This is a genomic window from Flavihumibacter fluminis, assembly GCF_021491375.1.
GTDB classification, from domain to species: Bacteria; Bacteroidota; Bacteroidia; order Chitinophagales; family Chitinophagaceae; genus Flavihumibacter; species Flavihumibacter fluminis.
In genome coordinates, this window is the sequence record NZ_JAKEVY010000001.1 from 748,356 (window position 1) to 806,026 (window position 57,671).

The 57,671-nt window shown below is 45.0% G+C and carries 42 protein-coding genes and 1 pseudogene (2 of these 43 cut by a window edge); 10 read left to right on the plus strand and 33 right to left on the minus strand.

Going from position 1 to position 57,671, the window contains the following annotated elements:
- A protein-coding gene (locus tag L0U88_RS03365; RefSeq protein ID WP_234864194.1) for a PKD domain-containing protein crosses the window boundary here: on the minus strand, nucleotides 1-1,884 show its start. It extends 3,048 nt beyond the left edge of the window; 1,884 of the gene's 4,932 nt are visible here — the first part of the coding sequence; its start codon is at nucleotides 1,882-1,884; its stop codon lies off the left edge, out of view.
- A 94-nt stretch (nucleotides 1,885-1,978) separates the two neighbouring features.
- On the opposite strand from L0U88_RS03365, the gene L0U88_RS03370 reads away from it, so the two are divergent.
- Nucleotides 1,979-3,877 (plus strand): AAA domain-containing protein, encoded by a 1,899-nt coding sequence (locus L0U88_RS03370; RefSeq protein WP_234864195.1) that lies wholly within the window; start codon nucleotides 1,979-1,981, stop codon nucleotides 3,875-3,877.
- Nucleotides 3,878-3,880: 3 nt separating this feature from the next.
- Here L0U88_RS03370 and L0U88_RS03375 read toward each other — a convergent pair whose 3' ends face one another.
- From L0U88_RS03375 to L0U88_RS03385, 3 genes are read right to left on the minus strand one after another with little or no spacing between them, the layout of a single operon-like run.
- Nucleotides 3,881-4,582, minus strand: coding sequence for a DUF4197 domain-containing protein (locus L0U88_RS03375; RefSeq protein WP_234864196.1), 702 nt, complete (start codon nucleotides 4,580-4,582; stop codon nucleotides 3,881-3,883).
- A gap of 11 nt (nucleotides 4,583-4,593) precedes the next feature.
- Complete coding sequence (locus L0U88_RS03380) at nucleotides 4,594-5,316, minus strand: DUF92 domain-containing protein (protein ID WP_234864197.1); 723 nt, start codon at nucleotides 5,314-5,316, stop codon at nucleotides 4,594-4,596.
- Nucleotides 5,317-6,303 carry a type I glyceraldehyde-3-phosphate dehydrogenase gene (locus L0U88_RS03385; RefSeq protein ID WP_234864198.1) on the minus strand — a complete coding sequence of 329 codons (987 nt, stop codon included), beginning with the start codon at nucleotides 6,301-6,303 and terminating at the stop codon, nucleotides 5,317-5,319.
- A 60-nt stretch (nucleotides 6,304-6,363) separates the two neighbouring features.
- On the opposite strand from L0U88_RS03385, the gene L0U88_RS03390 reads away from it, so the two are divergent.
- The 3 genes from L0U88_RS03390 to L0U88_RS03400 all read left to right on the plus strand — a co-directional run bounded on the left by L0U88_RS03390 (nucleotide 6,364) and on the right by L0U88_RS03400 (nucleotide 9,016).
- Nucleotides 6,364-7,191, plus strand: coding sequence for a helix-turn-helix domain-containing protein (locus tag L0U88_RS03390; protein ID WP_234864199.1), 828 nt, complete (start codon nucleotides 6,364-6,366; stop codon nucleotides 7,189-7,191).
- Nucleotides 7,192-7,252: 61 nt separating this feature from the next.
- On the plus strand, nucleotides 7,253-8,149 hold the full coding sequence (locus tag L0U88_RS03395; RefSeq protein ID WP_234864200.1) for a hypothetical protein: 897 nt from the start codon (nucleotides 7,253-7,255) through the stop codon (nucleotides 8,147-8,149).
- An 18-nt stretch (nucleotides 8,150-8,167) separates the two neighbouring features.
- On the plus strand, nucleotides 8,168-9,016 hold the full coding sequence (locus L0U88_RS03400) for an NAD(P)-dependent oxidoreductase (protein WP_234864201.1): 849 nt from the start codon (nucleotides 8,168-8,170) through the stop codon (nucleotides 9,014-9,016).
- On the opposite strand, the gene L0U88_RS03405 is transcribed toward L0U88_RS03400, so the two are convergent.
- Nucleotides 8,994-11,372: a hypothetical protein gene (locus L0U88_RS03405; protein WP_234864202.1), complete on the minus strand. Its 2,379-nt coding sequence runs from the start codon at nucleotides 11,370-11,372 to the stop codon at nucleotides 8,994-8,996. The two genes, L0U88_RS03400 and L0U88_RS03405, sit on opposite strands and share 23 nt — an antisense overlap.
- Before the next feature lie 115 nt (nucleotides 11,373-11,487).
- Here L0U88_RS03405 and L0U88_RS03410 point away from each other — a divergent pair, with 115 nt between their 5' ends.
- The 3 genes from L0U88_RS03410 to L0U88_RS03420 are packed head-to-tail and all read left to right on the plus strand — an operon-like array spanning nucleotide 11,488 to nucleotide 14,550.
- Entirely contained in the window at nucleotides 11,488-12,009 is a 522-nt protein-coding gene (locus L0U88_RS03410) for a TlpA family protein disulfide reductase (protein ID WP_234864203.1), read from the plus strand.
- Between the two features lie 22 nt (nucleotides 12,010-12,031).
- Complete coding sequence (locus tag L0U88_RS03415) at nucleotides 12,032-13,021, plus strand: metallophosphoesterase family protein (RefSeq protein WP_234864204.1); 990 nt, start codon at nucleotides 12,032-12,034, stop codon at nucleotides 13,019-13,021.
- Nucleotides 13,022-13,032: 11 nt separating this feature from the next.
- A complete protein-coding gene (locus L0U88_RS03420; protein WP_234864205.1) occupies nucleotides 13,033-14,550 on the plus strand; it encodes a serine hydrolase domain-containing protein in 1,518 nt (505 codons plus the stop codon).
- A 1-nt stretch (nucleotide 14,551) separates the two neighbouring features.
- Here L0U88_RS03420 and uraH read toward each other — a convergent pair whose 3' ends face one another.
- The 7 genes from uraH to L0U88_RS03455 all read right to left on the minus strand — a co-directional run bounded on the left by uraH (nucleotide 14,552) and on the right by L0U88_RS03455 (nucleotide 20,515).
- Nucleotides 14,552-14,959 (minus strand): hydroxyisourate hydrolase, encoded by a 408-nt coding sequence (uraH, locus tag L0U88_RS03425; protein WP_234864206.1) that lies wholly within the window; start codon nucleotides 14,957-14,959, stop codon nucleotides 14,552-14,554.
- 43 nt (nucleotides 14,960-15,002) lie between these two features.
- Nucleotides 15,003-16,157: a chromate efflux transporter gene (chrA, locus tag L0U88_RS03430; RefSeq protein ID WP_234864207.1), complete on the minus strand. Its 1,155-nt coding sequence runs from the start codon at nucleotides 16,155-16,157 to the stop codon at nucleotides 15,003-15,005.
- 16 nt (nucleotides 16,158-16,173) lie between these two features.
- The gene (locus tag L0U88_RS03435; protein WP_234864208.1) at nucleotides 16,174-18,192 is read right to left on the minus strand and encodes a TonB-dependent receptor; all 2,019 of its coding nucleotides are present in this window, start codon (nucleotides 18,190-18,192) and stop codon (nucleotides 16,174-16,176) included.
- Nucleotides 18,193-18,202: 10 nt separating this feature from the next.
- Nucleotides 18,203-19,042: a FixH family protein gene (locus L0U88_RS03440; RefSeq protein WP_234864209.1), complete on the minus strand. Its 840-nt coding sequence runs from the start codon at nucleotides 19,040-19,042 to the stop codon at nucleotides 18,203-18,205.
- Nucleotides 19,043-19,084: 42 nt separating this feature from the next.
- Nucleotides 19,085-19,474: a hypothetical protein gene (locus tag L0U88_RS03445; RefSeq protein WP_234864210.1), complete on the minus strand. Its 390-nt coding sequence runs from the start codon at nucleotides 19,472-19,474 to the stop codon at nucleotides 19,085-19,087.
- Between the two features lie 124 nt (nucleotides 19,475-19,598).
- Nucleotides 19,599-20,150 carry an NADPH-dependent FMN reductase gene (locus L0U88_RS03450; protein ID WP_234864211.1) on the minus strand — a complete coding sequence of 184 codons (552 nt, stop codon included), beginning with the start codon at nucleotides 20,148-20,150 and terminating at the stop codon, nucleotides 19,599-19,601.
- Nucleotides 20,151-20,158: 8 nt separating this feature from the next.
- Nucleotides 20,159-20,515 carry a YrdB family protein gene (locus L0U88_RS03455; protein ID WP_234864212.1) on the minus strand — a complete coding sequence of 119 codons (357 nt, stop codon included), beginning with the start codon at nucleotides 20,513-20,515 and terminating at the stop codon, nucleotides 20,159-20,161.
- Nucleotides 20,516-20,582: 67 nt separating this feature from the next.
- On the opposite strand from L0U88_RS03455, the gene L0U88_RS03460 reads away from it, so the two are divergent.
- Nucleotides 20,583-21,518 carry an alpha/beta fold hydrolase gene (locus L0U88_RS03460; protein ID WP_234864213.1) on the plus strand — a complete coding sequence of 312 codons (936 nt, stop codon included), beginning with the start codon at nucleotides 20,583-20,585 and terminating at the stop codon, nucleotides 21,516-21,518.
- A gap of 30 nt (nucleotides 21,519-21,548) precedes the next feature.
- On the opposite strand, the gene L0U88_RS03465 is transcribed toward L0U88_RS03460, so the two are convergent.
- Both L0U88_RS03465 and L0U88_RS03470 read right to left on the minus strand, forming a co-directional pair.
- Complete coding sequence (locus L0U88_RS03465) at nucleotides 21,549-22,814, minus strand: OmpA family protein (RefSeq protein WP_234864214.1); 1,266 nt, start codon at nucleotides 22,812-22,814, stop codon at nucleotides 21,549-21,551.
- A 220-nt stretch (nucleotides 22,815-23,034) separates the two neighbouring features.
- Nucleotides 23,035-23,238, minus strand: a complete 204-nt coding sequence (locus L0U88_RS03470; RefSeq protein ID WP_234864215.1) for a hypothetical protein — start codon at nucleotides 23,236-23,238, stop codon at nucleotides 23,035-23,037.
- 170 nt (nucleotides 23,239-23,408) lie between these two features.
- On the opposite strand from L0U88_RS03470, the gene L0U88_RS03475 reads away from it, so the two are divergent.
- Nucleotides 23,409-24,140 (plus strand): CPBP family intramembrane glutamic endopeptidase, encoded by a 732-nt coding sequence (locus L0U88_RS03475; protein ID WP_234864216.1) that lies wholly within the window; start codon nucleotides 23,409-23,411, stop codon nucleotides 24,138-24,140.
- A gap of 935 nt (nucleotides 24,141-25,075) precedes the next feature.
- Here the strand turns inward: L0U88_RS03475 and L0U88_RS03480 are convergent.
- Genes L0U88_RS03480 through L0U88_RS03495 form a run of 4 tightly spaced genes read right to left on the minus strand, consistent with a single transcriptional unit; the run spans nucleotide 25,076 to nucleotide 31,551 of the window.
- A complete protein-coding gene (locus L0U88_RS03480; RefSeq protein ID WP_234864217.1) occupies nucleotides 25,076-26,653 on the minus strand; it encodes an aldehyde dehydrogenase (NADP(+)) in 1,578 nt (525 codons plus the stop codon).
- A 6-nt stretch (nucleotides 26,654-26,659) separates the two neighbouring features.
- Nucleotides 26,660-27,505, minus strand: coding sequence for a fumarylacetoacetate hydrolase family protein (locus L0U88_RS03485; RefSeq protein ID WP_234864218.1), 846 nt, complete (start codon nucleotides 27,503-27,505; stop codon nucleotides 26,660-26,662).
- A 10-nt stretch (nucleotides 27,506-27,515) separates the two neighbouring features.
- A complete protein-coding gene (locus L0U88_RS03490) occupies nucleotides 27,516-29,615 on the minus strand; it encodes an alpha-amylase family protein (protein WP_234864219.1) in 2,100 nt (699 codons plus the stop codon).
- A gap of 10 nt (nucleotides 29,616-29,625) precedes the next feature.
- The gene (locus L0U88_RS03495; protein ID WP_234864220.1) at nucleotides 29,626-31,551 is read right to left on the minus strand and encodes a sialate O-acetylesterase; all 1,926 of its coding nucleotides are present in this window, start codon (nucleotides 31,549-31,551) and stop codon (nucleotides 29,626-29,628) included.
- Nucleotides 31,552-31,761: 210 nt separating this feature from the next.
- Here L0U88_RS03495 and L0U88_RS03500 point away from each other — a divergent pair, with 210 nt between their 5' ends.
- Nucleotides 31,762-32,967: an IS4 family transposase gene (locus tag L0U88_RS03500; protein WP_234864221.1), complete on the plus strand. Its 1,206-nt coding sequence runs from the start codon at nucleotides 31,762-31,764 to the stop codon at nucleotides 32,965-32,967.
- Nucleotides 32,968-33,094: 127 nt separating this feature from the next.
- On the opposite strand, the gene L0U88_RS03505 is transcribed toward L0U88_RS03500, so the two are convergent.
- The 15 genes and pseudogenes from L0U88_RS03505 to L0U88_RS03575 all read right to left on the minus strand — a co-directional run.
- Complete coding sequence (locus tag L0U88_RS03505; protein WP_234864222.1) at nucleotides 33,095-35,437, minus strand: glycoside hydrolase family protein; 2,343 nt, start codon at nucleotides 35,435-35,437, stop codon at nucleotides 33,095-33,097.
- 1 nt (nucleotide 35,438) lies between these two features.
- Complete coding sequence (locus L0U88_RS03510; protein ID WP_234864223.1) at nucleotides 35,439-37,061, minus strand: hypothetical protein; 1,623 nt, start codon at nucleotides 37,059-37,061, stop codon at nucleotides 35,439-35,441.
- A gap of 115 nt (nucleotides 37,062-37,176) precedes the next feature.
- The gene (locus L0U88_RS03515) at nucleotides 37,177-39,066 is read right to left on the minus strand and encodes an FAD-dependent oxidoreductase (protein ID WP_234864224.1); all 1,890 of its coding nucleotides are present in this window, start codon (nucleotides 39,064-39,066) and stop codon (nucleotides 37,177-37,179) included.
- Between the two features lie 291 nt (nucleotides 39,067-39,357).
- The gene (locus L0U88_RS03520; RefSeq protein WP_255722957.1) at nucleotides 39,358-40,806 is read right to left on the minus strand and encodes a SusD/RagB family nutrient-binding outer membrane lipoprotein; all 1,449 of its coding nucleotides are present in this window, start codon (nucleotides 40,804-40,806) and stop codon (nucleotides 39,358-39,360) included.
- A gap of 103 nt (nucleotides 40,807-40,909) precedes the next feature.
- Nucleotides 40,910-44,368 carry a SusC/RagA family TonB-linked outer membrane protein gene (locus L0U88_RS03525; RefSeq protein WP_234864226.1) on the minus strand — a complete coding sequence of 1,153 codons (3,459 nt, stop codon included), beginning with the start codon at nucleotides 44,366-44,368 and terminating at the stop codon, nucleotides 40,910-40,912.
- Between the two features lie 156 nt (nucleotides 44,369-44,524).
- Nucleotides 44,525-45,649: a FecR family protein gene (locus L0U88_RS03530; RefSeq protein ID WP_234864227.1), complete on the minus strand. Its 1,125-nt coding sequence runs from the start codon at nucleotides 45,647-45,649 to the stop codon at nucleotides 44,525-44,527.
- Between the two features lie 100 nt (nucleotides 45,650-45,749).
- Nucleotides 45,750-46,994: an MFS transporter gene (locus L0U88_RS03535; protein ID WP_234864228.1), complete on the minus strand. Its 1,245-nt coding sequence runs from the start codon at nucleotides 46,992-46,994 to the stop codon at nucleotides 45,750-45,752.
- Nucleotides 46,995-47,141: 147 nt separating this feature from the next.
- Nucleotides 47,142-47,759, minus strand: coding sequence for an RNA polymerase sigma factor (locus L0U88_RS03540; protein ID WP_234864229.1), 618 nt, complete (start codon nucleotides 47,757-47,759; stop codon nucleotides 47,142-47,144).
- Nucleotides 47,760-47,839: 80 nt separating this feature from the next.
- A complete protein-coding gene (locus tag L0U88_RS03545; RefSeq protein ID WP_234864230.1) occupies nucleotides 47,840-49,222 on the minus strand; it encodes an alpha-L-fucosidase in 1,383 nt (460 codons plus the stop codon).
- A 5-nt stretch (nucleotides 49,223-49,227) separates the two neighbouring features.
- Nucleotides 49,228-51,627 (minus strand): glycoside hydrolase family 95 protein, encoded by a 2,400-nt coding sequence (locus L0U88_RS03550; RefSeq protein ID WP_234864231.1) that lies wholly within the window; start codon nucleotides 51,625-51,627, stop codon nucleotides 49,228-49,230.
- Nucleotides 51,628-51,816: 189 nt separating this feature from the next.
- A complete protein-coding gene (locus tag L0U88_RS03555) occupies nucleotides 51,817-53,172 on the minus strand; it encodes a serine hydrolase domain-containing protein (RefSeq protein ID WP_234864232.1) in 1,356 nt (451 codons plus the stop codon).
- A gap of 176 nt (nucleotides 53,173-53,348) precedes the next feature.
- On the minus strand, nucleotides 53,349-54,311 hold the full coding sequence (locus tag L0U88_RS03560) for an alpha/beta hydrolase (protein WP_234864233.1): 963 nt from the start codon (nucleotides 54,309-54,311) through the stop codon (nucleotides 53,349-53,351).
- Nucleotides 54,312-54,371: 60 nt separating this feature from the next.
- Nucleotides 54,372-55,415: pseudogene (locus tag L0U88_RS03565) on the minus strand (MGH1-like glycoside hydrolase domain-containing protein); the annotation flags it as partial.
- 21 nt (nucleotides 55,416-55,436) lie between these two features.
- Nucleotides 55,437-56,306 carry a hypothetical protein gene (locus L0U88_RS03570; protein WP_234864235.1) on the minus strand — a complete coding sequence of 290 codons (870 nt, stop codon included), beginning with the start codon at nucleotides 56,304-56,306 and terminating at the stop codon, nucleotides 55,437-55,439.
- A 79-nt stretch (nucleotides 56,307-56,385) separates the two neighbouring features.
- Nucleotides 56,386-57,671 carry the 3' portion of an alpha,alpha-trehalase gene (locus L0U88_RS03575; protein ID WP_234864236.1) on the minus strand. Its footprint extends 601 nt past the window's final position, so 1,286 of the gene's 1,887 nt are visible here — the last part of the coding sequence; its start codon lies beyond the right edge, outside the window; its stop codon occupies nucleotides 56,386-56,388.

A 57,671-nucleotide genomic window follows, 5' to 3' on the forward strand; every position in this document is an offset into this window, starting at 1 on the left:
GGTATTCTCGCAGCTATTGGTAAAAAAGCTGATATCGGGGAAACCCTTTTTAATTTCTATATAATTTTCTTTCCGAATGGTGTCTGCGCAGTTTCCATTGACAGCAATTAACTGAATGGAATAAACACCTTCCGTTTGAAACTGGTGAATAGCATTGATCCCAGTAAAAGAAGTAGGTCCATAGTCTCCACCAAAATCCCATATATAACGGGTAACTGTACCCGTAGTCAAATTTTCAAACAATACCGGCGAATTTCCGCAGATGATTAACGTATCAGTAGTGAAATCAGCTGCTGGTTGCCGGTTGATCAGAATTTGAATGGTTTCAGTTCCTTTACAACCTGATTTAGTAGTATAATTCAGCTTTACATTAAAAACTCCTTCTTTGGTAAAAGTATGTGTTGGTTCCGAATCGGAGGAACTGCCACCATCGCCGAAATCCCAGGCATATGTATCGATTTCCTCAGATGAATTGGTACCGAATTTATTTGTCAGATTGATACATCCTGATAATGCGCCAGATAAAAGATTTATGGAAACACTTGGTTTGTAAACATCAATATACCGCTGAACCGATGATACACACCCTAAGGCATTTTCAACCTGCAAGCCGATCAGGTAGGAGCGGTTGCTTGAAAAAGTATAAGAACTTTCTTTTGTAGTTGAAAATGAACTTCCATTATCCACTGTCCATCTCCATTTAACAGCAGTGGCAGTAGTGTCTCTGAAACGGACTGTTGCCGGCGCTCCGCAGGCGGAACCAAAATCCACCACAAAACCTTGTAAATCGGGACCGGTTTTCACTTCCACCTCTTTGGTAACTGTTTGGGAACAGGCTCCAAAATTGGCTGTCATGGACAGCTTCCGTATACCGGACTGATTGAATACAAACTGTACAGGTGAATTTCCTGTTGAATAGGCAGCGCTTCCATCATCTGCTGACCAGCTTACATAATCAGGGGTTGGACTGCTCGTATTCTGTAATTCAATCACGCTACTGTTACATATCAGATCCGGAAGTTTAAAATCGGCTGTGAAGTCTGCAACCCGGATCGTAACGGGAGCACTGGTAGCTGAACATCCCAGCTCATTTTTTACCGTCAACTGTGCTTTAAATTGTCCCTTTTTACCGTAGGTATGGGTAGGAGATCCTGTGGCAGAACCAGCACCATCTCCAAAATCCCAGCTATAGGTAAGCGTACCCGGACCGTTGCTTGTATTGATGAATGAAACCGGATCCGACTCTTTACAAACAGATGCTTCAGGCACATTAAATGCGGCAGAAATGGGTTCCAGAATTTCAACAAGGGCCGTTTTTTCAAGCGTACGAAAACAACCAAAACTATTCGTTACAGTAAGACTAACAGAAGCTTTCTGTGCCAACTGGTAAGTATGGGCAACTTTTTGAAGATTTGCACCCTGCTGCAAACCACCATCTCCAAAATCCCAGAAATAACTGGTAATCGTACCATCTCCGGCTGTGGAATTACTGGTTAGCTCAACAGGGAACGGAGCACAACCTTTTAGAACATTTGCTTCAAAATTAACTTCGGGCTTTTTGTATACGGTCACTTCCAATGTTTTGGTGGAAGTCTGGTTTCCGTCACGGGCGGTCAGTGTTACCGTATAAATTTTTTCTTCATTGTACGTGGCACCTGGATTTTTCAGTGTGGAACTGTTCCCGTTTCCAAAGGTCCAGGAATAGGTGGTGGATGCAGTAGTTCCGGTGGAGGTATTGGTAAAACCCACGGCATGTGGTGCACATCCACCAGGCTTATCAATAGTAAAATCCGCCTTCAACTGACTGTATGCCGGAAGCTTGAAAAGAATCAGCAAAAATGCCAATCCTATAACAATAGGAAGTTTAGGTCGCAGGGAATCCATGCAAGTTAGTTCTGGGGCAGGTTTACTGCAATATAACCTGATAGAGCAAGAAAGACAAGCGCTTATACAGGTTATTTTTTCATTATTTTGCCCAATGGATTATTTCAGGCAACTGGCCCTGGCACTAAAACAGGAATGGCAGGAAGACAAACTAAACTTTGATGAACAGGTTCGCCTCAGTTCTGTTCAGGATCGAAGAGCAAACGGATACAGCTGGTATCCTGTGGCCATCAGAGATACCGAATTGGGTAAAGGAGATTACCTTACCGTGCAGTTTGAACGCACCACACATACCGAAATTCCCCATTTATTCCGGTTTGGGGGCGCTGCCACCCTCTTCTCTCAACACCAGCCGGATACCAACCGCCTGGAAGGCATTATCACGCATGTTTCAGGTAATACACTGAAAATCAATTTTCGCACCGAAGAACTCCCCGATTGGGCCGATGATGGCAAACTGGGAATTGACCTGGCATTTGACGACAACAGCTACGAGGAAATGCGAAAAGCCCTTCAGCTGGCAGACTCCTTAAAAGACAAAAGGGAAGAAGGCAGACTAATCCGGATTCTGACAGGAGAAGAAACTCCCACCTGGAGGAGAGAAGAATCCAGTTTCACCAGTGCCGCTCTGAATGAAAGCCAGCAGGCGGCTGTACGGAAGATTATAGATGCCCAGGACCTGGCCATTGTTCATGGTCCGCCTGGCACTGGCAAAACCACTACCCTGATTGAAGCCATTAAAATACTCTGCCTAACTGAAAAGGGCCCACTGCTGGTGGTTGCGCCCAGCAATGCTGCGGTTGATCTGTTAAGCGAGAAAGCTGCAGATGCCGGATGCTCTGTTCTTCGAATAGGCAACCCCGTTAGAGTATCAGAGAAATTGCAGGCACTGACACTGGATGTAAAACTGGCAACACATCCCCGCATGAAAGAAATCAGGCGAATGAAAAAACAGGCGGATGAATACCGAACCATGGCGCACAAGTATAAACGGAGTTTCGGCAAAGCAGAATGGGAACAACGAAAAGCATTATTTAAAGAAGTCCGGGCCATCATGAAGGAAGTGGATAACACCATGGAATACATGACCCGCGATATTATTGAAAAATCCCAGGTGATAACAGCCACGCTGGTTGGTGCCGCTCATTACACCATCACCGACCTTCGGTATGCTGTAGTAATCATGGATGAAGCCACTCAGGCACTGGAACCCGCAGCCTGGATTCCAATCCTGAAAACCAGGAAACTGGTTCTGGCAGGAGATCATCAGCAACTGGCACCAACCGTAAAAAGCCAGGCAGCGGCTGAAGCCGGACTCTCCACATCACTGTTTGAAAAACTGGTACAGCGCTGGCCCGAAACAGTTACCATGTTAACAACTCAATACCGGATGAATGCCGGTATCATGGAATTCTCAAACCGGAAATTTTATGAAGGTAAACTGTTGGCGGATGCATTCGTGGCAGACCATACTATTTTTCCCGGCGATGCTCCGTTTCTATTCATTGATACAGCCGGTTGCGGTTTTGAAGAGAAACAGGTAGGCACCAGTACCAGCAACCCGGAAGAGGCCGCCTTCCTGGTAAACTATTTCATCCGGTACTGGAAGGAAGTAACGGAAGCCGGCATACCTGCGAAAGACCTCAGTATCGGGATCATTGCGCCTTACAAAGAACAATTGGAAGCCATCCGGAAGGCAGTTGAAAATGCAGGTTCAGTTCCTTTTATTCAGCAACTATCCATCAATACCGTGGATAGTTTCCAGGGGCAGGAACGCGATATTATCCTCATTAGCATGACCCGCTCCAACCCAGACAGCCGGATTGGATTTCTATCAGAAATACGACGCATGAATGTGGCTATGACAAGAGCAAAGAAAAAACTGGTCATCATTGGCGACAGCAGCACCCTAGCCCAACATGCCTTTTACAGCGAACTTATTGAACTGGCGGAACAACGCAAAGCCTACCAAAGTGCCTGGGAATATATGTAACCCTTATTGCTGTGCGAATACCTTTTTTAATAATTCAGTAACGCGTGCGGCAGGATCCTTCCGGATCTTCTGTTCCTCCAACGCAAGCTCATGAAAAATACCTGCAATCGCTTTTTCGGTTACATAAGCCGTTAAGTCAGTATTGACGGGCGTACGGGAAACTTTATTGTAAGCTGAAAACACATCGTTCCAGTACTTGGTGGCATCTACTTGCTTTAAAGAGGATTCAATAACGGGGCGAAAGGCATCCGTTAAGGCAAGATTCGTTTTCTCTTTGAAATAATTCGTTGCTGCAAAATCCCCTCCTTTTAAAATGCCGACAGCATCAGTAATGGTCATTTGCTGGATGGCATTTTTAAAAATGGGAAGAGCTGATTTGGATGCTTCCTCCGCCCCCCTGTTCATCGACTGGATGGCTTTATCGACAACAGAACCCAGACCGATATTCCGCAAGGTAGATTCAACTTTATGCGCTTCGGGCGGCATCAGAATTTTCAATGCAGCATTGGAGAAAAATCCATTAACTGCACTAAGGCGACTGGTACTATTGGCTGCTCCAACGCTTAATGCTTCTTTTAATCCTGCAGCAATCTGTGCCGTATTGGTTTCGGTTCCTGTTGGTAATCCACCTAATATCTGTTGGGTGCTTTCGCATCCAGCCCCCAGTACCAAAACCATTAAAGCTACCAGTGTGATCTTTTTCATTTTTTTGGATTTTAACTGAAAGCAATACTAAGAAGAATCATGGAAATCGCCGCGATAATGGTATTCAGCACATTCACCCAGTCGTTGTTTAACACCCCTTTGCGCTGTAAGGCTGCACCGAAGAAAGAGTCTGAAAGATTACCCAATAATCCGGCCAGTACAATCCCGGCAAACTGCCAGCCAAATGAATACATAAAACCATAAACAAGTGCAATCAGCACACTTCCAATAATACCAAACACAAAGCCTTCCAAACTCACCACTCCATCAGCTCCCCGTTGATCGGGCTTCCCTGTCAGGCAATTGAAAAAACGACTTCCATACAGGGTTCCAAGTTCTGAGGAAAGCGTATCAGAACAGGCAGCAGCGAGTACCGCAACTACTATTAACAATCCTTCCTCCTTCCATTCCGGAAACAAGATTGCTAGTACCGCACCAAGACCTGCCATACCTCCGTTGGCCCAAACCTGGCTGGCTTTTCGATCGGTTTTATTCTTCTGATTTTCGGATACCCATTGCCGTTTAACTTTCTTTTTCCAGCGTGTTGCTCCTGCCCCGCATATAAAAAACAGCGCCAATGATAGTACACCAGTCACTCCTGTTCCCAGCCAGATCAGCCAGGCAAGTAAAGCACCAGAAGCGGCTGCCGGTTTATTCAGCAACCGGGCTTTAACTGTTAGTCCGGACAACAGGAGGAACAGCAAAAAAACAAGCAGATTAGTAATCCAATCCATTTATAGCATTGCTTTCCAGTAGTGCAGCCAGTCGAGCATGCGGCTTGTATAACCATATTCGTTATCAAACCAGGCAATCAGTTTTACCTGTCTGCCAACCACTGAAGTAAGACTTCCATCAATAATCAGTGAATGCGTATTACCCTTAATATCAGCCGAAACCAGTTCATCATCTGTGTAATCTAACACCGATGCATAATTGCTTTCAGCGGCTTTTTTGAAGATGGCATTTACCTGCTCCCTGCTCACTTCTTCCTTCATTTGAAGTGTAACATCTGTCAATGCCCCATTGGTAACCGGCACACGGATCGACATGGCTGCCAGTTGACCTTTCAAAGGAAACAGTCTGTCCAGCGATTTTACCAGGTCAATTTCTACCGGGATGATGGATTCAGCCGCTGCACGCCCCCGCCTGAACTGCGGATGCGCGGTATCCACCAGCTCCTGTCGGGAAGTATAGGAATGCAGAATATTAAAGTGTGCGGATTCTATTCCAATGGACTGCATCAGGTACAGGATATGCGTACTGCAATTGGTCATACATCCACCTGGAGAAACGATATCAACACTGGCATCCAGTTGGTGCTGATTGAAACCAAAAATCAGTAAGGGAATATCTTCTGAACCGGTGGTTGACAGCAATACTTTTCTTGCTCCGGCTTTCAGGTGTTTTTCTGCACCAGCCCTGCTGCTAAACCGTCCTGAACATTCCAGAACCATATCAATGCCCAGCCCCTTCCAGTCAAGCCGCAGGGGATCTTCTTCCTGGAAAGCACGAACTTTTTTGCCCTCAACAGCAATCAATCCATCTTCCCGACTGATTGGCTTATGCAATGGCCCATAAAGAGAATCGTATTTTAAAAGGTACACCAGGTTATCAACCGGCATCACATCGTTTACCGCTACCAGCTCAATACCTTCCTGGTTCAGCAGGCGCCGGAACAACAACCGGCCAATCCTGCCCATTCCATTGATCGCAACTCTCATAAGGGCAATTTTGGGCGCAAAGATCAGTATTTAGTTCGTATTTTACTGAAAACAACCGGCTTGGAAAACAGGTTCTACCTACCTCATCCTCTTTTGCAGGACAGTATTCACTGCATCATGCCGGTGCATGCGATTTTTGATACCCCTGATCCTGCAACTCCCTGTTTTTACCCACCCACACCGCAAAATTCTTTGTTCCTCTACCTGCGGGATCCCATCAGTGCACAACTCGATCCATCCCTGGATTTTTTACCACAACCCAGGGCCGTTATTGTAGGTCCGCAGACAAATCCGGTTTATCTCCTACTTCATCAGGAGCACCTGGCTATCAGAATAGGTTTTCATCCATCTGGATTGTATCGCCTGTTAGGTATGCCCCTGCATGAACTGGTGGATAAAAGTTTTGATGCTACTGATTTTTTTGGCCGGCCCCTTAGGATGCTGGTCGATCAGTTGCAGCATTGCAACGGATTCGACGAAATGGTGCACCTGGTGGAATCATTTCTACTTGATCAACTGGTTCACCAGAAAGTATTACTTCCTTTTGACCATGCCATGCAGGCACTGCTACGATCCGGCGGCAATTGCAGCATCGATCAGATTGCTTCCCTTGCCTGCCTCAGCAATCGTCAATTCGAACGGGTATGTAAAGAACGGATTGGTCTTTCTCCCAAATACTTTGCGCGACTGATCCGGTTTTCCCGTGCTTACCGCATGCACGAAGAAGAACCTGAGGTTACCTGGACAACCATCGCACACAGTGTTGGGTATTTCGACCAGACGCACCTGATCCGGGATTTCCGAGAATTCACCCACCAATCGCCCCGGGGTATTGAAAAAGAAATCAATCAGGCTCCCTTGAAAATGCAACGCGACCTCCGGTTATAATGTCGGATTTGTACTAGTTTCCGCCCATTTCAAAAGGGATTTTTACAGTAAATAAATCGTTATGAAATATTGTTTACTGTTATTACTGACTGTTTTACTCCAGATCCAGGCACAAGCCCAGGATTATTCACGACTCGGTAAAATGGAAAAAGAACACTTCACCGTTTATTTTAGCAATGGCTATCAGGCACGTGCAACCGAAATTTCCAACCTGGTGGATACGGCTTTTACTTATTATGCCAATCAACTCTCCTTTCAACCGAAAGTGGATTTGTTGGTACTGGCAGAAGCAGACTGGAGCACTTATTCCAGGTTTCGTCTGGTGTACGGAATGCCGCATTATGACGATCAGCGAACACTAATTGTTGCAGCGCAGGACAACCCCTTCTGGAAAAGTTTTATCCCGCCCCTCAGCGATCTACCGGGGCAATGGAAATTAGCTTTAAAAAACACATATGGTGTTCCAAATGGTAGTATCAGCGCAATCGCATTTTTTGATATACTGGCTCTTCATGAACTGGCCCATGCATTTCACATGCAGGCCAATATCAACCTGCAACGCAAATGGATGGGCGAATTATTCTGCAATATCATGACCCATAGTTTTGTAGCAGAAAAGAAACCGCAATTGCTGCCGGCATTGACGGTCTTTCCCAATTTTGTGGTGGCCGGGGGCTATCAGCAATACAAGTTTACCGGCCTGGAGGAACTTGAAAAAAATTATGATCTGATTGGCCAGGAGTATCCACAGAACTATGGCTGGTACCAATGTAACTGGCATAAAGCTGCTGGTTATTTTTATGACCACCATGGACCAGCATTCGGTCAACAAATCTGGAAAGCATTTAAATCCCAGCCTTCAATGCTTTCAGATGCTGACTGGAAAACATTCCTGATAACTCAGCAATTAGCACCATTGGTAAAGCTGCTGGAAAATTGGCCGGATTTCGGACCTTAGCAGTTCAAATGAAATCATATGATCACATTTATAGGAATGGGATTGCTAGGCTCCAACTTTACCAAAGCGCTCCTGAAACAAGGCAATACCGTACAGGTCTGGAATCGTACGCATGAAAAAGCGGTAGCTCTTGAATCTGCCGGAGCAAAAGCCATCCAGGATATACGGCAAGCCGTTAAGGGCATCCAACGGATCCACCTCACGCTTTCTGATGATGCATCTGTGGACAGTGTATTAGCAGCCGCTGAACCGGCACTTGAAAAAGGTTGTTTCATCCTGGATCATACCACCACCTCCATGCAGGGTGCCATCGATCGCACCAGGAATTGGGCTGAAAAAGGCATCCACTATGTACATGTACCGGTATTCATGGGGCCTGCGAATGCACTCGAAAGCACCGGGTATATGCTGATTTCCGAAGCAGCACCCATTCTGGGTCAGGTACTTCCGATGATTCGTCCAATGACCGGAAAAGTATTACAGTATGGAACCAATACGGGTCGCGCTGCTGCCATCAAACTAATGGGCAACTCATTTCTCATAACCATGACCACCGGCATTGCCGATATGTTGGGCGTTGCCAAATCAATGGGTGTGCCTAATGAAGACATTACCAACTTATTTGAGAACTGGAATGCAGGCGCCACTGCTCCTGCGCGACTAGCCCGTATGCTTAGTGGAAAATACGACCAGCCTTCCTGGGAATTGCAAATGAGCCGGAAAGATGCGCGTCTGATGCTGGAAGTTGCCGAAGCAGCCGGCAAACAGCTCGCTATCTTACCCGCATGCGCAACCGAAATGGATCGCTGGCTTGCAAAAGGGATGGCGGAAAAAGACTGGACGATTATCGGCTCGGAGCACCTGTAACCGTTTCCTCTTTGCTCAGACCGCTAACCTGGAAATAGAGGATTGGTTTTTCATCTCCGTCGAACTGGCAATCCACCGTGATTTTATGTTTACCCGGTACCATTACCGGCAGGTCCCGATCAAGTGTCCGCGTCTGCCGGTGATTTCCTTTTGCATCGTAAACCTGTACCTGCCGTTTGCCTTCTGTAACCAGGGACTCTCCTGCTAACAGTTCTACTGGCAGACTGATTTCGTAATAATCATCCACCTGTAAACTGATCTTCCTGATTTTGCCTTCCTTGCCTTCGGCATTCATCCGGAACTGAAGTGGTTGTTCTTTCCATTGCTGGCTGAATTCAAACAGGCTATGCGTTGGTTCACCTGGCTGACGAATAAAATGCTCCCGTTTGAACAAAGGAGATTGTTCATATTGAAATAATTTCCACTTGCCGTCTGCTATTTTATCCAGGTGAAATGCCAGTTGAGTATTTTTCAAACGCGCTTGCTGATCCGCATTAAATGCACCTGAATTCCTGGCAGCTTCCCATTCGCGGATAGCATCCAGTAAAAGGCCGGATCTAGGATTTTTTCGAAGCGCATCTGGTCTTGCCACCATCGCAAACCCTGCTCCATATCCAGCGGCCCTGGCCAGCATCCATTCCATTTCCGGCAGTGTAGTACTGGCCGTAAGCAAATACCAACCCAGCATCGGTGGCATCAGGTTACGATGAAACAATCCCTGGTTATCGATCCGGTACTGTTGCATGCTTTCCTTAAATCCACCATACCAGGGTTCACCCCAGTTATAATAGGAACCGATATGCCAGTAAAAGGTTTTGCTGAGACTGGTGCCGGCAATAAAATCATGTTTCACCTGGTCGTACACATCCTTTGCAAAAATTTCCAGCGCATAATCACCCTGGCCGGATGCCAATGCGCCTTCATGTCCGTCAAAATCCAGGTGATTCACACTGGTTTCATTCATCAGTTGCGCAATATTGGATGCCACCTCCCGCTGCATATTGAAATCAGGAAAGAACACTTTATACCCATGATCAAATAATTTACCTACCACTGAACCCGCAGCATGTGCTGTCGGCTTTGTTCCAAAAGCCCCCCGCTGGCAATCCAGCAAACGGTAGGGGGCTTCTTTGGTCACTGCCCGATAGCGGATCAGCTCTTTTCCGATTTTTACTGTATGCAATTCATTCCCTTGTTCTGCGCTAAAATATTCAGGAGATCTAACCACCACTTCCTTTTCACTGGCATCTATAGGCGAAACCAGAACAGAACTACCGGTAACGCTTAACCGGTCATCTGGCACCGGGGTGACATAGGTATCACTGGTGGTAATGAAATTGGTAAGTGTATGTACACCAAAAAATAAACCCGCTGCTTTTGCTTTTGCGACACTTTCCTTCAATCCTTTTCTTCCATTGGGGAACATCGTATTGTCCAGCTCAAAATGACCCCAGGAACTGAACGGTCCTTCATGATAGAGCGAGATCAGTCCCGCTCTTTTGGTATACGCGATCATCTCATCCACATCTTTCTCCCCGAACGAGGAAATCAGGTAGGATTTTCCAAAATAGGGCGACTTCTTGAACCAAACTCCATTGATCGTAGGATGAGGTAACCCCTCTGCCAGTTCAATGGCTCCAAGCCGGTCAAGGGTTGCCGGCTCCGCGCAACTGAAAAATGCCAGCTTGCTTCCATTTACCGACTCTCCTTTCACTGCCTGAACCAGCATGTTTTTCTGAACACCTCCCCAGGCATCCACGGTTCGGTTTTTATCTCGGTTGATGCTATAGGCCTGCATGGTACTGCCCCAGGTATATTTACTGGCGGCAATGCCTCTTTCCCAGGTAGCACCTTCTTTATTGGGATAATTTCCTCCAAGTGTTTTGGGATTCAATACCTGTATGCCAATGGCTACCTGGTCATCGCGCACTACCCCAATCACTTCTCCAACCAGTTTCGTAATAGTAGTTGGAAAAGGACCCCAGATCACCGCATCCAGCAATTGTTTAGGTTCTGCCCGTACCAATTCTAATACAAGGTGGGTAGACCGGATGCTTACTTTAATATCCGCCTGCCCTTTAATATCCGGATAGGATACACGAATGGTCTGACTAGCCTTATTCCAGGTCGCTTTGGCTGGCAGGTATTTTTTATCCCCAACAACCAATTGCAGAAGAGGAGCAATCGTATCTGTGGCGAGGTAATTCTGCTGATTCGGCAAATGCGTGATGGCAGTCAGAAATCCCTTTTCATCCAGCTTCAGTGCCAGTTCGCCCGCCTGGAGATTGACCTGTGCCATTACAAAGGGACCAGTCAGGAGCAATAAAATACAAAACAGCAGTGCGCCTTTTTTCATAACAATCGTTTTATTTGAGAGCTAACCTGGACACAATCTGTGAATTTTTCGGAGTATTCCATCTTTAACAGCTTAATTGGATAAGGAAATGAAATCATTTGGTAATTTTCAGGCCATGAAACAGGTATCATTTGCGCTGCTTATTACCGGGCTCCTGCTGGCCGGTTGCGATAATTCCATGAAACCGAGAACCAGCAACAGTTTTGAAGAACAGAACCAAAAAAACAAACTGGCCGGTACTCCCCTGCCCTCACTGCAACTGGTAAATATTAAAAATGAACCATTCGACCTGGCTTCCTTAAAGGGGAAAAAAGTCCTGGTGAATCTATGGGCTAGTTGGTGTGCACCCTGTCGCGAGGAAATGCCCTCCCTGGATGCGCTGTACAAAACCATGGATCCTGGGAAAGCCACTATTGTGTTGTTGAATGTGGACAAGGATCGCCAGAAGGGAGTTGACTATGCATTGAAAAATAATATCCAGTCGCCTGTGTATTTTACCGACCAGGCATTGCCCTCCGTTTTTGAAGTTTCGGGTATTCCAACCACGTTCATCTTCAATGAAAACGGTGAACTCATTGACCGTATTGAAGGTGCACGTGATTACAGCACCGCCACTTACCAGCAGTTTTTTCAGTAGCTTAGGGAAAGCTTTCAGATATATGAAAAGAAGAGACTGGCTCCAATTACTGGGTGTTTCTACCCTTGGAGCCTCCTTACCTGCCTGGGCACAACCGCCTGCAACCATGCAATCCAAAAGAAAAGGCAGTTTTTCGCTGGATGGAACGCGCCTTCGGTTTTATCATCCGGATATCAAACAGACATTTCAGACCGTCGTGATCGCTGACACTCATCTTTTTCGGGACGATGAGCGCGGTATTCCATACCAATCCTACAGTGGCCGAATGGCCAAAGCCTATAATCAAACCCAGCATTACCTTACCGGGGAAGCCACCAACCCTGAAAAAAGCCTGGCTGCCGCGCTCAACCTCGCGGCCGATAAAAAAGCAGCACTGGTTGCCCTGATCGGTGATATTGTCAGCTTTCCATCAGAAGCAGCTGTCGATTTTGTGCTGGATAAGATGAAAACGGCTGGATTGCCATATGTATATACGGCTGGCAATCACGACTGGCATTATGAAGGCATGCCCGGCAGTTTATCAAGTTTACGAAGCGAATGGATTCAAAAGCGCTTACTCCCGCTTTACCAGCAAAAGAACCCCTTGATGCAGGTAACGGCATTGCAGGGTGTACGAATTGTAATCCTCGATAATTCCAATTACCAGATTACAACAGAGCAGTTGCAGTTTTTCAAACAGCAGTTGCAATACGGGCAACCTGTTGTGCTTATGGTTCATATTCCACTCTATGCACCGGGCAGGTCCGTCGGTTTTGGTTGCGGCCATCCGGAATGGAATGCCAAATCTGATAAAAATTTCGAATTGGAACGCCGCGAACGATGGCCCGAAACAGGTCATATAAAAGCAACGATGGATTTTCATCATACGGTATTCAATGCACCCAATGTGCTGGGTGTCATAGCCGGGCATATTCACCGTCCATCCCTGGATATTATTAACGGTATCCCGCAGGTGGTTAGTGAAGCCAATGCTCGTGGTGCCTGCCTGGAAATTGAATTCATCCCCACCTGATTTATTTAAGTATGTCTATAAAAATTAGTTGCCTGTTTATCTGCGTATGTTTATCAGCGTTCGTACAGGCTCAATCCATTGATATCAATTCTTCCGATTGGAAAAAAGTAATTCAGGAAACGGATCAACTTTTTACAGATTTTGCCGCCAAAAACAACCAGCCAGGATTCATCTATGGCATCGTTGCAAATGGCAAACTGGTGCATCTTAAAACTTCGGGTATGGCTAACCGGGAGATGGGAATTCCGGTTAAACCCGGCTCTGTTTTTCGTATTGCCTCCATGTCAAAAAGTTTTGCAGGGGTAGCTATTCTTCAATTGCGCGACCAGGGCAAACTGCAGCTCGATGAACCGGCGCAGCTTTATATACCGGAACTATCTGACATACAGTATCCTACCACCGATGCACCTCCGATCACCATCCGGCACCTGCTGACACATGCAGCAGGATTTCCGGAAGACAATCCATGGGGCGACCGTCAGCTGGATATCTCAGAAGACAGCATGCACGCCATGTTCAAAAGAGGGATATCCTTTTCTACAAGTCCGGGTACCGCTTATGAATACAGTAATATGGGATTTGCCATGCTGGGTGCGATCATCAAAAAAGTTTCGGGCATGTCCTACCAGGAATACATTGAAGAACATATCTGGAAACCACTCGGCATGCACCATACCTATTGGGAATACAGTGCTGTACCCGATAGTACACTGGCAATTGGATACCGTTGGCTGAATTCCAGCTGGGAAGCACAACCGATGGAACACGATGGTGCATATGGCATCATGGGCGGCATCCTTACTACCGCAGAAGATTTTTCAAGGTATATGAACTTCATGCTAAGTGCCTGGCCGGCCAGAAATGGATCCGATAACAGTCCGCTTCAAAGAAGTTCTTTGCGAGAAATGCAGCAACCCTGGAATTTTGCAGGACTGAATCCCAATTACAAATACCCGGATGGAAGAATCTGTCCAACTGCAGCCGGTTATGGCTACGGACTTCGCTGGAGCAAGGATTGCGAGGGCCGTATAACGGTGGGGCATAGTGGCGGATTACCAGGCTTTGGCAGCAACTGGAGCATCCTGCCTGATTATGGAATCGGCATTGTAAGTTTCATCAACCACACCTATGCGCCAGCCACAACCTTGAATATTCAATCGCTCGACCTGCTGGTTAAGAAAGCAGCACTGCAACCACGAACCATTCCACCATCTCCGATCCTGCTGCAACGTCAACAGGAACTTACTGCTTTGTTGCCGGATTGGAAAAATGCTGAACAATCGTCCATCTTCGCAGAAAACTTCTTCTTCGATTACCAAATTGACAGCTTACGGAAGGAAGCCAAAACGCTTTTCCAGTCTGCGGGCAGAATTCTCCGTAGTTCACCTGTTATCGTGGAAAACAACCTGCGGGGAACGTTTACGCTTAATGGAGAGAAAGCTGATTTGAAGGTATATTTCACCCTCTCACCCGAGCAGCCAGCCAAGATTCAGGCTTACCGGTTACGATTGGAACCGCGTGAAAAATAACTTAATTCCCGCGGTACGTGGAATATCCAAATGCGGATAAGGTAATTGGTACGTGATAATGTGAGTTGTCTTTGATTTCAAAAACTATTTCCACAAAGGGATAAAAGCTTTCCAGCTGCTGTTTTTTAAAATAGTCGCTGGTTAGAAAAACCAGTTTGTAGATGCCTGTATTGGACTTTCCTTCCGGCAAAAAATCCCCGACACGACCATTCTTATCTGTTATTTTTTGATCGACTACCAACCATGACTTGCCTGCAGGATCCATTTTTTCTAACCGAATGGGTACGCCAGCCGCTGGTGCACCCTTAGCAATATCCAGGATATGACTTGAAAGCTGGTAGTTATTCGACTGCGAAAAACAAACCATAGAAAAACAGGCAAAACAAACTGCCAGTAGTACTGATTTCATGACGAAGTTATTTGGAAGAGAAACAGGAAGGGATGAAAAGAGTTTACCACACAAATGTTAAAATATACCCTAACAGCGCTCCACCCAGAACAATAAACGCACTATTAACACGGGGATAAAAAAAGGAAACCAAAAATCCTGAAACCGCAATTACAATCATTCTCCAGTCGGAAATGGTTTGCTGGCCCATTTCAATCAATACGGCGAGGATGATTGCCACTGAAACAACATTCACCGTATCGAGAAAAGCTGCCATAACCGGAGATTTTCGCAGAAAGGGAATCAATCGCTGTAAGAGTGCGACAAATAAAAAAGAAGGCAGAAAAATGCCGATAGTGGCAGCAACCGCACCTCCAAAACCACCCAATTGCCAGCCAATAAAAGTTGCTGCAGAGAAAACAGGTCCTGGGGTAAATTGTCCCACTGCAATCGCATCCACTAACACCTGCTTCGACAACCAACCCGTGCTGACCAATTCTGCATCCAGGAAAGCGAACAGGACATATCCGCTGCCATATAAAATGGAACCGATCTTTAAAAAGATCCAGAAGATTTTCCCGTTCACCATAGCCGGCGCCTCCAGAACAATCTGTAATAGTGGAGCAGGGAGAAATCCTTTCAATAAGCGATTGGATCGTGCATAATGCAGCAGTATACCGATTGCCCCGGCTCCAAACAAAACATATATCTCATGCATACCAGCCAGTACAGCAATTAGCGCCAACATGCCCAACAGGGCCAGCTGCCTGTTTTTCACGGCTTTTTTACTCAGACTGATCATCACAGCCAACACTACAGATAATACGGCGGGTTTGATCCCATAAATAAAAGGCGCTACTTCCGGTAATTGCCCGTATCGCTGATAGGCCCAGGCAAGCAAACCGGTTATCAACACCGCAGGAACAATAAAGCAAACACCCGCAACTACCAAACCTTTCCAACCTGCCCGTTCATAGCCGCAATGCATGGTCATTTCTGTGGAATTAGGCCCGGGTATCAGGTTCGTAGCACCTACCAGATCCAGGAAATGTTGCGCGGTCATCCAATTGCGCTTGCGCACTACTTCTTCTTCCATCATGGCGATATGTACAGCCGGACCACCAAACCCGATTACTCCGAGTTTCAGAAATACACTTGCCACTTCGGTTATCCGTTGCCGTTGGGTCAATGCCGGATTGGCGGTTGCAGGCTGCTCCATATCAGCCGCTAAAATACTAAAGCCGCGCTTTTAACGGTTCTGAAAATCCAATGATCAGGTTCAAAAACAGATTTCTTCCCATACGGGGGATCCTGTTCCAATCAGCAAATGTGGTATAATACCGATTGAACAGGTTATCTACGCCACCTCTTACCTGGAAGGTATTTTTCTTCCATTTGAACTGGTATCCGGCTCCCAGGCTTGCGATGGTATAAGCAGGTGCAGCAGTTTCACCAAATAACGGACTGAACTTCGATTGTTTTACCGCCCCATCCATGCTGGCCTCTGCAGAGAACGCATTGCTGGCATATTGCAAACGAACCCCATAAGACAATGGCTGCATCATTGGCAGATCAAGCTGCTCATTCGTAAACCCTCTGCGGTATATTGCCTTTGCGGAAACCGATAAGCCAGAAACAATACCATAACTGGCATTCAAACTGGCGGAGTAAATAGTTGCAAATGGAACTTGCTCATAAATTTTAATTCCACTTGCGCCGATCGTCATTGGAATTAGTCCACTTGCCGGCATCCCTACTATATACCTGCGGATATGAAACCAGTTTCCCTGTCCTTTCAAACTCAACCGGTCATTCGCAAAGGCAATAGTTCCGTTCAAAGAAATGGATTGCTCATTTTTCAAACCGGGATTGCCGATATAATCAAACCGATCAAAACTGTTAAACAGATAAAACCCATATCCTTCCGATACACCGGGTGCGCGTTCACTGTAAGAAGCACCCATCGAGAACCGCCAGCTGCCGGGCTGGTACTGCAAACTGGATCCGAAATTTTTCAACAATCGGTTTTTCACAGACTGCATATCCGGGTAAAAGATTTGCAGCGTTTTTACCCCGGCTTCATCCTTTAATTGATTCTGTTGAAAAGCAACACCGGCTGAACTATTGAGCGTCCATTTGCGATGCAACTGAAAATTATCTTCTGCAAACAATCCGGCATACCAGGTATGTACATCGGGCCAGGTGAGCATAAACATCTCCTTTTCATTCGGGTCATTCGGATACATGGTCATCTCCGCCAGGGAACGGTTATGATGCGCGCTGGCAGTTAGTTTGAACTGGTGACTGGATGATTCCCCTTCAATTCGGCTATACATCCCGGTTGTTGTACTCCAGCCGGGCATATCCATTCTTATCGGAACGACCGGACGTTTAGTGTCATCCATAACATGGGTTACCTTATTGTGGTAAATTTTGGTTTCCCATTCCTGCCAGGTGTTTGAGAGGTGGTGACGGGTATACGCTAGGGATGCGATGACTGCTTTTGCGCTGGATACATCCATCGGAAGTGCCGGGTACCCGATATCGCGTGCATCATCATAAATAACAGAAGCTTCCACCTGTGCATGTTCATTCAGTTTATAACCTGTAGCAGCAGACAAATTGAATTTGGAAAATTGGCTATAGCTGATTTCCTGATTTTTTCCGTCGCGATAGTTCCCCGCCTTTCGAATGGTAAAATCAAGATCGGTATACCAGCGGCTTCGGCTGTATTGAAGATCAGTGCCCAACATGCGTTGTCGGTTATTGAACTCAAATCCACTAAAGAGATGAGTCGAAAACCGATTGTTTCCAAAACCGGATTTTTTTCGAACCAGATCCAGGCTCCCTCCAATGGATGCACCATGAGCATTTCCTGCTTGCCCATTTTTTACATCGGCCCTAGAAAGATTTGTTGTTTCCACATAGGAACTGACCGGATCCATTTTATCTGTACAGGCACCGTAAATGCGCATGCCATCAATAGTGATTACTGAGCGCTCTGATGAGAGTCCATTTAACATTGGCTCCCAGGCATAGGCCCCTCTCTTGATCAGATCAACCTGCTCGTGCGAGGAAAGATATTGGTCCAGCGTACTCAACAGATTACTGTTTTTATTCCGGCTTGCCTGGCGGGAAATCACAATTACCTCGGTTAATTCCTGAACTTTTGTAGAATCTTTTTGCGCAGATACTGTCTGACCTGTGGATGACAGGCCAGACAGTAACAATGCGCAGCATACTAGCTGCTTCATAGTGTGTGCTTTAAAATTCTACTTCAAAAAACAGGCTGCTGGATTCATTATCACCGGCAACGGGTTCCCCTTTCACGACCGTTCCATTGGCATTCAGCAATTGGAGATTAATTTTCCAGTAACCGGTCATGGTCAGGCTCAGTTTTCCCCGGTACATCTTATCTGCCCCCTGTGTAAGGTGAATATTATTAGGTGATCCATGATTACCCATACCAGGCATGCGCGGATCAATCTGGATGGTATAGTTATCTACCGGGTCGAATTGCATCATGTTGGTCATGGTGTAGAGCAACACACTCATATCATTTAATGCAACTTTTGGACTGGAAGGCTCCATCATCGCCAGCACATACCGTTTGTTATCAGATCCCATTACAGATTGTACTTTTCTGCGTGTTGGATCTGTAACCTGAATGCGTTCTTTTATCGTATAGGCTTGTCCATTGATCGTATAAGTAAGACTTAATTCCCAATATTCCATATCGTTTCCCGGCATTTGGAAAACAATAAAACCCTGGTAAGTGTATTGAGCACCCTGTTTTTTTTCAATAGCTGAAAAAGGACAGGAATGACTCATATTCATCATTTTCATAACCGGCATCCAGTTAGTGGTGGCATTGTCAACCAGGCTGCCACTGGTGGTTTTTATCTGGAAATATATGGGATTATATCCGGTTTCAAACTTTCCATTTGCTGTGTACAGGTCTATAATATGCGTGGCATTCGAGATTGATTTAACGAGAGTAAGGCCTTCCAATTCATCCGCGGGTGCGGGTTTTTCATCATTTTTGGAACAGGCGGTAAATAGTAGGGTAAGGGATAACAGTCCCCATATGAACAGAGATTTCATTTTTATAAATTAAATAATTAGACAATAGATGGGATGGAGTGCTTATGCTATTGTCTGCGGAGGGCGATCCGTACGGGAAAGAAACTGAAACTGATATAAATTGGAATAAACTGCAACAGGAGCAGGCTGATCAGCTACCTGAAGAGTTGGTATTTGCAGTGTGATTTTTTCTGTTGGCTGAAAGAGCAGGTATTCTGCCTGTAGGGAAACAAGGGTTTCGTTGGCTTCTTTACGTTCTTTTTCTTTCAGCAGCTGGGAGAGTTTACATTTTCCATCACAATGCAACTGAGGCCGGTCTTTATTCACACAGAATGTGTTGATAAAAGCGGTGGTATCAACCTGGTAATACATCAATAACAGTGAGTTTTTCATCGCTCCGGTAAGCACCACCAGTAATAAAACGCTGGTTACTATGTTATGAAGTAGTTTCACACGATAATATACATCACAAAAGTACACTTGCTTTGATCTAATTCCAAAAAGCATTATTCAGGTAGAAAACTGATTTATATCAGGAAGAAATCCCGGAATGGCTCTATCTGCCTGTTCAACATTTTTACAGCATATTAGATTCCGTAACCAATGACTCGAAAGTTATCAAGAAAGTCCCCAATTCCTTTTCCGTCACTTGATCGGTTATATTACCATCAAAATCAACTTTTGATTTAACTCCCTGTATTAGCAATGTCGTCTCTTCTGTAAATTTAGCCATGAGCGTATTCATGATCAACTTCAATTCTTTATGGCCTTCCTTCCCACTTGCTGAAGCCGTAATCAAACCTGTAGGTTTACCATTAAATATGGTTGTTGCGACACACCATTCCAATATATTTTTCAGTCCTGAGGGTATACTGAAAATATATTCAGGACTGCAGATTATTACGCCATCTGAATGTTCAATGGTTGTTCTAAGTTCGATAATGGATAAAGGCGGACAATTAGTTGAAAGTTCTGGTTCAAAGTGAGGGAAAATACGTAAATCACTATATACAATTAATTCAAAAGCAGGTCCTAACCTTTCTGATAAATAATTTATAATTTTTTGATTGGCCGAATGCTTACTGGCACTTCCAACAATTATTACAATTTTTTTGCGCTTCGATATCATATTGCTTATTATTCAAGTAACCACCTGATACGTTCCCAGGAGATCAGGTAATGCAATATTGATATAGTCGCAAAAAGATTGGCAGCTTTATAGAGATTCAAATTTCTCAGCATCCAATATCCTGCAACGAATAAAAAAACTTCCAGTATTATCCGTACCCAACCGGGTATGGCCACAATCGCTTTACCAGGATCACCGGGGACTTTGAAAATTCCCCAAAGCAGCATACCAGCGAGCGGAATAAGCAAGCTGAACAGGTATTTTTGAAACCCTTCAAAACTATGCCACGACCAGTAAGCATAGATGCCAACCAGTACAAGTTCCAGCCCGAAACGTAACAGCAGATTAAGCGGATGATTATGCATGCAACTTCAAGGTAATAAAGTTAGTAAGAAAGAACAGTACATTTGCAAATCCCTAACATGCACCCATATGAAAAAAAAAGTTTTACTGACAGTCTTTATTTTAGCCCAGCTGCTGGCTTTTTCTTCGGATACGACCCAAATGATCCGAACTTCAGATTCCGTTAATCTATTTGTACATATCAGTGGTAAAGGCGCACCGGTATTGTTTCTCCATGGCGGCCCTGGCTCTAACTCGGGTTATTTTGAACATACCGGAGGAAATATATTTGAACAGGAGGTTCAGATGGTCTACCTCGACCAACGAGGATGTGGCCGTTCCGGCAAGTCGGAAAGCAGCAATTATTCACTCACAAGAATGGTTCAGGACTTTGAAGAAGTCCGGAAATCCCTGGGAATTAAACAGTGGATAGTGATGGCGCATTCGTTTGGCGGTATACTGGCAACGGCTTATGCAACAGCCTACCCGGATGCAATAAAAGCGATGGTATACCTGAACTGTACTGTAAATATAGATTCGTCAGCTACCAGCGGAATTAAACATGCTATAACACTCCTGGAAAAAAAGGGTAAAACTTATCCGGAACTAACCAATGACACCATTCCCTTATTGCAACGTTGGGGACAAGCATTTGGAAAACTTAGGGAAGAAGATTTATTCTATGGGCTGATGTTTAACAGCCGGGAGAATTTTCAGTATCATGATTCAGTTACGCTAGTCTATGGAAAAGAATGGGATTTTGGCAATAAAGTCTGGGGATACAAAGAATATTTTGAAGACTTTATACCGGCAACAGCCAGGATTAATTGCCCGGTTTTAATAATTGGCGGAACAAAAGACTATACCATTGGAATCAGGCATCCTGAATTGATGCGTTTTCCGGTAAAACAGGTAAAGTACGTAGAAGGTGGCCATGCCCTTTATTTTGAAAGCCGGGAACAATTATACAAAGCTGTACTTCCTTTTTTAAAGAAGTATGGAAAAACGTTACAGTCGGTCAAATAAAGGCCAGCGACTTTCGTTGAGCCATCCTGGTTACTGTTTTACAAATTCTACCCGTCGGTTTAACGCTTTGTTGGAAGGTGTGTCATTGGGTGCAACCGGTTGTATTTCCCCCTTACCTTCAGAATCGATTCGTGCGGCATCTATACCAAAGGTTTTAACTAATTCACTCTTTACAGCAGCAGCCCTGCGTATGGACAGATCGAGGTTGTTGGCATCGTTACCATCAGCATCCGTATGACCAATGATTTTTATTTTAACATCCGGATTCTCAGCTAACACATCGGCAATGCCTTTTAGGGTGCCATAAGATTCGGGTTTTATAACATCTTTATTTACATCAAAATAAATTCCGTAGGTCACCAGTTTGCCTTCCGTTATAAGCTTGCTTCGCATATCGGGAGCACCAATTGCAATCCTTACGTTGCTAATCATCGCTGAACCGTATTCGAACCTGAGGCGATCCGGCTTTACACAACCAGTCGGGAACGCTTTCGGCAAATCGATGATTTTGTTCTGATCCTGGTAAATCCTGATTCTTGATTTCTGTACCCAGATAGAAATATGATACTTCTGATTTATTTTTTCTTTTAGTATTTCATCTCCTACGTAACCACTCAGTTTGGCTGCAGCACATTCATCCCCATAAAACCAGGTGCTGTAACCCGGGCGACCATAATATGCTACCTCGAACTTAAATCCACCATTACCAGGAGCAGAACCTCCATCCCAGGCCTTTGCATTTTTGGCCTGCATCAATCGCATTTGCCAGCCAGACATTCCAGGACCTTCCAGGCCGCCTAAAGGAACAATATCGAACTCGATAGTATAGTTATCTGGTAATTTAAGCAACTCATCAGTCCAAATACATTCCCGCATCGCAAATTTCATCCACTTACCGGGATAAAGATTGGTAGTTACTACTTCTCCTGTACCATTGGTGTTCCAGGCGGCGGGAAAATCACCTATTGCCTCCTGGCTAAAGTCATCATAAAACAACACTTTTTCACCCGGAACAAAATCAAACTTGGTGTACGATTGTAAAGAGGGTTCACTACCGCCGGCTGGAAGCACTGTCGTGTCATTTGCGGGTGTTGTTTCTTTTTTAGGTTCGTTGGGATTTTTTTTGGCTTTAAAAGCTGAATCCACCGCCTTGTCAGCTTCCTTGTTGATGGCCTGGTTGGCTTTATTAGTTACTTTCCGTTCCAGTACTTTTTTAGGATTAGTGATTTGGGCACCAGCCGAGCTTGTTGAGAGAATGAAAAATGAACCCAGGAACATTATAGGAAGAGCTTTCATACTTTATCGTTTCAATAAAGGTATTATGGAGCAATAAGTTGATTTATTGACCGTGGTCAAATGCAGAAATGATTCAGGTCATAGAGGACACTTAGGCAAGTCTGTGAAACATCAATTTTATACCAACTGTGTAATTTAAAAAAATGTCTATAGATTTAAACTGCTTATCCAAAATGTGATAGTCAATTTTTGACACTTTTGGGGGACAGAAATCATAATTTTAAATCTTTTGAAAAAGTACAGTTTTGTCTTTCAAGGATATTTTTTTGACCTCATAACCATATTCCAGCAATTCCTTTTTATAATTCAAAAAGGAATGGTCTATTTCAACTCCAGTAATATTCTTAATATCATCAAAAGATAATTTAAATGATGGCCCACCATTTTTCTTGATATGTTTCCACAAGAGTTCATATTTACTCATGCCTCAAAAATTGTCTTACAATGATCCTAATCGGAAGTATATTGAACTAATAAAGGATTATCCCTCTTACCGCCTGACTTACACCGGATTCTTTATAGTTTACAGTAGTTCCAAACCATTGCTCTGCCGTAGTAGATCTTTGCCCATTTCCTACATTTGTATAAAAAGTGATGAAACCTTCCAATTCATTTATCGCTGGTTTTCTTATTTTATTTTTTATCTATCATTTTCCAGAGTTTTTTCAATCGTTTTGGATAACAGCGCTATTCAAAATAGGATTTCTGATTGTCGCAATAATCCTGTGTCGCTTACAGGGATGGAAGGGATTAGAAGGATATGGACTTTCTTTCAATAAGAAATGGTATTTAGTTCTGGCATCTGGACTGTTGATAGGATTCGGTGCATTTGTTTCTTCAATACTTATCTCAATCGGAATACAATTCGAACAGATTGAAAATATTCAAAGTATTGAATTCTTTCTACAAAGTATTCCACTTACTTTACTAATGACATTCTTCCCATCGATTGCTGAGGATATTTTAACACGTGGTTATTTGTATGGACATTTAAAATTACTGAAACCAACTATATGGATTTTACTTTCTTCAACAATTTATGTCTTAAATCATATCTGGCGACTGAACGATGGGATACCAGTTTTGTCTTATTTATTTTTGCTTGGAGTTGTCTTAGCTATTAGTGTTTTAGCAAAAAGATCATTATGGTTAGCTCTTGGTATTCACTGGGGCGCCAACATCGCATATGAACTGAGCAACTCAGGCCTAAAGCTGAATTCTGTGAGTAACAAGCCTGAAACATCAACCTGGCCCCTTGCCATAGTTTGGGGATTTACTTCACTCATCTTGCTGTTCATGTATCGCCGTCAACTTAAAAACTCATGAAGACTGGTTACTGATGCAATTCCCTCCAACGAAGATCCCTGCTTGCACAAAATACAGGTTGGTAGTTCTGAATGAAATTCAACGCACTGCACTAAAAAAAGACCGCCTGTTAAGCGATCTTTTTTTAGTGGAGCTGGGGGGAGTCGAACAAAGCTCACAACTAATTTAATATCAATAAGATGGAAATGACAAAACCTATTAGTTCAATGAATTATTCAATCACTATTTTTACTTTGTAACGCAAACTGAAAATACGTAAATTTTATCAATAGTTTCGAAATCTTGACAAACAACTTTAGACCGCTTTTTTTCTTGTTTATCCAAAACATGATGTGTAAGTTTCATCAAAAGGAAAATTCATACCTGAAATTAATAAAAATCCCAAGCCGGACAAGTTGGAATCGATCTCTTTTAATTTCGAATTCGTTTTTCAAGTTAAAAACAGGCATAATAAGCGGAAAATCATTACAGAATTTATTGAATACTCTGGGAAAATCAACCTAGCTAAACTCCTCAAAAACAATGTGGTTTATTTGTAGATAAAAAATTTATACACATAAATAGTAAAGTACGGCAAGGAGCAATTTTACCGCAACACGGATTACGGGGAATTCGACATTATCGATTGTAAAACAAGATTGATTGTGTTATGTAGTTTTCTGATCCTTCGAGATTCATTTCTCTCCGCCTCTTTTCCTTTCCAGCACATTCGCTGAATTTTGAGAATAAAAAAATAGAAGAGTTACTCTAAGAGCGGGGTTCGAACCATACTCTATAGTTTTATGAAAATCAATAAGTTGACTGCAATTAAAAAAATGAATTCAATGGTCTGTTCAAGATTCTAATATTTTTCTAAATTAAATAAAATGCTACATCTTGATTTGCATTAAAACTGGGCTCTAATTCATAGGTTCCAGTTCTGGGTATACTTAAAACTACCTAATCCACTCCCCATTAACCAGCCTCATTATACCCAAAGGATTTTCATCCTTCAATTCCTCGGGCAACAAAAAAGAAGGAAAATTCTGATAACAAACAGGCCTTGTAAACCTGTATATAGCATAGGTTCCAACGGATGTGGATGAGGGCGCTGTTGTGGCGGGAAAAGGTCCGCCATGAACCATGGCATGGCATACTTCCACCCCTGTTGGAAACCCATTGATGATCAGTCTGCCGGCCTTTTGTTCAAGAATTGCAATCAGATCTTTATTGGCTTCCAGGTCTTCCTGGGATCCATGTATCGTCATAGTAAGATGACCTTCCATTGACTCCGCCACCTCAATAATTTCCTGCCTATTACCAGCTTCCACTACGAGGCTGCAGGGTCCAAAGATTTCATCTGATAGGACAGGATTTGTTAGCAATGTCCTGGCAGTTGTTCGAAACAATAAAGGTTGTACCGCGGTATGACCATCCGGTAACAGTCCTGATGCCAATACTTCTAAATGCTTTTCTTTGGTCCGCTCGAATACACTCTGCCTATAGGTTTGTTGAATCGCCTCTGTTAACATAATTCCACCGGCTGCTAAAGTAAATTGTTCCTTAAGTAACTCCGGAAACTGACTCTGGCCATGCTCCTGTAATACCACCATCAAACCCGGATTGGTGCAAAACTGGCCAACACCCTGGGTTACGGAAGCTGCGTAATCAAGTGCTATTTTTTTACCATTTTCTTTCATGGCACCTGGCAATACAAAAACTGGGTTGGCGCTTCCCATCTCTGCAAAAACCGGGATAGGAAAAGGTCGCTGTTGAGCAGCATCGTAAATAGCTTTACCTCCCCGGAAAGAGCCAGTGAATCCAACAGCTTTGATTGCCGGATGTTTAACCAGGTTCATCCCGGTTGTAAAACCATCATCTTGCAACAAAGAGAAAACACCATCCGGAAGTCCACATTTTTTAGCGGCCCTGCAAATCGCCTGACCAACCAGATCAGAAGTGCCGGGATGAGCCGGATGAGCTTTCACCACAACCGGGCATCCGGCTGCAAGTGCCGATGCTGTATCACCACCGGCAACTGAAAAAGCCAGTGGAAAATTACTTGCTCCGAATACTGCTACCGGACCCAGTGCCACTTGCATCATCCTGATATCTGGTCTTGGTATGGGCTGGCGATCCGGCAGTGCTGTATCTATGCGGGCATTTACCCAGGATCCTTCGTGTAATAACTTCGCAAATAAATTCAACTGGCCAATTGTCCTGCTTCGCTCACCTTGCAATCGAGCCAAAGGAAGGCCGGTTTCCGTATGAGCGATGTTTATCAGTAGATCACCAAGTAATTCAATCTCATTCCCAATAGTTTCGAGAAAACCGGCACGTATTTTTGCAGGTAGCTTACGATAATCCTTATACGCTTTTTCAGCCAGGCAGGCAGCCTCATTCAATTCCGCTTCCGTAGCCCGGCAGAATGCAACAAGCAGGAGATTACCATCCGCCGGATTCTTTGCATAAAAAACTTTATTCCCCTCAGCTGAAAATTTATTTCCGATGATCTGCATTCCAATAACTGCCATAAGCTTTTACCCTTTTTGTGCCACAATATTGTATAAGGTCCCAATAGAGTCAATACTTACAAACACTTCATCACCTGCCAGCAATGTAAATTCATTCGGTGGTACCAACCCGGTTCCTGTCATCAGAAATACTCCATTCGGAAAGCTGGTTTCCCGGAAAAGAAAGCCGATCAGTTCTTCGTGCCCGCGCTTCATGCGATTGATCGAGATGCTTCCTTCAAACACAATAGCTCCCTTTCTTTTAATCTCAAGCCGTATTTGCGTTGCCGGATCAATTGGGTTTTTAGGAACATACAGGCAGGGTCCGATTGCTGCTGAGGCATCGTAACTCTTGGCTTGTGGCAGATACAGCGGGTTTTCTCCTTCAATATCCCGGGAACTCATATCATTACCACAAGTATAACCCTGTATTTTTCCAGAGGCACTTGCAAAAAGTGTCAGTTCCGGTTCCGGGACATTCCATTTCGAATCACGCCGGATATGCACGTATTCACCTGTCCCTACGGTTCTTGCCGGTGTTGCTTTAAAAAAAAGCTCCGGTCTTTCCGCATCATACACCCTGGCATAAAAATCACCTCCGCCGGAATCTTTTGACTCTTCTATCCTGGCTTCCCTGCTTTTCAGATAGGTAACCCCGGAAGCCCAAACTTCCTGCTGGCCAATGGGAGCAAGAATTTCATCATTTAACCAACCACCTATCATCTCTTCCGGAACTTCATTGCTAAGTTCCATTATCACCTGCTCATGCAGCTGATCGCGATTGATGAAAGCATCCCAATCTTTACCTTTCAGGAGAAAAAAATTAGTTTCGAACTGAACTACAATTCCTTTCCTCGTTTTAAAAAGTTTCATGCATTTCTGTTTAACTTAATTCAATCATCTGATGACCATTCAATTTTGGAAGGGTGATTTCTAACCTGCTGCCAACCTTTCGGAACGAAAGGGAAGTTTGCTGCGGCACTAACCTGACTTTTCGGATAGCCTTCTCTGTCTTTACTGATACTTTCAGATCATATAATGGGATAACATCTTCTATAATATCAAAGTCTGCTCCTTTACGCTCCGGCAAATAATGCAAAAGGTGCAGTACCAGGCGATTTTGCTCCGCCTGCTCGTTTAATGCGGTTACCAAAGAGGATGGTCCATTATGCTTGACAATAGGTTCTGGAATAAAAAGTTTCAATGCATTTAAGATAAACTTCTTACACCAGGCAGGTGCATTCTTTGCATACTGGCTGAATATTGGGTGCATGAAATAAATGACGCTGTCATTTTTTACAATTGCAGGATAGCCCGTCTTACCTGAAGATGGCGTGTGTTTATGGGAGGAAAAATGATCCCATTCCCGGTTGAAATAAGGAATAGTAGTTTCAGCCAGCACTTCTGCTCCAGGGTTTGTCTTCACTTCCATCCCACGTTCATACATCACCAGTTCTGTATCGGGCAAACCATCTGAAATAGCCCCACGAGTCCGGATAAAATCCGGACTGTAAGGAGCAGGGCCAACCAGGCTGACACCAAATTCATTTAAGGCAAAGGACTTACCATCAGGAGATAAACCTGACTGAAAGCTGGCAATCAATTTACCTCCTCTGGAAAGATATTGTTGCAGTTTTGACTTGAGAGCAGGATCAACAGGGATTTCATCCGGTAAGATCAACACTTTATACTTGTCAAAAGTTGAGGAAGAATCCAGGATATCAAATTGCATGGAGCCCTCCTGCAGCAACTTTACTGCGCCTAACATGGAAGCTGGCTGTCTGACATCTCCCTTTACAAATTCTTCTGTAGAGAGCACGCCTATTTCGGTAAATGCTTTAGCACCTTCACACCAGGCCTCTTTCTCTGCTATCTGTTTGTATGCTGATCCGATCAGATCATAGGTTGCAGCATCAAGCCGGCCTCTTGGATGCAATTGATCACCAATGGAACATCTGGCATTCATGGCTAGCATCATGGAAGTCTCAAATTCAAGTGCCGCTTTGTTTTTTAGCGAATGAAAATCACCCCAGCTTGTATGAAACTTCCCCGTCATACCCATAATATCCTGATTAAAATTTCTGGCATACCTGGCTGTCAATGGGAAGTGCAGATAACCCCAGCCACCTGAAGGCAAGGACTCCAGCTCCAGGTGCGTATTGGAAACAAAAGTGGACCGGATTTGCGGACCCACATGGCCTCCGTTGTAGAATATGGTGCAATCCTTATCAAGCTTACGAATAAACGCAGAAAGGTCCTGCTTGTATTCCCTCATTACTTCTTTATAAAAATCATAGCGAACTTGTTCCTTGCTTGGATCCAGTCCCTTCTTCAGCATCGCATCAATACAATACTCATTCGCATTAGGCCTCACATGATGGATATCCAGGAATAGTCCGTCTACCGGCACCTGCTCAAAAAGATCGGCAATATAACTTTTCAGAAAATCGATATAAGGCGTCAGCACACATAGATGATTATAGAAGCCCGGGTGAAAACGGTTGGTATCACCAAAAGCGATTGGAGCACCTGCATCATCGCGCATTAGCCATTCAGGATGTTGTTTTGCGGTAAGGTAATCCCATTGAACAGTTACGTAAACCGGAGTTCGTATACCCTGTTTATGGCAAGCTTCGATCTGCTCTTTCAGCAGGTTGCGTTTCAGGTGCGGATGGATCCTGTCTGCAAATTTCTTACTGTTGTGATAGATATAACCATGATGGCACCGACCAAAAACGGTAACGGAATTGACATAGGCCTTCTTCAAGGTGGAAGCAAATTCTTCCGGGTCAAAATCCTGTGCCACATCAGGTATCAATTCACTGGTATGGTAATCGAGGTGAACCTGGCGATACCTGAGGGAAGCATAGCCACCCGCGGTAAACGGGGCGGGGGCAAAACCGGCTTGCAGCCAATGGGGCAAGACAAGCAATGAAGAAGCCGCGAGGCCGGAATTTCGGATGAATGATCTTCTTGAAACCATAGTATTCATTTTATCGAATGGATCTGTTGAATGGTGCTGCCGGCAATCCTTCCTTATTGAACAGTCCGGCATCAGGGTTATCTGCCCATGCATAACGGACATGCACAGGTACTTTTACATGTTCGGTGTACACGACTACCTTATTCTCCATGATAAAGGCCCTGGCCCAATGGAATCGGCCGTCCTCACCTGCTATTTCAAACCCTTTTACCAGTCCGTATTTATCAGGTGTAAGCAGTCCACTACCGGTACTGTTAAAACTCAGAAGTAATCGGGCACCTTGGGCCTCAATAGAATCGATCTGCGGTCCTGAGGCCACCAATTTCTCTTCACCGTATGCTATCTTCCTGGCCAGCAAATTCAATCGGTATCCTACATCCATTTTATTGACAGGATGGATATCAGTTGAATCCCCAACATCAATGGTAAACGCAAGGGCAACATTGGGCAATGTTACCGCCTCCTGCTGTGCAGCCCTTATCAAGGTATAGTTCCCAACACGGTCCGGGGGTGCGGTAAAATTGGGAAGCTGTACCACCAGGAATGGCAATTGGGGCATCTTCCAATGGCTTCGCCAGTCATTGACCAGGGCCTGAAGGTGCCAGGCATAATCGGATGGCCGGGAGGTATTGTTCTCTCCCTGGTACCAAATCACCCCCTTCAATCCAAAAGAAGTGAAAGGCACTACCATAGAATTGAAGAGGGAAGCAGGATAACTGTTCGGCCCCCTGAACAGCATGGGGTTCCTACTGAGGAAGCCGGGCCGGAACCGCCATTCGCCGGCCAGAGAAAGGGGTCCTGAAGGTTTTAACAGATACATGTCCGTGGCCTTCCCGATGAAACCACCGTAAGACCAGAACTTATATACTTTTGCAGCAATGAGGTTACTGCCTTCCCTGAACAGGGATGCAGGCACAACATAGAACTGTTGCTTTCCTATGGTCGCAGGTCCATCCAGTAGTTTCCCGTTCACATATACTTCCGCCTTATTGTGCACCTGGCCCAGCGACAATAGCATTGGCTTCTTGATATCATTACCTGACAATTCAATTGATTTCCTGAACCAGCCAACCCCTTCCCCCTTATATCCCAGCACATCCCATACCGCCGGGGCAGTGATGGTTGGCCAATCTGCATCATTGGTAACAGGGTCCTTCCAGTTTTCCCTCCCTCCCAGGTCTGCATGGATAAGCGAATCTTCCCAACGCTGCTGGCTTTCCTTTGATTGCTGCAGATAGGATTCCGGATCACCAACCGACCCCAGCCTGTCCAAAGCAGCACGATGCTTTTCCAATTGCGTAAGGGTCCCGGGACTGATCCATGGTTCAATATCCGTTCCACCCCAGGCACTAACAATGATACCTATGGGTACTTTTTTCTCCTGCTGGAGGAATCTTGCAAAATAAGTGGCGACGGCAGAAAAAGCCGGGGCGTTTTCAGGTGTACAGGGAAGCCATTGGGCTCCCTGCACCTCTACGGTAGCCTTACCGGCCATCAGGTGAGGTACCGTATAGATACGAATGGAAGGATGGTCAAAGGACCTGATCGCAGCCTTCTCCTTTTCCAACCAGCCAAGTTTCCACTCCATATTGGATTGGCCGCTGCAGAACCACACATCGCCGATAATCACATCCTTAAGCTCAATTGTATTCTTGCCGGTAAAACTCAACAGGAATGGGCCGCCTGCAGGTAGTGCCGGCAGCAGCACTGTCCATTTTCCGTTTCGGTCTGCTTTTACAACTGCCGAATTGTTTCCCAATTGAACCCTAACCCTTTCCCCTGCATCGGCCCAACCCAACAAACGGATGGGTTGATCTCGTTGGAGGACCATATGATCAGAATAATAGCCGGGAATGGAGACCCTGGCAGCAACCACTGTCGTCACCAGGCAGGCGAGGAAAAGAAATATGGTTCGCAATGCAGGACTAATTTTCATAACAAACTGGCACCAGCTAAAGCACTATATGCCATTATGAAAGTATAGAATAGGTATAGAGGGAAATTATACAATATTGGCAAATCATTAAAGGATATTAAGATGCACTATTGTCCGACTAAAGTAATCGAATCCGGGGTATAAAAAAGGGCAGTTCCGAAGAACCACCCAGATTAGTTAAGTTTGGTTTACCACAACAAAACTTCACTAATGGGTGAAATTAAAAAATTTCCCGGACAGCCGATACTTTCTCAGGTTTTAGAGCTTATTCCCGGGCAGCTTATTCATGCTGCCAACCGCAAACACAAAGCTAACCGATACTATAAAACCCTGTCGTTCCGGGTCCACCTGGTGAGTATGCTCTTCGGGGTATTCAGCTACTGTAACGGGCTACGGGAGCTGTGTGAAGGGCTGCTAGCCTGTGAAGGTAAGCTCTCCCATTTAGGATTGGATAAGGCGCCAGCACGCAGTACTTTATCCGATGCCAACAGCAATCGCCACTATCAGGTCTTTGAAACGATTTACTACGGATTGCTCAGGCAATACCATAGCTTTATCTCGGACAGCCGGTTAAAAGGATTGAGTATCAGAAATTTGAAAGTAATAGACAGTACTACGATTCAATTATTCAGTGAAATCCTTCGAGGTGTGGGCCGCAACCGGCTGGATGGTGCCCGAAAAAAAGGAGGTATCAAAGTACATGCGCTCATGGATGCCTTCAGCGGGGTAACCGAGTTTATCCGAATTACAGAAGCCCGGGAGCATGACCGCAAGTTCCTCTACCACCTAAAACTGGTGCCCAACAGTTGGATTGTTTTTGATAAAGCTTACACTACCTATAACCAGTTCGCCAAATGGGCGGATCAGAAAATCTGGTTTGTAACCCGCGAGCGTGGCAATGCTGATTTTCATGTAACCAAGGTGCTGGTGGATAAAACCCGGCAGCGAAAATCGAAGGGTGTATTAAAAGAACAACTGGTAACAGTGGGCGTAAAACAAAATGGCACTGTTGTTCAACGACTGAAGCTACGTAGGATAACCTATCTCTCTGAAGAAGGTAAAACCTATGTTTTCATCACCAATAATATTACACTGCCGGCCACACAGATCGCAACGATTTACAAGAATCGCTGGATGATTGAATTACTGTTCAAGCAAATCAAGCAAAACTTTCCGTTGCGCTACTTCTGGGGTGAAAGCCCAAACGCAATTAAGATCCAGGTGTATTGTGTGCTGATCGCACAACTATTGATGGTGGTTATCCGGAAAAAAGCAGCTACAAAAAAATCCTTTGCCAATATGATAACCGTCATCCGGCTGCATTTAACCAGCTATGTGAATCTGCTGGAGTTCATAAAAGACACCTACAAAGCTTGGAGAAAAACACACAATGCATCTTTTGCATTTACTACCTGACGGATACCCGGGGTACTACCCCTGAAAATGAAACAAGCAAATAATCAACTGAAACCAACGCTGGATCTACATTACAGCGCAGGAATTGCTATTTTTAACCGGACAAGAATGATTAAGATGGTATAATTTACTTTGAAACCCGCAGCAGTTTACGCTCACCAGCCTTAATGGAAAAATTCATAAAACTTGCAGGTTGATTCACATTCATAATTCCAGTCTCAACAAACACTTTCAATTCAGCATCGAAAAGGGTGGCATTATGCACTTCGAACTCAAAGGCTTTCCTGGTTATTCCCTTCGGCTTTACATCCAAATGATCAAGCACTACAAATGATCCATCCCGTTTTACAACCATTCCCGGAAGTTGATTCACTGAAAGCATGTTGGCAATTTGCGCCCAGGTAGTTTGATTCATCACTTCACCTATTCCTTCCAACCAGTCAGTAGTGCTGCACCGCTCATCTACACCGCCCGGGGGAATTGCGCCAATCGGTTTGTCTTTCCTGGAAATGTATTGCACACAATTGTGAACAATATCCCTCAACAGGTCACGATAAAAGGGGTCACCGGTTGCCAGGTAGAGTTTCAGCAAACCCAGGCCGCCGTGAGTACAAATATTGGGTGACCCATGCTTATTTTGCGTATTGGCCCATACTGCACCATTGGAAAGGATTCCCAACTTGCCAAAACTTGAACTGGATGGAAAGCGATAATTATAGGAAGACACCCATGTAGCAAATTGAACTGTCATGCGTTCCGCAATATCAAGCCACTCTTTTTCACCGGTTGCTTCATACAAAGCCACGGCACTTTCCACCATGGAATAGGCACTTTCACTATCAGGGTTTTGCAATGCATCGCCCGGCCCACCGGTGGTGTAGCCCTTACGGATAAATGCAGTATCAAAATAGCGCATCATGCTTTTAGCAGCATCCAGGAATTTTGGCTCTTTGTAATAGCTTGCCGACAGGGCAAGCGCAGCGGGCACCAGCGACCCACTAGCCGATCCGCCCACTATAATCTCGCCTGTATAATTATCGACAAACTGTCCCAACTGCCCCTCCTTCTGCCATTGCCTAAAAAAGGCGTCAGCAACCCTGCGTATGGTATCACGATAACCATCAGGCATCTGGAATTTAACCGCCCAATTTTTGTCAGTACCGTCCAGGTACTGCATCAGTTGCAGGGCATAATACAACCCATCGGCACTGCGGCGTACAAGGTGCCAATTCCGGGTATGGGGCCGCCGAAAGTCGCCTGGCACTGGGATATCCTTTTCAATGGCGTCCCAAAAGAAACCAGAAGGTGCTACTGCATGTGTAAAGGCGAACCTTAGGTTACGAATGATCCGTTCCCGGGTGAGCGAATCCTGCTTACTGAGCAACAAACTGTAGAGCAATTGAAAGCCACCTGTCCATCCAGGTGTCCACCGCTTCCAGGATCCCACCGAATAGTAATTGAATGCTTCATTCCAGTCGTTGCGGTTCAGGCCCTCAAACATTATTTTTGAAGCCATGGAAAATGGCAGTTCCTGTTTCATTTTCCTATCATAAACCGGCAGTGTCCGCAAAGAAGAGAATGTATTGAATAGTTCTTGCAGATCATCTGCTGGCTTGGTGTATAAATAAACACGGATACTGAATGCATCACCTTTTCGGAAATGATATCCACGGTCGATTGATGGCTCCCTTGTTGTTGTGATTTTATATTGATACATCTCCCGGACCACCGGCGCGGTAAGGGAAATAATAGCCCTGCTCCTGTCTTTTGTTTCTTCTATATCAATACCATAATCACCCAATTGATTACCCTGCTCAGTAAGCATCCAACAGATGCGTTGCACTGAAGGGGAATAGAATCCAATAGCAGGAGTACTCATATCTCCACTCCGAAACTGCACCCTGCTAACGCCGTTACCAAGGGACAGTCTGGGAACATCGCTGATGATGGTAGGCACCTGCCTTCCAATATCAACCGGAACATCCTTTTCCTTTTCAGCAGGGTTCTTATAGCCTGTTGCATAATAAGAAAGCTTAGGTGAATACGGAATTACCCTCGCTTCAAAACGGTTTCCGTTGTATAAGGCTGCCGGAGCCAGTACAAAGTTTTCTGTTCGCCAGTGGTCGAAAACCAAATCCAGCGATACGGAAGCTTCATTCACCTCCCCTTCTGAAACCAGAAAGTCCACCTGTACTTCCATCAGATCCTTATATCCAGGTACAGGCTTTGTGTGGTACTTAACTTTCCAAACCACACAGTTCGCATAAACTTCTTGTACAGCATTGGAATCATCTGACAATTTTGCAGTAGTTGACTGTATTAACCTGCTGTATCGCTGTTCATCATAGGTGTTAAATCGAAGCTGAAGAGCTGCATTCATTGATGCAAGTTGTTGCTGTAGGGTATTTTGCGCCAGCGCGTTCATACCACAAGACAAAACAATTACAGATAATAAAATCTTGCGCATCATACTACCTTAGATTTCTGTACTTATCAATAGAAGCACCCATTCCCGGCACATCACCCATAAAATATTCATCAACATACAGGGTAGGGCAGTCAGCATTCATAGCCTTAAGGTTGTTCCACTCATTCCATAAGAAATCGTATTGATCGATTGCCCCCCGTATTGCGGCAATTTCATACCTGCCAGACCTATCCCCCTGCATCCCTTTCAGCATTACTATCCATGCCTGCTCGATAATGGCGTATTTGACACGACCATAGGTGGCTGTTGTCATAATGAATTCAGCCTGTTCCCGAGAAGGCATTTCAAGCTGTCGGGCCAACGCCTCTATCTGCTGCCAGATGGCGGAAGCTTCCCTTTTCTCAGCTAAAACTTTAGCGACCAGCCCATTGCCGATGATATAGGAAAAATCCTTTTCCAATTGTTGTATTCCACCCAGGAATTCATCTCTAGTCCACCAGTGATTCAAAGCAGGGTAGTATTGCGACAATTGTCCTTTCAGCACACCTTCCGCACTCAGCATAGCCAGGCGCCTGAAGATTTCAGTATTCTTTCTATCCAGGCCCAGATAGCGATGAGCAAATTCATTGAAAAGGCTTTCCTCACTGCGGGTGGTGTCCTGTGCCCAATGGCTAATCACATATGCATTCAGTGCAGGCCACAATTCGTTACCGATATAGGGGCCGCGCCAGCCGCCACCCCGCGACCAGGTCCACACCCCCACAAACCTGGGAGAACCGGATAAGCTTCGTAGTCCTTTGTATGGATAATCTGGTTGCAGATATCGGTATTCCTCCCATCCTTCAATTACACCATTTGCAACATAGTAGGGATGGGCCCCTTTGCCGTAAGCTTCCATCTGGCACTGAACTTCCACCTGAAAGCGGTGTTTCCCCTTGTTAATGGTGGGATTAAATACCGTGTTACGATGATAGTCACCCTTCTGATGCTTGATGGAAAAGATGAACAGTGGATGGGGTTCCAGGGCAGCGCTCAGGCGAAGAAAATTCTCTTCATTGGTGTGCAGTAACCCGAAGTCCCAGGTACGGTAAAGTACTTTTTTACCCCGCTTCACACATACTTCATCCCTTAGCAGGTTAGCAAGAATAATGTGATTTTCCAGCCGCCCCTGTATTAGGTTGCCACCGGTATGGTGCGGACAATCCTGAAGGTATATTTCACCTGTGCGTGTGGTCAGTCCATCAATTTGGGGAAATCGATCAAATATTTCCGCAATGCACTCACGGATCAATTTTTGCGTAAAAGGCTTACTGAGGTCAGGAATGATCCTTCCCTGGGTAAGCGAATCTTCCAGCGAACCGGAGTGCATAGTGGCCACACCCAACTCCACGGCATATTTTTTCACCAGGTTCTCGGGAAGCACCAGAAAATCGGTGAAGGGATAGACCTCCAATCCTTGCTTCTTGGCCGCCGTAATGATCGTATCGTATTTCGCAGCCAAACTATCTACCCAAAAACGCTCTTTACTACCTTTGGGGAAAGTGCGTGGACGATGTTTGTCCCAGGTCACTGCACAGGCAGCATAGATGCGTGGTATCTGCGCCCGGTACCCCCATTCTTTTAGCGAATCGGCACAATTAAACCGGCTCACGAACCATGGCTCCATGGGATTATGGTGCACCATATCGGAAATCATCGGAAGGTTGTGCTGAGCCAACAGCTGGCTCTTCACCTGTAGGCAAAAAATAGTTATACCCAAAAAGCGAGCAAGCAGGGATACTTTAATTAATCGAATAAGGTTCACGATAAACCAGTTTATAGAGTTCGGTTAGAAATGCTGCCCTGGTCATGCCAGAATATTTTTGGCTCAACACAGGATGGTTTTGTTGTCCAGCCTTTTCCAGCCACATTCTCGCCAACCTTTCATCCACTTTTTCCAATGGCATGGCTGCGTGATAGGGAAAAGCAGGAGTGTATTGATGGTCACCGATAAATTTCAAATGGTCTTCAAAAGGCACTGAGCCCCATTGTGGCACATCATGGAAATATCCCAGTGTGCCGAAATACTGGAACACCCGAAACCATGGGTCTGAAGGTTTTACATCAGAAAAATAAACAGTGATACCACCAGCTGCATGAAGCTGCTGCTGGATACCTTCCACAGCCACCCGGCGAAGGGCTGTTCTTTGCTTAACGGATGTAACGGCTGCGATGCCGGCAGCCTGTCCCAATGAAGTCCAAATCACTTCATAGCGTAGCGCAGAAAAACCCACATGAGAGGAAGAAAGGGCCACTGGAACAAGCAATCCCTCCATCTTTTCAGGCACCATTACACCATAGGGTATCTGGTAGGGCAAATTACTGGTGGCATAGGAAAAAGCACCATCCCTGATGCCGGGATGATATCGTGACGGTTCATCGCATCCATGTGAATTAAGGCCATAATCACCCACCGCTACTGCATCTTTGCGTAAATACCCCCTTACCGTATTAGGCGCCTGCTGGCAATCCTTCTCGATAAAGGTCATTACACCTGACAGCCGCCTTCCTTCCCTAACGTAAATGGAAGGTGTGAAATGATTGTTCTCCTCAAACTCATCTTTAGGCAACCAAAGTGTTTTGGCTTCGTTTCGGATCTTTTCAGGAATAGCTTCATCATTTTGAAGGAAGAAAAAGAAGCCTAGCGTATATTCCAGATGACGTTTGAAGATTTCCTTCCGCTTAGATTCATTGCCTTCAGGCCAGTCCCAGCTCCAACCAGGGCGCGCCAGACTAATTGAATTGGCAAGATGCTTGTCATTAACATCATACTTGCGGTTGGGTATGGATCGTAACTTCAGTATCTGATCACTTACGGCTGTAATCTGACCGCTTTGAATGGCTCTTAACAAAGGCAGGTAAATACTACGGTCATAATTCTCAGGTTTAGGAATGGGCAACCCGTTTTCTGCACTATCGGTCATACAAACACGGAAATTATATCCCTGTATAGCCCTGTCACCTTCGCCGGTTGAACCCAGTAGGATACGGCCGTCCTTAACAAAAACCTTTCCAGCAAAAATTTCGCCATAAGTTTCACGGCTTTCCCGGCCTAACCGATAACTACACCCCGCGGCGGCCATCAGGTCACCTTCGTAAGTGGCATCAATGAATACTTTGGCCTGCAAAAGCATTGACTGCGGACCTTTGGTGTTTTTGAAATCAGCAGCATACAGGGTCGGTTTCCCACCTACCGGACGTACATGGGCTTTCTGTAACCGAAAATTCGTAAACACCCTTACACCTGCACTTCGCAACAAACTGTCAAAAACATATAATGCCACATGAGGTTCAGCCTGTAAGCCATGGTAGGAATCAGCCACCTGCTTACTATTGGCGCCATATCGGGTGGAATAGTATTGGTGTACACCATTCATATATTCCCTGAAAAAACCCTGAACGGCTTCAAATGTCCTGAAATCAATATAGGCAAGCCCACCGGTAAGCATGCCCCCTACCTGGTATTGCTCTTCCACCAAAATAACCTTAACCCCACCTCTTGCAGCCTGCACAGCAGATGCGATACCACCGGGAGTTCCCCCATATACTACCAGGTCAGCGGTCTGCTGGGAAAATCCGTACGAAAAAAAAGACAACAAACCAAGCAGTAACAACTGTATCCTTTTGAACATGGTACTGATTTTATCCTTTTTAATACATAATTTTCCTGCCACTGGTAACCATTCTAACCCATGATCTTTGTCCCACACCTAAAAGCAGGATAGAATTCCCCCATCCAGGCATGGATCTAAAACTATAATAAAGCCAAGCAGGAAGATTTTATTTTTTTGGCATTGTTTAGTAGAAAAATGGCATTTAAAAACCAACTCATTACAGCACTTCCTTATTTTGCGAAAACCTGAAAAAGCGGAATGCCGGATGATTGATTAGGGACCAAAAAGCAATTTTGGCTTGTCTAAAATTTAAAGCTCAGCCCAAAACAAGCGGTTGACAGAAGAATAAATGGTTTGGTCATTGATACCCTGAGGTGCATTGGCGTTCCTGCTGACCTCATTCTGGGGATAAGGAAACCTAAACGCATGACCTAATGGATCTGTGACAGCCAACAAGCCAGTCCTACGAAACTCATTATAGGCTTCCACGTGTTGAAACTGGAAATAGAAGATATATTTCTGCAAAACAATATCTTTAACAGTAAGGCTACTTGCTCCAGGGAAAACTTTTGACCTGCTTAAATAATCATTAATCTCAGTCTGGCTCAATACAGCGGTAGGAGAAAACAGGGAAGCCTGACTCAGTGCGCTCCTAACTGCTAGTTCATATTCTTCATTAGCCTTTTCATTGTTACCAAGGAGCAGGTGCGCCTCAGCAGCTATAAATTTTAATTCCACAAAGGTCAGAACGGGTAATGGCGCACGTCTTTCCCTCATGAAAGCAGGCTTAGAGTAGGTTGTTCCATTGATGGAAATATCAGTAACCGCTTTTCCGCAGGGAGCCGGCACAACTTTCCCACCTATAAGTGTAAACCAAATCCTGGACCTGGGATCACCATTAACCTCTTCACCGGGATTCAGAAAATACTTCATAGTATTTACCAAATTTTCAGAAACACCAACTGCAGACTGAAGAATATAACCAATTGAAACCGGATTACCATTAAAATTATCATCCGTAAAGAACGTTAGATTCATTGCCTCTCCCGCACCAAAACTATTCTGGACCGCCGCCAATGCCTTTGTTGCAAAGCCTTGCTTATCCGTATTGCTAAGTCTCATAAAAAGACGAGCCTTTAATGCCCATGCAGATTTTTTCCACAGCGTCATATTACCATTAAATACGAGATCGTCCTTAGAAGGCCTGGTGACAGCAGATGTTGCCCGGTCAAATCTTGAAATAGCAGAATCCAGCAATACTTCAACCCTTTTGTACAAATCTTCGTCATTATCAAAAGCAGGTTGAATGTTCTGAGTTGGATCAAATGCTTCGTTAAAAGGCACGTCCCCGAACAGATCGGCCAGGTTCATTACACAAAGTGCACTAAGAAAATTTGCAATACCTGCATAGCCCCATTGGCCAGAGGCAATTGCTCTTTGCTCAAGTTCAGTTGAAGTGCGTAATGCTACATAAGCATTCTCCCAGGAAGGGGTTGCATAAAAATTCAGGCCGATGATACTTCCCGTACCAGTGAATGCAAACTGCTCTGCTACCACACCTGCCCCAAACGCTACCGCACTGTTGTTGTTGTTACCAAATACGGAATGCATGGTTCCCATTATGGCAGAAGGCAACAAGGTGTTTACAGGGGTGTTAATCAACTGATTAGGATTTTGGTCAATAGCGTCTAACTTCTCCTTACTGCAAGAAGACAACAATGTACCCAAAAGGATGAAAAAAATACTTAGCCTTTTCATACAATTATTTTTTAATTGCCCAATTCTTAAATGGGCTGACTATTTTCTGAAAATAAATTTTAGCATTACAGGAAGAAACTGGAAATTTTTCTTTAATACTTTATTACCAAGTAATTCTCAACCCTCCTCCAAAACTTTTTGTCTGGGGAGTTTGGGTTACTAATATTCCATTTGCATTGCCTGTACTCTGTCCACTCATGTTTGTGAAATTTCCCTCTGGATCGGTAAACGCCTTTGTATTAAGGAACAGGTTTCTTCCCATAAAATAAAGATCAGCATTCTTAATACGCAGCCTTTTCAGCAGACTGCTTTGGGGAAGGCTATAGGACAGATTGATCTCTCTCAACCTTACGAAAGATGCATCATTAAGCTGGGCCTCAATATTACCCATCAATACTGCACCACTATAGTAGGTATTCTTCCTAAAAATAGAAATATCGTTATCACCATCAATAAACAGGGAACCATTCACCAACCTTCCTTTCTTACCAGGCAAAACAACCGGAACATCCCTGTCCCTTGTTTCACCTGCCACACCCCTGAAACGAGCCTCCACGAGATCATGCATATAAACAACCCCACCCTGCCTCCAGTCTAGCTGAAAGCCAAATGTGAGAGACTTGTACCTGAAAGAGTTGAGGAAATTCACCTCAAAATCCGGATTACTCGTACCCAATATCATGGGAGATTGAGATAACAGGGGCATGCCACTTGTGGGGACATTTGAGGCGGAATTAACAACTATTTGTCCACTTGATGGATCCCTTAAATAACCAAGGCCCAATAATGAACCGTATTGGTATCCAGGCTGGGCAACAACTGCTGGAAGACCAGTACCATACTGGGCAAGGACAATCCTGGTCAACCCATCCGATAATTCATCCACATAGGTTCGATTGGAAGTAAAGTTGGTAGTAAAATCCCAATTGAATGATCGATTCCTGATTGGTGTTATACGAAGGGTCACCTCATGTCCATATGAACTCATCCTGCCAGCATTGCGAACTTCCTGTGCTGCCCCTGAAGAAGGAGTTAATGGAACCGATACAATTTGACCATCGGATACACTTCGAAAATAGGTATAGTCAAGTCCAATACGGTCATTGAAGAACCTCAGATCAAACCCGAGTTCATAACTGGAAGTATTTTCAGGCATGAGGTCCTTGCTGATGGTAGTCTGGGAAGGAACAAATCCAACCACGCCATTAAACGGGAATTGGAATAACCCGCCACGACTATTGAAAGCAGAATAACCGACATTATTAACATATAAAGGCCCTGCTTGCCCCACTTCAGCCCAATTGACTCTCAATTTTCCAAAGTTGATCACATTACCCAAAGCAGGAAAAGATTCTGTAAAAACATAACTCAACCCCAGGGAGGGATAAAAGAAAGACCTATTATTTGATGGCATGTTTGACACCAGGTCATTTCTGCCACTGGCAGTAAGGAACAACCTGTTCTTCCAACCGACTGATGCATTACCATAAAAACCAACAACCCTTTGCCGAAATAAAGAATTAGACGCCTGGATCCTACTGGCATTGCTCAGGTTGAACAGGTCAGGAGAAATAAGGTCAAATCCTTGTGATAATTCATTCCGGGTTTGAATATCATAAATTTCGTTACCAACTATAAAATTGTAGGTAAAATCACCTTTTCGCTTATCATAAGTAAGAAAAAGGTTGGAATTAACTTGCTCCTGTTTGGTGTTCAGGATTTCTATAAAACCTCCTGCAGGTGTACCTGTAAAACTTGTAAAACCAGCTGGTGCCGTACCCAGGTCTTCAAAGGTATTCCTCGTGTTACTGAAATAATCTATACCCAATCGATAGGTCAGCTTAAAATCAGGCAAAATCCTGTATTCGGTTAAAATATTTCCAAAGAGGCGGTTCACATACAATTTCCGATAGTTATTCTCTACAACCCAGTATGGATTGTTCTGGCTGGTACGATAAAAAATCTGCGCATTGGGATTGTCACTCCTCGCATAAGGCTTACCAGCTAAATTATACGATGGAGGTGTTTCTATTACCCCACGGAACAAATTACCGTTACCCTGGTTATCAGGGAAATCATCAGTCCTGGAATCAGTATAGTTTACCGAAATACCCAACTTGAATTTAGAAAAAGGTTCAAAGTTTCCACTGAATCTGAGGCTATTCCTTTGTAAGTTGGTGCCTTTAATGATACCACTCTGGCTGGTATTCCCTATCGAAAAGGAATAATTTCCTATACTTATTCCCTGTGATAGCTCCAGGTTATTATTGATAGTTGTACCTGTTTCGTAAAAATCTCTTGCATTATCATAGGCCCTTGCTTCCTCCGTCTCTCCCAAAAGGTTTGTATAGCTGCCTATCTTATCAATCCTGCTGCCCCATGCAAAGATGGCATTTTGGTTAAACTCATCATTCTGGCCCTGGGCATATTCATTTTGCAAATCAGGAATCACACTAACTTTATCAAAGGAACTAGAATTATCAAATATTATCCTCGGACTTTTTTGGGCATTTTTACCGCTCTTGGTCGTAATTACGATAACACCGTTAGCAGCCCTTAACCCATATAGGGCAGATGCGGCCGGTCCCTTGAGGATATCCATATTCTCAATGTCGGCAGGGTTAAAATCAAGCGCCCTTTCTCCACCAGATACCGGTAGGCCATCTACAACAAAAAGCGGTTGATTATTGCCTGTCATGGAACGTGCCCCACGGATATTGATTTGAGGAGCCCTTCCTGGCATACCACTACTCAATCGTACAGAAACACCGGCAGCTTTTCCCTGGAGAGAGTTGAGCACATTAGGATTACCTACTGAATTCAAAAGTTTACCATCAACCTTTTGAGCTGAATAGGTTAGTGATTTCGAACTCTTCCTGATTCCGAAAGCAGTTACTATTACAGAATCCGAAACGGCAACTTCCGGTTGCATCTGGATAGTTAAAATATTATTTCCTGTAATTGCGACCTCTTGTATTTGGTAACCAATATAGCTGAAAACCAAAACACCATTTTCCTTTAGCAATCCAATTGAAAAGGCGCCCCCCTGGTCTGTCACCGTTCCATTGCTGGTGTTTTTTTCAAGTATACTAACACCTTCCATAGGCTGACCATTCTCTGATACAACCTTCCCCTTTATAACCCGCTGCTGTTCATCATTATTTAATCCGGAAAGGCCTTCAATAACAAGAGTCTCCCCAACGGAACTTTTCCGGCTAAGCACTATATAATTATTGACCAATTCATACTTCAGGTCAAGGGGAAACAGTAACTCTTCCAAAACCCTTGCCAACTCCTTATTGAGGGATTTGATAGTTACTTTCCTATTTGACCTGATTAACTCAGGACTATAAACAAACTTTACCGCTGCCTGCTTTTCAATCTCATGTAAACAAGTCCTTATTTCCGCTTGATAAAAATCGATCGAGACTTTTTTATTAAGAACCTCCTGTCCCATACTTGTATGAGCATGAGTCAGTATCGATATAGACAATAGTATTGCTGGTAATACTGAAAATTTCATAATGGCAAGTACTACTGACCTTGTCAGTAATTTTTTCATAAATTGCAAGAGTTTTGGTTTAACAATTACATCAAAACAGCCCGCATTGGCGATGTGGTAATTTCCTTAGCGGGTCCTTAGAAGCTGATAATGCTCCAACATTGTCAGCTTTTTTGTTGCGATGGTGGTAGTTTATTTATGTCATAGGCAATCGTTTTAGTTTTTGCAACCGGTTGATGAGATCACAACACTTCCATCCATCACCTCATAAGAGGCGTTGATAGCCATGCAGATAATCTTTAGTTTATCAAAAAAAGCTTCATTCCCAAGGGAGGCCGATAAGGTACAGCCAGCCAAAACCTCTTCATCGTACACTATTTGAACACCATAGGCTGATTCTAACTTCTGAAACACTTCCTTTATCCGAGTCCCGGAAAATTCAAAGGACAGGTTATTGGCCTGTGGTAAAATGCAGGGGCTTTGCACTACCATCTTCTTCAGTTCATTGGACTGCACATCAAACTCCACCTGCTGGTTGGGTGTAAGGATGGTGCCCTGTAGCTTCCCTGAATTGGCCGCAGGCTTCTTCCGATCAGGGGTTTTAAACACTGATACTTTACCAGACACTACCGACACCACTGACTTTGTGTCCTTATCAAATGCTTTGACATAAAAGCTCGTTCCCAATACCACGGTGACAATATTCCTGGTGTTGACATAAAATGGGCGTTGGGCATTTTTCTTCACTTCAAAAAAGGCCTGGCCAGTCAGGAATACTTCCCGCTTTTGTTCGATGGAGTTCTGCCTGTATTGTAGCCTGCTTCCGGGATAGAGCTTCACCAAACTACCATCTGCCAGGTAAAACTGGTGAACCGTATCGGAATCATTGACCTGTTCCATCACCACACTGGAAGCCCTGACTCCTACATGATCCCGTTCCCCAGCCAGCTCCCCAGGATTAACATGCACCCGATTAATGAAAAAATACAGCCCTATAAACAGCACAAACATGGCGGCCGCTGCCATTATCCAACCAACCCTAAACTGGCTGAATCGCTTTTGCTCCTTTCCCACTACATACAACATCCCTTTGTTCCGGGAAGCCCTCTGAAGTAAATTCCTGACCTGCAAATCCAATTCCTCCTCACTAAGTGTATGATGATCCACTGCCAATGAATAGACAAGTGCCTTGGCCCAATCCACCAGATCCTTGTGGCCGGGGGCCTCATTCAGCCATTGCTCCCAACGGACATTATCCGCCTCTTCCTTACCCATTAGCCAGGCCCGGAAGGAGGGATCGAACACAAGGGAGGCCAACTGATTTATTTCTTTTTCTGTCATAAGATAATGTGCACAAAAAACCTGTCCTTATAGACAGGCATTAAACTTGAAAATCTACTGGTCGCGGGAAAGATTTTTTCTCAATTTCCCCCAGCACCACCTATTCTTCTAAAAAATCCAGGTCACGCCCATGGGTTTCCGATATGGTCAGAACAGACAAAAGCCCGATGGCAAAACAGATGGCTCCCACTGCGGCACCTGCGATGGGCACCTGAAAGAAGGTTTTGAAGTACGCAAAACCAGTGGTCATGAACACCACTGTTCCCCTTACCATGTTGGGGATGGTAGTGGCGGCAGTAGCCCTCAGGTTAGTTCCAAACTGCTCGGCACCAATGGTGACAAACATAGCCCAGTAACCAATCCCCAGCCCCATGAAGAGGGTAATGGCATAGAACAGCCCCAGACTCCTTATTCCTGCAAAAAGGTACACGAGGGAAAAAAGCAGTGTAAACAACATCATATATAGAACTGCTTTCTTCCTCGATTGCAACTGGTGACTTATAACACCGCTCGCCAGGTCACCAAACGACAACCCAACATAACACCACATAATGGACAAACCAGGGCTTACCGGCTCGTTAATCCCCAATGCTTTCCCAAACTCATTACTAAAGGTTGCCAGGATCCCTATGACAAACCAGGTAGGCATTCCCATGCCCACACATTTTAAATACCGGAAGAGCCTTTCCCTGCGCTTGAAAATCGAGAAAAAATCACCCCGTTTCACATTTTCCTTCTCTTTCACCCCTTCAAAAACACCGGATTCAAACACCCCAACACGTAGCAAGAGCAAAGAAATACCCATCCCCCCACCAATAAAATAAGCAGTTCGCCAGGCGAACCATTCCACTGTGAAATATGCCACCACAGCGCCTAAAAGGCCAATACCCGCCACCAGAGAGGTACCCAGGGCCCTGAGTTTTTTAGGAAGGACCTCTGCTACAAGGGTAATACCAGCCCCCAGTTCACCTGCAAGGCCAATGCCGGCAATGAACCGCAAAACTTTGTAGGTAAAAGGATCCTTAACCAGACCACAGGCTATATTGGCAAGGGAGTAGGTTAGGATGGACCCAAACATTACAGAAAGCCTCCCTTTTTTATCACCTAACACCCCCCAAATCATCCCGCCTAATAAAAGTCCTGTCATCTGCCAGTTCAAGATACTGGCACCGGTTGCTGAAGCGGCAGATTCATCCAGCCCCATATCTCTAAGGCTGGGCAGTCGGACGATCCCAAACAACAGTAGGTCATAAATGTCTACGAAATAACCCAATGCCGCTACCAGCACGGGGATACTAAATAATTGACGGAGATTCGCATCCTTGCTCGATGTAAATTCACTCATTGATTTTGGAAGATTTGATTTTTGCCATTCTTACAGCAACGATGATTTGGATTCATTCCATGGCGTAAAATATCAACAACACCTAATAAAGAAAGGAAGTATTGAAATCTACTGTATTTCGGAAAGGAAGCTAAAAAGAAATTTGCTCTATAACAGAAAGGGAAAAGATTCCTTTCCGGCATTTTTACGGAATTGATTAAATGCATCCTGTAGCAGGTTATAAACCGATTGCCTTTTCAGTGTCATAATCTCGGCGATTTGGTCAAGGTCAGCTTCAAGGTAATACCTCAGGTAAATGATCTCCTGTTGACGTTTAGATAGTTTCCCGATAATATTCCTAACTAAACCAATCTTTTGAGTGATTTGTTCCTGTTCCTCAATAGTTTCTTGTACAGGTACCACGGAAAAAAAACCGGCATCAAAGGGAATACCTGTTAGTTCAAGAAAGGGCCTGCTTTTTCTAATCTCCCTGAATAACTTTCGTCGTATAGATTTGAACAAATAAAATTTAATTGAACCAGTAGGCCCTATACCTTTCTTGTTCTTCCAAAGTTCGAGGAACAGATCCTGAATACAATCTTTTACAAGCTCTTCATCACGGGAGAAGCGCGTTCCGTAATTGAACAGGGATTGAAAATGCAGTCGGGTAATCATTCCGAATGCTTCAACATTTCCGCAACGGAATTGATCCCAAAGCCACTGATCATCATATGTTCCTTTGATGGCAAGCATACAACCTTCTACGATTCCTACTAAGTTGAACAAATTCGGAATATTATTATTAAACTATCTTGACATCTTATTTAATAGTTTTGGCATCATTCAACCCACTACAATTTCTATGTTTATTTCAAGTGTATGTCTGCCACTGTACTGAATTTAAAAGGTTTATCAGGATGTTGCCCCATTTGAATAAAACAATTACCAGCCTCCCTGTTTCCCCACCAGGTTCCGAAGAAAGGCAATTGTGTTGCGTTTGCCAATAAATATATAGAATTCACTTTTTTAATGTCAAGTCCCTTTGCCGAAATCATGCCCACATGAGGGTACATCCAATGCGCAAATATTCGTTTGCCTTTTTGAGTATATCTTCCCCAATCAGGCTTTGGCAATATAGCTGCACCTGCGCCATAAATACTTTCTCCGTTCTTCTGCATCCACTGACCTACTTCTTCCAGAATCCTTACGCTTTCCTCAGGAATATCACCCCTCGCATCTGGCCCCACATTCAGCAACAGATTGCCATTTTTACTCACACAATTGATCAGAGTATGAATAATTAATTCCGGCGACTTCCAATTATGATCAAATGCACTAAATCCCCATACATTATTTAGCGTAAGACAAGTTTCCCAGGGTACCTGATTCCCGTACTTGTCCAAAATAGGATCATCCGGCACACCTTGCTCAGGTGTTTCAAAATCTCCCAGCATTGATATCGATCTCTTTAAAGATGAAGAACCTTCATGAATTTCAAGCCTGTTATCAAGGATGATATCCGGCTGATGCCTGCGCACCAGCTCTACCAATTCTCTCGCTTTCCATTTTTCACCGCTGTACTCATCAAATGAATAATCAAACCACATGATATCGAGCTTACCATAGCTGGTGATCAGTTCTTCTACCTGCCCATGCATATACTTCAGATAATTATCCCAATTCACTTTTCTCAAACCATTGAGACTGTCGTTACGCTGCGGATGGTTGCCAACATTTGGATAATCCGGATGATGCCAGTCAATTATTGAATAATACAATCCAACTCTCAATCCTTCCGCACGAAAAGCATCCAGAAACTCCCTCACCAGATCTCTGCCTCCCCAGTATTTTGATATAGTATAATCTGAAAGCTTTGAATCAAATAGACTGAAGCCATCATGATGCTTTGCTGTCAGTACAGCATATTTCATTCCGGCAGCCTTTGCTAACTTTGCCCAGGCCCGTGGATTATAATCAGTTGGCTTAAAAGCATCCACAAAGGGTTGATATTGTTCAGTAGTAAGCCGTTCATTAGATTTTACCCACTCCCCTCTTCCGGGTACGGCATAGGCTCCAAAGTGAATGAACATGCCAAACCTTGCTTCACGCCACCATGCCGTTCGCTGCATTACTTTATCATATTGCGTTTTGTAAGCAGCCGGCATTTGCTGGGCACTGAGTTCTAGGTGATTCACAATTAAAAGTGCAAAACACAGAACTACCTTATAAATTAAGTCCTTTCTTTGCATATCTATTATTTTTTTTTCAAAAGATGTTGATTCAATGAAAAGGGTTTCCCTTCTTTTAAAACAACCGTTTTATTCAAATTCCCATACTTTATTCTAACCTTCTGGGAGATAGGTGATACCAGCTTCACTTCTTGTAATTGGCCATCCTGCCAGCTTATATCCACCAGGATATTCCCCCTCGCTTTTAAGCCTTTCACATCCCCCTCCTTCCAGGCATTAGGCAGGGCTGGCAGGAAATGTAGGCCATTATGCGATTGCAGCAACATCTCCGCCACACCGGCAGTGAAACCAAAATTGCCATCGATCTGGAATGGAGGATGGTTATCAAACAAATTGGGAAGGGTGAGGTAACGTTGCATATCGAGGATATTCTTCCAGGCCGCATCCCCATCCAACAGGCGCGCATACATGTTCACCGACCAGGCCTTACTCCAACCTGTGTAAAAGCCTTGCCCCTTCTCTGCAAACTGGTGGCGCCTTTCAATGGTCTTACGTGCCGCCTCGAACAGCTCGGGCTGTTCGGGAGTGATCTGCGCCGCAGGGTACAAACCAAACAGATGTGAAATATGCCGATGCCCGGGTTCCACTTCTTCGTAGTCCTCTATCCATTCCTGGATAGTGCCATATCGCTTACTCACCCGTACCGGGGGCAACTCCTTCCTCACCTTTTCCCATTGAGCCAGCAGGACCTTGTCCTCACCCAGCAGCTTACCAGCCTCCAGACAGGCATCCACCAGTGCAGTAATGATCTGGATATCCATGGTCGCCCCATAAGTAAGCATGTATTGCTCACCGTTAGGCAACCTGTAGGTATTCTCCGGGGAATTGGAAGGTGCTGTAACCCATTGGCCATTCTTATCCTTCACCAGGAAACCAAGGACAAATTCGGCCGACTCTTTGATAATGGGCCAGGCTTCCTGTTCGAGGTATTGCCTGTCCCTGGTAAACAGGTAATGGTCCCATACCTGCAGCGCCATCCAGGGGCCACCCATTGGGAAAGTACCCCAACCCACACCATCGGCAATAGCGGTCCGGCCAAAGACATCCGTAAGATGGTTCACTGTCCAGCCCTTCGACTGAAAGGTTTTGCTGGCGGTTATCCTGCCCGGACCGCGCAATTTGTTGGTGAGGTTCGTGAAGGGCTGGAAAAGTTCTGAAAGGTTACAGTTATCCGCCGGCCAGTAATTCATTTGCAAGTTGATATTGGTATGGAAATCGGAATTCCACGCTGCCTCCATATCCTTGTTCCAGATACCCTGGAGGTTGGCCGGCAATACACCTGGCTTACGGGAGGACCCCATCAAAAGATACCTTCCATACTGGAACTGCAGTACCGCCAGCCCCTTGTCTTCCTTGCCTTCCTTCACAGCCTTCAGCCGGAGATCAGTAGGTATAGTATCCTTATCCTCCTGACCTAAGGAGAGCGACAAACGGTTAAAGATGGCGCTATGCTCCCTGATATGATCCTGCTTAATGGATGCATAATCCCGTTGCCTTGCCTTTTCAAGGATGGCCGCACACTGCCTGGCCGGGTCTATACTCCTGTCGTAATTGAGCGCCTCAAAATTATAATCGGTCGCAGCAGTCAGGTAGAACACCGCTTCATCCGCCCCTTCAACAAAGATCGAATTGTTGATGGCCTGGAGACTGCCACCCTTATTCATGCCCCAAACCCTGGCGGCAAATTTCATGTGCGGACCCGCCGGGCCAGACTCAACAGCTGGCAGGTCAAGGACTTGGCCCTGCATCAATAATTCATCTTTGGCGGAAGGGACAACAGAGGCATCCTGTTCCCTATTCAAAGAGAGGCGGAAGGTCAATTTACCGGGTACACTGGAAGACAGCCTCACCACGATTATATTATCAACGGCCGATGCAAACACTTCCCTGGTCAACCGGATACCGGCATAACTGTACTCCGTCCTGGCAATACCGGTCCCGAGATCAAGTTCCCGGCGGTATTCACTTAGCTCCGGCAGGCTGCGGGTATTCTTAAAAAAATCAATATAGATATCGCCCACAGGCTGGTAAGAACGGATACGAAGCGGGTCACTTTTCAAGCCTTTCTCGGACAGCTCCATAGCAGACCTGATATCCCCTTCCAATAGTTTCTTCCTGATATTTGGTAACCATTCCGCACCATCAGCATCTGCCTCTACTTTGCTTCCGGCCCAAAGGCTTTCTTCATTCAGCTGGATACGTTCCCTTACCGCATCACCAAATACCATGGCACCCATGCGACCATTACCTACAGGAAGGGCTTCATTCCAGTCCCTGGCCGGCTTCTTGTACCACAACCTGAGTCCGGTTCCGGCTTCCTGTCCTTTCACAGCAATGCCACCAAATACAAAGAAGCAAAGGGCAGCCGCAGCAGCCTTGCAGAAGGAATAAATTGGCTTGATCATAAGCATTGATTCAGCTCCAAAATATTTAATAATGGTTGTTGTATTCTGAATAACGAGTCCTAACTAAAGCAATTCCATAAACACCCTGATGAAAAGCGAAGGATCATAATCCTTCATCCTTATTTACCCCCAAAGGCATATTCTGTAGTCAGTATACCTTTATAACATCCTTACCCATCAGTATGAATTTTACAAAAGTGCCTGGTAAACCAACATCCGAAACTTCCTGACAAATTCCCCATAATGCGCATAAGGATGAACGTTGGTAAATACCAGAAGTATCAGGTCTTCTTTTGGGTCGATCGTGTATTCACTGCAATAAGCACCACCCCAGGTAAAAGAACCGGGACTGGCCTGGTCTGCATAATGACTGCCTTCGGTGATCAACTGGAAGCCCAGACCGAATTTATCCTTACGGTCCCAAACTTCGGCTGCCCCTATCTGGTTGCGCAGCATCAGTTCAATGGTTTTCCGGGAAAGTACCCTTTGGTTATTGAAGGAGCCGCCATTGAGGAGCATCTGGCAGAACCGCGCATAGTCTTCTGCGGTACTAACCATGCCCGCACCAGCAGAAAGGTAAGTCTGTGCCCCGGCCACCGGATACAGGCGGAAGGTATCGTTCTTATGCCGCACCAGCTTGTCTTCCGCCCTTTCCTTGCTATACAGTTCTACTAGCCTTGAATGCTTTTCACCAGGCAGGTAAAAATAACTGTCTTTCATCCCCAGGGGCTTTAACACCCTGTCATGGATCACTTTGTCGAGTGGTTGGCCTGATATCACTTCAATCAGCCTGCCGATCACATCGGTATTCAGTCCATACACAAACCCTTCACCAGGATCAGCAATGAGTGGCCTTTTCGCCAGCTTATTGATCACCTCTTCCAGCCTGTCAGGCTTCATGGAATTCAGGTAAGGGATGGAAAATTCCGGGCGATTCTCCAGCGGATGACCATATGGTATTCCGGCAGTATGGGATAGCAACTGCCTGATGGTGACAGGTGACCGGGCAGGCCTTGTTTCATAAGGACCGGTCTCCGGATGGGCTGTATCATAACGAACAAGCACAACCGGGTTAAGGAATGCAGGGATATACTTACTAATGGGGTCATCCAGCAGGAACTTGCCTTCTTCATAGAAGGTCATCAGTGCCACCGTGGCAATAGCCTTTGTTTGCGAAGCGATCCTGAAGATCGCATCAGTTTTACAGGGATTCCCTCCTTCCCTGTTGGAAAAACCAAACGATTTATGGTAAACGACCTGCCCCTTCCTGGCAACAAATGCCACTGCATTGGGTGCCTTACCTGAATCGATAAATGCCTGGAACCATGCATCCAGCCTTGCCAATCTTTCAGCGTTAAAACCCGCCTTTGAAGGAGAAATAGCTAACTTAAATTCCTGGGGCGGCGGGAAAGATTGGCCGTAAACCACCTGTTGGAGTAAAACAAGAAAAGCAAAGCCAACAGCCTTTAAGGAGCCGCCAATCCATTCAGGATAACGATAAGTCACCAAATGCAGCCCCATGGTCCTGTATACAGTTTTTTTCATGACAAGCTATTTACCTTAATACCCAGGAAATTCTATATTTATTTTAGGTTTCAGTTTCCAAAAATGCCGGATTAGCTGGCAGATCGGTTCTACTATCCTAGCAATATTTTATACTCAACTGGCATAAAACACGCACATGGAGCTTTTTTATATCACCCATAAAACCCTGGAGGAACTTAATGATACGAAACCAGGGATTGGCTGGCCATCCAATCCAGGAGCAATTCTTTCCAACGCAAATATGTACCGGTTCCTAGTTGTTGCGCCACCCCAAAATCATGTCCCCCGTCATGTAAAATATGCATGGCCGCATCCACCTTGTTTGCCTTCAGGGCATTAAAATACCTCAGGCTGCCTTCAACCGGGACCGTTTGGTCGTTTAGTGGATGGAAGAGGATAGTCGCCGGTGTCATAGCGGTCACCTGTTTATCCAGGGAAAAATAATTGTGCATTTGCTTTGAAGGCTTGTTTCCCAGCAGGTTTCGGATACTACCCGGATGTCCCATTGAATCTGTAGTGATAACGGGATAGACCAACACGGCAAAATCGGGTTTGCCGGAATTGGCGTACTTACCCTTGTCGAAATCCTCATAGTGAGTGGAAACAGAAGCCGCCAAATGTCCCCCTGCACTAAACCCCATGATACCAATCCGTTGCGGATCCAATTTCCATTCCTTTGCTCGATAGCGGATGACTCTGATTGCCTGTAACGCATCTATCAAAGGAACTTTGTGTGGCTCTTCCATATACCTTGCATCAGGAAGCCTGTATTTTAAGACAAATGCCGTTACCCCTTCCTTACTGAGCCATTCCGCCACTTTTGTCCCTTCAATGTCCCAGGCAAGAAAGCCATAGGCGCCACCAGGACAAATCAGGATAGAAGTGCCATTGGGTTCCGCAGGCATGAAAACAGTGATGGATGGAACACGTATATTCTTTTTGCTGGTAAATAGTGGGCCAGGAACATCTGTCTCCTGCAGCGTATCACTGTCTTTGCTATAGGGAGGTCTTGAAGGCCAAATGGCAATCTCCCCCTGCCCGAACACCAGGTTCCCAACAAAGCAAAACAGCAACCCTACTACACCAGCCTTCCATGAAAGTTGGCAGGACCAAAACGGTCCTTGACATCGCTTATTCATTTGACTTGAATAGATACCATTTATCATCAGCTTTAGTTGACCATTACCAAAAACACAGTCCTATTGCTTCTGGAATATTCCTTTTTCCATCATCATTGGAATAGCCATTAGGGTCCCCCAGGTATAGTAACAATCGCTGCCGCCGAAACATTTATTGGTGCAGGGTGTACCATCCCCATGGTCAGCATGAAAATTCTCCCTTATCCAATTGCCTTTCAGATATTCCTTTAGCAATAACTGGTTGGATTTCCCAGCCAATACCCTTGCTTCTTCATTAAAGCCATAGTTCTTTAGCCCCATATACACGAACATATTCATAGGAGGCCAGATCCTTCCCCGCCAATAACTCTGGTCCTTGTAAGCCGGATCATTCCTTGCGATGGAAGGCAGCATCCATTGCCCATAAAATTCATTGGGATTCAACAAGTGTTCCTTCACCATCCGGGCAGCCTTTCCCGCATCAGGAATACCCACCAGCAAGGGATAGAAATTAGTTGGGGATATCCTGGGGTTAAAACAGCGGGTATCCAAACGCCAGTTCAGGTAAAGGCCGGTCTTTTCATCCCACATGGTAGCCAGCTTAGCTTTATAGGTTGCAGCCCTGCCGGCCAATTCAGTTTTTATATCACTTTTCCCTAACCATTCCGCGATGGTGGCGAGGGCTTCACAATCCCGGATATAGAGCGACATCAACCCCACATCGCCCTGCATCATGATATGCCTGGAGGTATCAAACGGCACATCATCGAACATTGGTGAGTTATCAAGGCCGGACTCAAACATTGCTGCCTTTTTGGTATGTGCATCCCAATCCATGATAATGGGACTTGATCCCCAACAAAGGAAGCCCTCATACGATCTGTTATGATGCCACCACCGGTTATTATCCAATAAATGAGGAAATACAATCTCCAGCAGCCATCTTTCCTTGTACTTGCTATAAAGTTCCTTTGCTACCCAACTATATACCGGTGGCTGGGAGCGATCGCGGGAAGCTATACCATAACCCATAGCATAGTTGGGAAAGAAACCTTCCGGCGTCTTATGGCGAATGATCTCGACCAGGTTGGCATAGGCCAATTGCTTGTGGAAGGGCAGGAAATTGTAAGCAGTAAAATCCCAACCTCAAAGTACGTAATTATTGAAGCGCTTGTTCCACCATCGGCCCGCTCCCGGAGTTACCACCCTGCTATACATGGGCTCATAAATGGTACTCCAGCCCAGTATGGCCTGGGTAGCTTGGAAAGAAGCCCTGAGTTCGCCAAATGGAGTTGCTTCCTTCTCAACACTTGCCCTATTCGCACAAACCAACTCACGGATATCAGCAAGGGATCTTTTCCTGCCCACATAGACCCCAACTTGCTCATTGTTCAATTGAAAAATAAGGTAGGGAGTAGCCAGATTAACCAGAAGGTCCCTGGTGATGGGTTCAGTAGTGCCAACCTCCAGTTGCATCCCCCCACATTTCACAAGCAGCTTATCTTTCCCATAGGCAATATTGCCTGATCGCTGCCATAGCATCCCGGCTTCAATGGTGATATGGGGCCTGATCCTGGGCATGACTATAGGAGTGATCAGCCAAACCATATCATTCCCGTCTACAGCACTTTCAACCCTGAAATGGATACCCTTCCATTCAACTTCCACATCGGTATACTTCCCATCAAAGGAACGTAGCTTACCAGGCCTAATGACCACATCGGGCGTTTCATTCTCCATTGGGTAAAACTCCCTGACATGCTCCCCAAACAATCTCCTGTCCTTCAAACCAAGGCTTACTGACAATCCCTGAGGAAGCAAAACCTGGCTCAACATGGAGTGGTTATTCCAGGTATTCCAACCTTGCGCCAATTTCTTTTGAAGGGCGATGTATTGGGGGTGGTTAATATCCACTATATCATAACGCAAAAGTGAAAGGCTGTCCACCTGCGCGTTTGACCCCGGTGAACACATTGCTAATAAAAAAGTATAAAAAGCATATAAAGCTCTTTTCATAGCAACTGAATTAATGGACCTTTTTAAGTTAATTGGCATTGCATAATATCTCTGGAATCAGCCATCTTTTGAAATAACATTAAAATCCAGTCACTTCATTTTCCAGCAGGTACATATAGCCAAGCAAAGCGCCCCAATGGTAAAAATTATCGCTCCTGACTTGGACCTCTTCTGGCAATCTTCCTATCCCTGAGGCATGGTAATTTTCAAATACACCTTTCGATTCCTGCCAGTTCTTCAATAATAATGCATTTGATTTTTCAGCAAGAGAATGCGCCACTTCTTTGAAGGGATATTTTTTCAATCCCTGGTAAACAAGAAAATTCAAGGGTGCCCAGATTCTTCCTCTCCAGTAGTCCTGGTCCTTAAATGCTGCATCATTTCGGGCAATGGATGGCAACACCCATTCACCCCAGAATTCCTGTTCATTCAAAAGATGTTCATTGATCATTCGCCTGGCTTGCTCTTCTGTTGCTGCTCCGGCAATCAATGGAAAGAACAGGGTTGGTGATAAGCGATAGGACCATTCACCAGTATCGGTACGCTTATTCAGGAATAGCCCGAAATCATTGTTCCACAGTTTTTGCAGCGCTGCCTGGTATTTGCCGGCACGGGCCTCCAATTCCCTCACCTCTGCGGTCTTGTTTAATTCCCTGGCAATGGCTGCCAGGTACTTGCAATCAGCAATGAACAAACCCATCAACCCAACATCCGCCAGGGCCATCTGGCTGTTCTGTTTATTGAAAGGAACCTTATCGTACATGGGGGAATTATCAAGTCCGGATTCATAGGCCGCTCCCTGCCAACTATGGGCCGCATCATCAGGGGGAATCGCATTGGTTCCCCAACAAAGGAATCCATCCGTATCACGATTCTTAGGCCACCAACGGTTCCATTTCAGCAATTGGTCAAAGGTCAACTCCAGCAACCATTTATCCTTATACTTCTGGTACAACTCATACACCGCCATACTTCCCACAGGAGGCTGTGAACGGTCGGGAGAACCATACCTATGGGCTGATACATAATTGGGTACCATCCCCCATTGGTCAACGGTTTTGGTTACTTCCACCACATTAGCATAGGCAAGAGCCTTGTTATCAAAACCAGCCATCATACCGGATAAATAGGTATCCCAGTCAAACAATACGTAGTGCCCGCCAAAAAAACTGTTCCAGACCCTACTGACAGGGGCTATTACAGCATTACGCTGCTTATCATAGATCATGTTCCAGGCCAGCACAGATTGCTGTGCCAGGTAAGTCTCCTTCAGGTTTCCGAATTTGGCCAGGCCAGATTCAAAAGCAAGGCGCTGCTTTAATACCAATGCCCTGATCTGATCAAGTGTGCGGGGCTTTCCCACAC

Excerpts from the sequence above, each read along its gene's own strand:
- L0U88_RS03530 (WP_234864227.1), bottom strand. The coding sequence starts at position 45,649 with ATGACAGAAAAAGAAATAAATCAGTTGGCCTCCCTTGTGTTCGATCCC.
- L0U88_RS03455 (WP_234864212.1), bottom strand. The coding sequence starts at position 20,515 with ATGCATAATCATCCGCTTAATCTGCTGTTACGTTTCGGGCTGGAACTT.
- L0U88_RS03510 (WP_234864223.1), bottom strand. The coding sequence starts at position 37,061 with ATGGAGCCATGGTTCGTGAGCCGGTTTAATTGTGCCGATTCGCTAAAA.
- uraH (WP_234864206.1), bottom strand. The coding sequence starts at position 14,959 with ATGAAATCAGTACTACTGGCAGTTTGTTTTGCCTGTTTTTCTATGGTT.
- L0U88_RS03545 (WP_234864230.1), bottom strand. The coding sequence starts at position 49,222 with ATGCAAAGAAAGGACTTAATTTATAAGGTAGTTCTGTGTTTTGCACTT.
- L0U88_RS03480 (WP_234864217.1), bottom strand. The coding sequence starts at position 26,653 with ATGGCAGTTATTGGAATGCAGATCATCGGAAATAAATTTTCAGCTGAG.
- L0U88_RS03520 (WP_255722957.1), bottom strand. The coding sequence starts at position 40,806 with ATGAAAAGGCTAAGTATTTTTTTCATCCTTTTGGGTACATTGTTGTCT.
- L0U88_RS03415 (WP_234864204.1), top strand. The coding sequence starts at position 12,032 with ATGAAAAGAAGAGACTGGCTCCAATTACTGGGTGTTTCTACCCTTGGA.
- L0U88_RS03440 (WP_234864209.1), bottom strand. The coding sequence starts at position 19,042 with ATGAAATCTCTGTTCATATGGGGACTGTTATCCCTTACCCTACTATTT.
- L0U88_RS03410 (WP_234864203.1), top strand. The coding sequence starts at position 11,488 with ATGAAACAGGTATCATTTGCGCTGCTTATTACCGGGCTCCTGCTGGCC.
- L0U88_RS03475 (WP_234864216.1), top strand. The coding sequence starts at position 23,409 with ATGAAACCTTCCAATTCATTTATCGCTGGTTTTCTTATTTTATTTTTT.
- chrA (WP_234864207.1), bottom strand. The coding sequence starts at position 16,157 with ATGGAGCAGCCTGCAACCGCCAATCCGGCATTGACCCAACGGCAACGG.
- L0U88_RS03460 (WP_234864213.1), top strand. The coding sequence starts at position 20,583 with ATGAAAAAAAAAGTTTTACTGACAGTCTTTATTTTAGCCCAGCTGCTG.
- L0U88_RS03505 (WP_234864222.1), bottom strand. The coding sequence starts at position 35,437 with ATGATGCGCAAGATTTTATTATCTGTAATTGTTTTGTCTTGTGGTATG.
- L0U88_RS03405 (WP_234864202.1), bottom strand. The coding sequence starts at position 11,372 with ATGAAAAAAGGCGCACTGCTGTTTTGTATTTTATTGCTCCTGACTGGT.
- L0U88_RS03470 (WP_234864215.1), bottom strand. The coding sequence starts at position 23,238 with ATGAGTAAATATGAACTCTTGTGGAAACATATCAAGAAAAATGGTGGG.
- L0U88_RS03490 (WP_234864219.1), bottom strand. The coding sequence starts at position 29,615 with ATGGTTTCAAGAAGATCATTCATCCGAAATTCCGGCCTCGCGGCTTCT.
- L0U88_RS03450 (WP_234864211.1), bottom strand. The coding sequence starts at position 20,150 with ATGATATCGAAGCGCAAAAAAATTGTAATAATTGTTGGAAGTGCCAGT.
- L0U88_RS03550 (WP_234864231.1), bottom strand. The coding sequence starts at position 51,627 with ATGATCAAGCCAATTTATTCCTTCTGCAAGGCTGCTGCGGCTGCCCTT.
- L0U88_RS03525 (WP_234864226.1), bottom strand. The coding sequence starts at position 44,368 with ATGAAAAAATTACTGACAAGGTCAGTAGTACTTGCCATTATGAAATTT.
- L0U88_RS03435 (WP_234864208.1), bottom strand. The coding sequence starts at position 18,192 with ATGAAGCAGCTAGTATGCTGCGCATTGTTACTGTCTGGCCTGTCATCC.
- L0U88_RS03570 (WP_234864235.1), bottom strand. The coding sequence starts at position 56,306 with ATGAAAAGAGCTTTATATGCTTTTTATACTTTTTTATTAGCAATGTGT.
- L0U88_RS03495 (WP_234864220.1), bottom strand. The coding sequence starts at position 31,551 with ATGAAAATTAGTCCTGCATTGCGAACCATATTTCTTTTCCTCGCCTGC.
- L0U88_RS03465 (WP_234864214.1), bottom strand. The coding sequence starts at position 22,814 with ATGAAAGCTCTTCCTATAATGTTCCTGGGTTCATTTTTCATTCTCTCA.
- L0U88_RS03380 (WP_234864197.1), bottom strand. The coding sequence starts at position 5,316 with ATGGATTGGATTACTAATCTGCTTGTTTTTTTGCTGTTCCTCCTGTTG.
- L0U88_RS03420 (WP_234864205.1), top strand. The coding sequence starts at position 13,033 with ATGTCTATAAAAATTAGTTGCCTGTTTATCTGCGTATGTTTATCAGCG.
- L0U88_RS03535 (WP_234864228.1), bottom strand. The coding sequence starts at position 46,994 with ATGAGTGAATTTACATCGAGCAAGGATGCGAATCTCCGTCAATTATTT.
- L0U88_RS03400 (WP_234864201.1), top strand. The coding sequence starts at position 8,168 with ATGATCACATTTATAGGAATGGGATTGCTAGGCTCCAACTTTACCAAA.
- L0U88_RS03385 (WP_234864198.1), bottom strand. The coding sequence starts at position 6,303 with ATGAGAGTTGCGATCAATGGAATGGGCAGGATTGGCCGGTTGTTGTTC.
- L0U88_RS03500 (WP_234864221.1), top strand. The coding sequence starts at position 31,762 with ATGGGTGAAATTAAAAAATTTCCCGGACAGCCGATACTTTCTCAGGTT.
- L0U88_RS03555 (WP_234864232.1), bottom strand. The coding sequence starts at position 53,172 with ATGAAAAAAACTGTATACAGGACCATGGGGCTGCATTTGGTGACTTAT.
- L0U88_RS03395 (WP_234864200.1), top strand. The coding sequence starts at position 7,253 with ATGAAATATTGTTTACTGTTATTACTGACTGTTTTACTCCAGATCCAG.
- L0U88_RS03485 (WP_234864218.1), bottom strand. The coding sequence starts at position 27,505 with ATGAAACTTTTTAAAACGAGGAAAGGAATTGTAGTTCAGTTCGAAACT.
- L0U88_RS03370 (WP_234864195.1), top strand. The coding sequence starts at position 1,979 with ATGGATTATTTCAGGCAACTGGCCCTGGCACTAAAACAGGAATGGCAG.
- L0U88_RS03515 (WP_234864224.1), bottom strand. The coding sequence starts at position 39,066 with ATGTTCAAAAGGATACAGTTGTTACTGCTTGGTTTGTTGTCTTTTTTT.
- L0U88_RS03375 (WP_234864196.1), bottom strand. The coding sequence starts at position 4,582 with ATGAAAAAGATCACACTGGTAGCTTTAATGGTTTTGGTACTGGGGGCT.
- L0U88_RS03560 (WP_234864233.1), bottom strand. The coding sequence starts at position 54,311 with ATGAATAAGCGATGTCAAGGACCGTTTTGGTCCTGCCAACTTTCATGG.